Source organism: Nocardioides sp. J9 (assembly GCF_007829375.1).
Taxonomy (GTDB): domain Bacteria; phylum Actinomycetota; class Actinomycetes; order Propionibacteriales; family Nocardioidaceae; genus Nocardioides.
Map to the genome: position 1 here is coordinate 69244 of NZ_VLJQ01000077.1, position 56572 is coordinate 125815.

Annotated in this window: 51 protein-coding genes, 1 pseudogene and 5 riboswitches (1 of these 57 cut by a window edge); of the genes and pseudogenes, 30 read left to right on the forward strand and 22 right to left on the reverse strand. The window is 72.7% G+C overall.

What is annotated here, in order from left to right:
* A pseudogene (locus tag L615_RS12670) lies at positions 1-946 on the reverse strand (oligopeptidase B); the annotation flags it as partial.
* 10 nt (positions 947-956) lie between these two features.
* Positions 957-2300, reverse strand: coding sequence for a DNA polymerase IV (locus L615_RS12675; protein ID WP_145725285.1), 1344 nt, complete (start codon positions 2298-2300; stop codon positions 957-959).
* A 132-nt stretch (positions 2301-2432) separates the two neighbouring features.
* Here L615_RS12675 and L615_RS12680 point away from each other — a divergent pair, with 132 nt between their 5' ends.
* Both L615_RS12680 and L615_RS12685 read left to right on the forward strand, forming a co-directional pair.
* Complete coding sequence (locus L615_RS12680) at positions 2433-3491, forward strand: DUF4192 domain-containing protein (RefSeq protein ID WP_145725286.1); 1059 nt, start codon at positions 2433-2435, stop codon at positions 3489-3491.
* A 19-nt stretch (positions 3492-3510) separates the two neighbouring features.
* Positions 3511-4971 (forward strand): glutamate--cysteine ligase, encoded by a 1461-nt coding sequence (locus L615_RS12685; protein ID WP_028654335.1) that lies wholly within the window; start codon positions 3511-3513, stop codon positions 4969-4971.
* Positions 4972-4989: 18 nt separating this feature from the next.
* Here L615_RS12685 and L615_RS12690 read toward each other — a convergent pair whose 3' ends face one another.
* Positions 4990-5418: a hypothetical protein gene (locus L615_RS12690; protein WP_036516636.1), complete on the reverse strand. Its 429-nt coding sequence runs from the start codon at positions 5416-5418 to the stop codon at positions 4990-4992.
* Positions 5419-5487: 69 nt separating this feature from the next.
* On the opposite strand from L615_RS12690, the gene L615_RS12695 reads away from it, so the two are divergent.
* On the forward strand, positions 5488-6303 hold the full coding sequence (locus L615_RS12695) for a sulfurtransferase (protein WP_145725287.1): 816 nt from the start codon (positions 5488-5490) through the stop codon (positions 6301-6303).
* A 37-nt stretch (positions 6304-6340) separates the two neighbouring features.
* Here L615_RS12695 and L615_RS12700 read toward each other — a convergent pair whose 3' ends face one another.
* From L615_RS12700 to L615_RS12720, 5 genes are all read right to left on the reverse strand, one after another.
* Positions 6341-8383 carry an SDR family oxidoreductase gene (locus tag L615_RS12700; protein WP_028654332.1) on the reverse strand — a complete coding sequence of 681 codons (2043 nt, stop codon included), beginning with the start codon at positions 8381-8383 and terminating at the stop codon, positions 6341-6343.
* Between the two features lie 44 nt (positions 8384-8427).
* Positions 8428-9408, reverse strand: coding sequence for a septation protein SepH (gene sepH, locus L615_RS12705; protein ID WP_051485425.1), 981 nt, complete (start codon positions 9406-9408; stop codon positions 8428-8430).
* Between the two features lie 157 nt (positions 9409-9565).
* Complete coding sequence (locus tag L615_RS12710; RefSeq protein ID WP_145725289.1) at positions 9566-9955, reverse strand: YchJ family protein; 390 nt, start codon at positions 9953-9955, stop codon at positions 9566-9568.
* A complete protein-coding gene (locus L615_RS12715) occupies positions 9952-11259 on the reverse strand; it encodes a D-arabinono-1,4-lactone oxidase (RefSeq protein WP_028654330.1) in 1308 nt (435 codons plus the stop codon). Before L615_RS12715 ends, L615_RS12710 begins: the two co-directional genes overlap by 4 nt.
* The gene (locus tag L615_RS12720; RefSeq protein WP_145725290.1) at positions 11240-12445 is read right to left on the reverse strand and encodes an MFS transporter; all 1206 of its coding nucleotides are present in this window, start codon (positions 12443-12445) and stop codon (positions 11240-11242) included. The genes L615_RS12715 and L615_RS12720 overlap by 20 nt, the downstream gene beginning before the upstream one ends.
* A gap of 32 nt (positions 12446-12477) precedes the next feature.
* Here L615_RS12720 and L615_RS12725 point away from each other — a divergent pair, with 32 nt between their 5' ends.
* From L615_RS12725 to L615_RS12735, 3 genes are all read left to right on the forward strand, one after another.
* Entirely contained in the window at positions 12478-13548 is a 1071-nt protein-coding gene (locus L615_RS12725) for a ferrochelatase (RefSeq protein ID WP_028654329.1), read from the forward strand.
* On the forward strand, positions 13545-14351 hold the full coding sequence (locus L615_RS12730; protein ID WP_028654328.1) for an inositol monophosphatase family protein: 807 nt from the start codon (positions 13545-13547) through the stop codon (positions 14349-14351). Before L615_RS12725 ends, L615_RS12730 begins: the two co-directional genes overlap by 4 nt.
* A 137-nt stretch (positions 14352-14488) precedes the next feature.
* Entirely contained in the window at positions 14489-14779 is a 291-nt protein-coding gene (locus tag L615_RS12735) for a DUF4193 domain-containing protein (protein WP_028654327.1), read from the forward strand.
* 94 nt (positions 14780-14873) lie between these two features.
* On the opposite strand, the gene L615_RS12745 is transcribed toward L615_RS12735, so the two are convergent.
* Complete coding sequence (locus L615_RS12745; RefSeq protein WP_028654326.1) at positions 14874-15164, reverse strand: DUF4235 domain-containing protein; 291 nt, start codon at positions 15162-15164, stop codon at positions 14874-14876.
* 32 nt (positions 15165-15196) lie between these two features.
* Positions 15197-15673 carry a DUF3093 domain-containing protein gene (locus L615_RS12750; protein ID WP_145725291.1) on the reverse strand — a complete coding sequence of 159 codons (477 nt, stop codon included), beginning with the start codon at positions 15671-15673 and terminating at the stop codon, positions 15197-15199.
* 61 nt (positions 15674-15734) lie between these two features.
* Here L615_RS12750 and dut point away from each other — a divergent pair, with 61 nt between their 5' ends.
* Genes dut through L615_RS12770 form a run of 4 tightly spaced genes read left to right on the forward strand, consistent with a single transcriptional unit; the run spans position 15735 to position 18012 of the window.
* Positions 15735-16190 carry a dUTP diphosphatase gene (gene dut, locus L615_RS12755; protein WP_036516634.1) on the forward strand — a complete coding sequence of 152 codons (456 nt, stop codon included), beginning with the start codon at positions 15735-15737 and terminating at the stop codon, positions 16188-16190.
* A gap of 36 nt (positions 16191-16226) precedes the next feature.
* Positions 16227-16886: a DUF3710 domain-containing protein gene (locus tag L615_RS12760; RefSeq protein WP_051485423.1), complete on the forward strand. Its 660-nt coding sequence runs from the start codon at positions 16227-16229 to the stop codon at positions 16884-16886.
* A 5-nt stretch (positions 16887-16891) separates the two neighbouring features.
* A complete protein-coding gene (locus tag L615_RS12765; RefSeq protein WP_028654323.1) occupies positions 16892-17251 on the forward strand; it encodes an OB-fold nucleic acid binding domain-containing protein in 360 nt (119 codons plus the stop codon).
* A complete protein-coding gene (locus L615_RS12770; protein WP_261376675.1) occupies positions 17248-18012 on the forward strand; it encodes a DUF3159 domain-containing protein in 765 nt (254 codons plus the stop codon). Before L615_RS12765 ends, L615_RS12770 begins: the two co-directional genes overlap by 4 nt.
* Positions 18013-18030: 18 nt before the next feature.
* Here L615_RS12770 and L615_RS12775 read toward each other — a convergent pair whose 3' ends face one another.
* Positions 18031-18705: a TrkA family potassium uptake protein gene (locus tag L615_RS12775; protein ID WP_145725292.1), complete on the reverse strand. Its 675-nt coding sequence runs from the start codon at positions 18703-18705 to the stop codon at positions 18031-18033.
* 27 nt (positions 18706-18732) lie between these two features.
* Positions 18733-19383: a TrkA family potassium uptake protein gene (locus L615_RS12780; protein WP_396954759.1), complete on the reverse strand. Its 651-nt coding sequence runs from the start codon at positions 19381-19383 to the stop codon at positions 18733-18735.
* A 77-nt stretch (positions 19384-19460) separates the two neighbouring features.
* Here L615_RS12780 and L615_RS12785 point away from each other — a divergent pair, with 77 nt between their 5' ends.
* The 6 genes from L615_RS12785 to L615_RS12810 all read left to right on the forward strand — a co-directional run bounded on the left by L615_RS12785 (position 19461) and on the right by L615_RS12810 (position 26787).
* Positions 19461-21503 (forward strand): APC family permease, encoded by a 2043-nt coding sequence (locus L615_RS12785; protein WP_145725293.1) that lies wholly within the window; start codon positions 19461-19463, stop codon positions 21501-21503.
* Entirely contained in the window at positions 21500-22678 is a 1179-nt protein-coding gene (locus L615_RS12790; RefSeq protein WP_028654318.1) for a class I SAM-dependent RNA methyltransferase, read from the forward strand. The genes L615_RS12785 and L615_RS12790 overlap by 4 nt, the downstream gene beginning before the upstream one ends.
* 44 nt (positions 22679-22722) lie before the next feature.
* Positions 22723-22917, forward strand: a riboswitch (cobalamin riboswitch).
* 57 nt (positions 22918-22974) lie between these two features.
* On the forward strand, positions 22975-23820 hold the full coding sequence (locus tag L615_RS12795; protein ID WP_145725294.1) for a nitrite reductase: 846 nt from the start codon (positions 22975-22977) through the stop codon (positions 23818-23820).
* The gene (locus L615_RS12800) at positions 23817-24497 is read left to right on the forward strand and encodes a precorrin-8X methylmutase (protein WP_145725295.1); all 681 of its coding nucleotides are present in this window, start codon (positions 23817-23819) and stop codon (positions 24495-24497) included. Before L615_RS12795 ends, L615_RS12800 begins: the two co-directional genes overlap by 4 nt.
* The gene (locus tag L615_RS12805; RefSeq protein WP_145725296.1) at positions 24494-26023 is read left to right on the forward strand and encodes a precorrin-2 C(20)-methyltransferase; all 1530 of its coding nucleotides are present in this window, start codon (positions 24494-24496) and stop codon (positions 26021-26023) included. Before L615_RS12800 ends, L615_RS12805 begins: the two co-directional genes overlap by 4 nt.
* Positions 26020-26787: a cobalt-precorrin-4/precorrin-4 C(11)-methyltransferase gene (locus L615_RS12810; protein WP_145725297.1), complete on the forward strand. Its 768-nt coding sequence runs from the start codon at positions 26020-26022 to the stop codon at positions 26785-26787. The genes L615_RS12805 and L615_RS12810 overlap by 4 nt, the downstream gene beginning before the upstream one ends.
* Positions 26788-26820: 33 nt before the next feature.
* Here the strand turns inward: L615_RS12810 and cbiE are convergent, their stop codons facing one another.
* A complete protein-coding gene (cbiE, locus tag L615_RS12815; protein ID WP_145725298.1) occupies positions 26821-28056 on the reverse strand; it encodes a precorrin-6y C5,15-methyltransferase (decarboxylating) subunit CbiE in 1236 nt (411 codons plus the stop codon).
* A gap of 15 nt (positions 28057-28071) precedes the next feature.
* A riboswitch (cobalamin riboswitch) is annotated at positions 28072-28249 on the forward strand.
* 29 nt (positions 28250-28278) lie between these two features.
* On the opposite strand from cbiE, the gene L615_RS12820 reads away from it, so the two are divergent.
* The 5 genes from L615_RS12820 to L615_RS12840 all read left to right on the forward strand — a co-directional run bounded on the left by L615_RS12820 (position 28279) and on the right by L615_RS12840 (position 35207).
* Positions 28279-30369, forward strand: coding sequence for a VWA domain-containing protein (locus L615_RS12820; protein ID WP_396954760.1), 2091 nt, complete (start codon positions 28279-28281; stop codon positions 30367-30369).
* Positions 30369-31142, forward strand: a complete 774-nt coding sequence (gene cobA, locus L615_RS12825; protein ID WP_145725299.1) for a uroporphyrinogen-III C-methyltransferase — start codon at positions 30369-30371, stop codon at positions 31140-31142. The genes L615_RS12820 and cobA overlap by 1 nt, the downstream gene beginning before the upstream one ends.
* The gene (cobO, locus tag L615_RS12830; protein ID WP_145725300.1) at positions 31142-31756 is read left to right on the forward strand and encodes a cob(I)yrinic acid a,c-diamide adenosyltransferase; all 615 of its coding nucleotides are present in this window, start codon (positions 31142-31144) and stop codon (positions 31754-31756) included. The genes cobA and cobO overlap by 1 nt, the downstream gene beginning before the upstream one ends.
* A gap of 65 nt (positions 31757-31821) precedes the next feature.
* Positions 31822-34230 (forward strand): cobyrinate a,c-diamide synthase, encoded by a 2409-nt coding sequence (locus L615_RS12835; protein WP_222430539.1) that lies wholly within the window; start codon positions 31822-31824, stop codon positions 34228-34230.
* Positions 34227-35207 (forward strand): cobalamin biosynthesis protein, encoded by a 981-nt coding sequence (locus tag L615_RS12840; protein WP_145725302.1) that lies wholly within the window; start codon positions 34227-34229, stop codon positions 35205-35207. The genes L615_RS12835 and L615_RS12840 overlap by 4 nt, the downstream gene beginning before the upstream one ends.
* A 15-nt stretch (positions 35208-35222) precedes the next feature.
* Here L615_RS12840 and L615_RS12845 read toward each other — a convergent pair whose 3' ends face one another.
* Genes L615_RS12845 through L615_RS12860 form a run of 4 tightly spaced genes read right to left on the reverse strand, consistent with a single transcriptional unit; the run spans position 35223 to position 38759 of the window.
* Positions 35223-35912 carry a ferredoxin gene (locus L615_RS12845; protein WP_028849094.1) on the reverse strand — a complete coding sequence of 230 codons (690 nt, stop codon included), beginning with the start codon at positions 35910-35912 and terminating at the stop codon, positions 35223-35225.
* Positions 35909-36724: an ABC transporter ATP-binding protein gene (locus L615_RS12850; RefSeq protein WP_222430540.1), complete on the reverse strand. Its 816-nt coding sequence runs from the start codon at positions 36722-36724 to the stop codon at positions 35909-35911. Before L615_RS12850 ends, L615_RS12845 begins: the two co-directional genes overlap by 4 nt.
* On the reverse strand, positions 36721-37758 hold the full coding sequence (locus tag L615_RS12855) for an iron ABC transporter permease (RefSeq protein WP_145725328.1): 1038 nt from the start codon (positions 37756-37758) through the stop codon (positions 36721-36723). The genes L615_RS12850 and L615_RS12855 overlap by 4 nt, the downstream gene beginning before the upstream one ends.
* 2 nt (positions 37759-37760) lie before the next feature.
* Positions 37761-38759: an ABC transporter substrate-binding protein gene (locus L615_RS12860; protein WP_145725303.1), complete on the reverse strand. Its 999-nt coding sequence runs from the start codon at positions 38757-38759 to the stop codon at positions 37761-37763.
* A gap of 25 nt (positions 38760-38784) precedes the next feature.
* Positions 38785-38973: riboswitch (cobalamin riboswitch) on the reverse strand.
* Between the two features lie 64 nt (positions 38974-39037).
* A riboswitch (cobalamin riboswitch) is annotated at positions 39038-39103 on the forward strand.
* Between the two features lie 54 nt (positions 39104-39157).
* Here L615_RS12860 and L615_RS12865 point away from each other — a divergent pair.
* Both L615_RS12865 and L615_RS12870 read left to right on the forward strand, forming a co-directional pair.
* Complete coding sequence (locus tag L615_RS12865) at positions 39158-39391, forward strand: CbtB-domain containing protein (protein WP_028849098.1); 234 nt, start codon at positions 39158-39160, stop codon at positions 39389-39391.
* Positions 39392-39539: 148 nt separating this feature from the next.
* Positions 39540-40361, forward strand: coding sequence for a CbtA family protein (locus L615_RS12870; protein ID WP_028849099.1), 822 nt, complete (start codon positions 39540-39542; stop codon positions 40359-40361).
* A 1-nt stretch (position 40362) separates the two neighbouring features.
* Here L615_RS12870 and L615_RS12875 read toward each other — a convergent pair whose 3' ends face one another.
* The 4 genes from L615_RS12875 to cobN are packed head-to-tail and all read right to left on the reverse strand — an operon-like array spanning position 40363 to position 46935.
* A complete protein-coding gene (locus L615_RS12875) occupies positions 40363-41088 on the reverse strand; it encodes a cobalt-precorrin-6A reductase (protein ID WP_145725304.1) in 726 nt (241 codons plus the stop codon).
* A complete protein-coding gene (locus tag L615_RS12880) occupies positions 41085-42581 on the reverse strand; it encodes a cobyric acid synthase (protein ID WP_145725305.1) in 1497 nt (498 codons plus the stop codon). Before L615_RS12880 ends, L615_RS12875 begins: the two co-directional genes overlap by 4 nt.
* The gene (gene cobF, locus L615_RS12885) at positions 42578-43330 is read right to left on the reverse strand and encodes a precorrin-6A synthase (deacetylating) (RefSeq protein WP_186449850.1); all 753 of its coding nucleotides are present in this window, start codon (positions 43328-43330) and stop codon (positions 42578-42580) included. The genes L615_RS12880 and cobF overlap by 4 nt, the downstream gene beginning before the upstream one ends.
* Positions 43327-46935, reverse strand: a complete 3609-nt coding sequence (cobN, locus tag L615_RS12890; RefSeq protein WP_145725306.1) for a cobaltochelatase subunit CobN — start codon at positions 46933-46935, stop codon at positions 43327-43329. The genes cobF and cobN overlap by 4 nt, the downstream gene beginning before the upstream one ends.
* Before the next feature lie 37 nt (positions 46936-46972).
* Positions 46973-47086, reverse strand: a riboswitch (cobalamin riboswitch).
* Positions 47087-47103: 17 nt separating this feature from the next.
* Between cobN and L615_RS12895 the strand changes: the two genes are divergently transcribed.
* Entirely contained in the window at positions 47104-47643 is a 540-nt protein-coding gene (locus L615_RS12895) for a histidine phosphatase family protein (RefSeq protein WP_186449851.1), read from the forward strand.
* Between the two features lie 420 nt (positions 47644-48063).
* On the opposite strand, the gene L615_RS12900 is transcribed toward L615_RS12895, so the two are convergent.
* Complete coding sequence (locus L615_RS12900; protein WP_145725308.1) at positions 48064-48639, reverse strand: dihydrofolate reductase family protein; 576 nt, start codon at positions 48637-48639, stop codon at positions 48064-48066.
* Between the two features lie 199 nt (positions 48640-48838).
* On the opposite strand from L615_RS12900, the gene L615_RS12905 reads away from it, so the two are divergent.
* From L615_RS12905 to L615_RS12930, 6 genes are all read left to right on the forward strand, one after another.
* Positions 48839-50755, forward strand: a complete 1917-nt coding sequence (locus L615_RS12905; protein WP_145725309.1) for an ABC transporter ATP-binding protein — start codon at positions 48839-48841, stop codon at positions 50753-50755.
* Positions 50756-50902: 147 nt separating this feature from the next.
* Positions 50903-53722 carry an aconitate hydratase gene (locus L615_RS12910; protein ID WP_145725310.1) on the forward strand — a complete coding sequence of 940 codons (2820 nt, stop codon included), beginning with the start codon at positions 50903-50905 and terminating at the stop codon, positions 53720-53722.
* Between the two features lie 148 nt (positions 53723-53870).
* Entirely contained in the window at positions 53871-55199 is a 1329-nt protein-coding gene (locus tag L615_RS12915; RefSeq protein WP_145725311.1) for a hypothetical protein, read from the forward strand.
* Complete coding sequence (locus tag L615_RS12920) at positions 55186-55677, forward strand: SigE family RNA polymerase sigma factor (protein WP_145725312.1); 492 nt, start codon at positions 55186-55188, stop codon at positions 55675-55677. Before L615_RS12915 ends, L615_RS12920 begins: the two co-directional genes overlap by 14 nt.
* On the forward strand, positions 55674-55973 hold the full coding sequence (locus tag L615_RS12925; protein WP_145725313.1) for a thiamine-binding protein: 300 nt from the start codon (positions 55674-55676) through the stop codon (positions 55971-55973). Before L615_RS12920 ends, L615_RS12925 begins: the two co-directional genes overlap by 4 nt.
* A protein-coding gene (locus L615_RS12930) for a DUF3105 domain-containing protein (protein WP_145725314.1) crosses the window boundary here: on the forward strand, positions 55970-56572 show its 5' portion. It continues 204 nt past the right edge of the window; the window shows 603 of its 807 coding nt (coding positions 1-603); it begins with the start codon at positions 55970-55972; its stop codon lies off the right edge, out of view. Before L615_RS12925 ends, L615_RS12930 begins: the two co-directional genes overlap by 4 nt.

Genomic DNA, 56572 nt, shown 5'->3' on the forward strand with positions numbered 1-56572 from the left:
CGGGCCCGTTGGCGTTGTGCAGGACCAGGAACCGGTCCTCGCCGCCGATCACGGCGTGCTCGAGGGAGTACTCCACGCCCTCGGTGCGGGCGGCGAAGAGCACCGGCCGCGCGTCCGGGTCGTCGGCGTCGAGGACGTGGAACTCCGAGGTGGTCTTGGAGCTGGCCGCGACCACGACGTAGCGGCGGCTGCGGGTGCGGCCGACGCCGACGAAGTAGCGCCCGTCGGGCTCGTGGAAGACCAGCTCGTCCTCGGCCTGCGCGGTGCCGAGCCGGTGCCGCCAGACCTTGTCGGGACGCCAGGCGTCGTCGACGGTCGTGTAGTAGAAGTGGTCGGCCGAGCCGCCCCAGGTGACGCCGCCGAGTACGTCGGTCAGCACGTCCTCGCGCAGCTCGCGGGTGGACAGGTCGAGCACACGCACGGTGTAGCGCTCGTCGCCGACCACGTCGGTGGCGTAGGCGAGCAACCGGTCGTCGGGGCTGACCGACGACCCACCGAGCGAGAAGAAGTCGTGGCCCTCGGCGAGCTCGTCGAGGTCGAGCAGGACCTCCTCGCCGGGCAGGGCCGGCTCGTCCGGGCGGGCGTCCGCGGCGGGCTGCGGGGGAGTCCAGTCGTCGGGGTCGGTGACGGCGACGCGGCAGGTGGCGCCGTACTGGCGGCCCTCGAAGGAGCGGCCGTAGTACCAGAACCCGCGCACCCGGGTGGGCACGGACAGGTCGGTCTCGAGGGTGCGTGACTTGATCTCGTCGAAGATCCGCCCGCGCAGCCCGGCGAGGTGGGCGGTGCGCGCCTGGGTGTACGCGTTCTCGGCCTCGAGGTGGGCGAGGACGGCCGGGTCCTCCTTCGCGCGCAGCCACTCGTACTCGTCGGTGCGGGTGTGGCCGTGGTGCGTGGTCGTGACCGGACGCTGGTCGGCGCGGGGAGGAACAGGCTGCACGTCGGACACGCGCCGAACGCTACTGCTCGTCTGGTTGGTCCGCGTCCGGCGGGCGCCACCTCGACAGCACCGGGTCGTCGAGGGGGAAGGAGCGCACCGGGCCGGGTGGGGTGTCGGCGGTCTCGAAGCGCACCGTCACCACCCCGCGGCCCGAGCCCCACACCCAGCCGCGGCCGTGCTCGGCGTGCACCACGTCCATGCCCGGCGCCCACGTGGTGCCACGGGGGCGGGCGCCGGCCTCCTCGACCTCCTCCACCGGCGGCAGGTCCGGCTCCGCGGACTCCTCGGTGCTCGCGAAGAGGTCCTCCTGCACCCAGTCGGCGAGGCCGGAGACGCCGACGCCGAGCAGCCGGACGCCGCCGGAGGTGTCGAGGTCGGCGAGCAGGGTGCGGGCGAGGCGGGCGATGGTCGCGGCCTCCTCGGTCGGGGCGGGCAGCGTGGCCGAGCGGCTCAGGGTGGTGAAATCGTACATCCGCACCTTGAGCGACACCGTCCGTCCCGACAGCCCGTGCTTCTTCAACCGGCGGGCGACCTCGCCGGCCTGGCGCACGACGATCGCCTCCATCTGGCGGCGGTCGGTGAGGTCGTGCTCGTAGGTGCCCTCGACGCTGACCGACTTCGCCTCCCGGTCCGGTACGACGGCGCGGTGGTCCTGCGCACGGGCCAGCTGGTAGAGGCCCTGGCCGAGCGCCCGGCCGACCTGGCGCACCAGCTCGTCCTCGCTGACCCGCTCCAGCTCGCCGACCGTGTGGATGCCCGCCCGGCGCAGCCGCTCGACGGTCGCCGGGCCGACGCCGGGGATGACGCCGACGTGCATCGGGCGCAGCAGCGCGAGCTCGGTGCCGGGCTCGACGACGACCAGGCCGTCGGGCTTGCGCAGGTCGCTGGCGATCTTGGCGAGGAACTTCGAGCTGGCGACGCCCACCGACGCGGTGAGGCCGCCGGTGACCTCGCGGACCCGGGAGCGCAGGTCCTCGGCGAACGCGGTGACCGTGGGCACCTCGAGGTCGGCGAGGCCCTCGGCCTGCTCGAGGTCGACGAAGGCCTCGTCCAGGGACAGCGGCTCGACCAGTGGCGATGCCGAGCGCAGCAGCCCCATGACGGCGGCGCTGGTGGCGCGGTAGGCCTCGAACCGGCCGGAGAGGTAGGCCGCGTGCGGGCAGCGGGCCCGGGCCTCGCGGGTCGACATCGCCGAGCGGACCCCGAACTTCCGGGCCTCGTAGGACGCGGTCGACACGACACCGCGCCCGCCCACGCCGCCGACGACGACCGGCTTGCCCCGCAGCGAGGGCTTGTCCCGCTGCTCGACGGCCGCGAAGAACGCGTCCAGGTCGAGGTGGAGGATCGAGGCCCGGTCTCGCACGGCGTCACGATAGATGCCAGCACTCCCAGGACCGTCCCCCAGTGGTCCACAGGGGAGCCGCGGGGTGGGCTCGTGCACAGGGCCGGGCGCGCAGCGGGCCCGACGTCGGGCCCGGCGGCGAACCTGCCGTGCATGACCGCGACACCGCAGACCCCGCCCACCCCGCCCACCCCGCCCACCCCGCCGCGCGCGTCCCTGACCGCCCGCTGCCCGGAGGACCTGCTGGCGATGGCGCCGGCCGTCCTCGGGTTCTGGCCCGAGGAGTCCGTCGTGATGATGACCTTCGGCGCGCCACGGCCCTTCCACGCCCGGCTCGAGCTGCCGCCCGCCGACCACGTCGACCCGTGCGTGCTGCTGGAGGTCGAGGAGCGCCTCGCCGGCACCGCGCAGCTGCACGGGGCGCAGGCGGTCGTGCTGGTCTACTTCACGGCCGACACCGCCGCGGCGCAGACCGTGCACGACGCGCTCGGGCCGGCCCTCGGGAGCCGGGGGGTCGAGGTGGTCACCGCGCTGGTGGCCGACGGGTCGCACTACGCCGCAGTCGCACCGGGCGGGTGGCTCGGTCCGTGGTCGTCGTACGACGTGGAGGCGCACGCCTTCGTCGTGCAGGCGATCGTCGACGGCCGGCTGCAGCACCGCAGCCGCGACGACATGGTCGACTCCCTCGAGGCGGTGCCGGCCTGGGTCGAGCCGGTGCGCGACGCGCTGCTGGCCAGCGGCCTGCCGGACCGGGCCGGTCCGGTCGACGGGCGCACCGTGCGCCGCGAGGGGACCTGGACCGAGGCGCTCGTCCGACGGGCGGTCGCAGGCGACACCGTGCCGGGGCCCGCCGAGCTCGCCCGGCTGCTGTGGTGGCTGCAGGTGACCCGGGTCCGCGACGCGGCGTGGTCGGTGATCGACCGGGCCTCGGCGGTCCACCACGTCCGGCTCTGGACCGCCGTGCTCCGCTCCGCGCCGGAGCAGCTGGCCGCGTCTCCGGCGATCCTGCTCGGGTGGTCGGCGTGGCAGGCCGGCGACGGCGCTCAGGCCTGGGCGGCGATCGACCGGTGCCGCCGCGTCGACCCCGGCAACCGGCTCGCCGAGCTGCTCGACCGGCTGCTCGACCAGGCCGTCCCGCCCGACCTCTGGGAGGGGCACTTCGACTGGACGCTGGGCCTGCCCGTGGACACGTCGCGTGCCGACCTTGGGTGACAGGCCCTACTGTCTGGGCATGGGTGATGACGTCGCCGCACAGGAGTTCACGCCTGCCGACCGGACCCGCTACCGGGAGAAGGTCCGCCGCTGCCTCGACGTGTTCGAACGGATGCTCCGCGAGTCCGCCTTCGACGCCGACGACCCGTGGACCGGGATCGAGGTCGAGCTCAACCTCGTCGACGAGGCGGGCGACCCCGCCCTGCGCAACGACGAGGTGCTCGACGCGATCGACGACCCGGGCTTCCAGACCGAGCTCGGGCAGTTCAACATCGAGCTCAACCTGCCTCCGGGCCCGCTCGCCGACGGTGGGCTGACCGAGTGCGAGGAGCGCCTGCGCACCAGCCTCAACGCGGCCGAGGAGCGCGCCGAGGCGGTCGGTGCCCACCAGGTGATGATCGGGATCCTGCCGACGCTCGCGCCCGAGCACCTCACGGCCGAGGCGATCAGCACCAACCCGCGCTACATGCTGCTCAGCGAGCAGATCCTCGGTGCCCGCGGCGAGGACATCATGATCGACATCCACGGCGTCGAGCGCCTCCAGCGCCGGGTCGACACGATCATGCCGGAGGCCGCCTGCACCAGCACCCAGTTCCACGTCCAGGTCAGCCCGGAGCGGTTCGCGTCGTACTGGAACGCCTCGCAGGCCATCGCCGGCGTGCAGATCGCGGTCGGCGCCAACGCGCCCTACCTGCTCGGCAAGCACCTGTGGGCCGAGACCCGGATCCCGCTCTTCGAGCAGGCGACCGACACCCGTGCCGAGGAGCTCAAGGCCCAGGGGGTGCGCCCGCGGGTGTGGTTCGGCGAGCGGTGGATCACCTCGGTGTTCGACCTGTTCGAGGAGAACGTCCGCTACTTCCCGGCGCTGCTGCCCGTCATCGACGAGGAGGACCCGCTGACCGTCCTCGAGGCCGGCGGCACCCCGAACCTGTCCGAGCTGCGCCTGCACAACGGCACCATCTACCGCTGGAACCGGCCGGTCTACGACATCAGCGACGGGCTGCCGCACCTGCGCGTGGAGAACCGGATCCTCGCTGCGGGGCCGACTGTCGTGGACACCGTCGCCAACGCCGCCTTCTACTTCGGCCTGGTCCGGGCGCTCGCCGAGCAGGACCGGCCGCTGTGGTCGCAGATGTCGTTCAGCGCCGCGGAGGAGAACTTCCACACCGCCGCCGAGCACGGCATCGACGCCGAGGTCTACTGGCCCGGCGTCGGCCGGGTCCGCGCCACCGAGCTGATCCTGCGCCGGCTGCTGCCGCTGGCCCACGAGGGCCTGGCCGCGTGGGGCGTCGGTGCCGACGAGGCGCACCGCTACCTCGACCTCATCGAGCAGCGCTGCCTCAACGGCACCAACGGCGCGGCCTGGTTCGCCAGGCAGATGCAGCAGCGCCGCCACGAGGACCGCTACGACGCGCTGCGGGCCGTGCTGGGCGAGTACCGCCGGCGGATGAACGACAACCAGCCCGTCCACACCTGGTGACCGGCTGCCCGCGGGGCGTCAGCCGCCGCGGACCCGGCTCCACGACCGACCGGCGCCCGAGCGCGGGTCGTGCCACGCCCGGCGGGTGACGACCACCAGGTCCAGGCGCACCCCGAGCTCGCCGGAGGCGGCGCCGACGGCGGCCGCCCACGCCAGGTCCTCGGTGTCCGGGCCCTCGGTCATCCGGGTCAGCCACACCAGCGGCACCTGCTCACGGTCGAGGAACAGCCGCGCCATCGCCTCGACGACCTCCGTGCGCAGTGCCAGGTCGAGCCGCTCCTCGGGGGCGGCCTCGAACGAGCGCTGCTCGCCGCGCGGGATGCCGACGTGCAGCACCGGCGGGTAGCACCGGCGCCGCTCGGCCTGCGCGTGGTCGCGCACGGCTCCCCGCAGCACCCGCTGCAGCAGGGTGGGGAGCGGTTCGTGGAGCCCCGGGCCGGACGGCATGCGGCGAGCCTGCCCGATCCGGCCGAACGCCGCGGGCGTCCTCCACAGGTGGCCGGTTAGGTTGCTGCCATGACCTCGCCCCTCATCGCCGTGGACGAGCTGGCCGGCCGCCTCGAGGAGGTCACCGTCCTCGACGTGCGCTACCGGCTCGGCGGGCCGCCGGGTCCGGAGGAGTTCGCCGCGGGCCATGTGCCCGGTGCGTCGTACGTCGACCTGGGCGCCGCCCTCGCCGGGCCGCCGGGCGCCGGCGGTCGACACCCGCTGCCGGCGCCGGACGTGTTCGTCGCCGCCATGCGGGCCGCCGGGGTGTGCAACGACCGCCCGGTCGTGGTGTACGACGACTGGTCGGGCAACGCCGCGGCCCGGTGCTGGTGGCYCCTGCGCCACCACGGCCACCGCGACGTGCGGGTCCTCGACGGCGCGTGGCCGGCCTGGCGGGCGGCGGGCCTCCCGGTCGAGCAGGGTGCCCCCGCCCCGGCAGCGGAGCCCGGGAGCTTCACGGGCGAGCCGGGTGCGATGCCCGTCGTCGACGTGGCGACGGTCCGCGACGCAGGCGTGCTCGTCGACGCCCGCGCCCCGGAGCGCTACCGCGGCGAGGTCGAGCCGGTCGACCCGGTGGCCGGCCACATCCCCGGCGCGGTGAACCTGCCGAGCTCGGCCAACCTCGGCCCGGACGGTCGGTTCCGTCCGGTCGCCGAGCTGGCCGAGGCCTACGCGGCGGTCGGCGCCACCGCCGGTGCCGACGTCGCCGTCTACTGCGGATCGGGCGTGACCGCCGCGCACGACGTGCTCGCGCTCGAGGTCGCCGGCGTGGCTGCGGCGCTCTACCCGGGCAGCTGGAGCGAGTGGGTCGCCGACCCGGACCGGCCGGTCGAGACGTCCTGAACCGCCCGGGCGCACGGCGGCGCCGGCCGGTGGGCGGCTACCAGTGCACGCCCCGGAAGAGCTGGGCCAGCAGCATCTGCTCGGTCTCGCGGTGGTTCGCGGTGGGCGCCTCCTCCGCGGCCGCCGCGGCCTGGGAGGCCGGCTTGCGGCCCTTCGCCGCAGCCGAGTCCGGGAACACCTGGTAGGCGAGGTTGAGCACCCGGAAGGCGGTGCGCGGGGCGATCGTGTGCGCCAGCTCGCCCGCCGTGCCGAGGGCGGTGTTGATCTCGTGCGGCTTCTCGACCAGCGCGCGCACCACGATGTCGGCCGCCTGGGCCGGCGAGATGGTGGGGAACTTGTCGTAGATCTTCGTCGGCGCGATCATCGGCGTCCGCACCAGCGGCATGTGCACGTTCGTGAAGGTGATGCCGTGCCCGACCACCTCGGAGGACACCACGTTGCTCCACGCGTCGAGGGCGGCCTTGGAGGCGACGTAGGCGGAGAACCGCGGCGGGTTGGTCTGCACGCCGATGGAGGAGATGTTGACGATGTGGCCCGAGCGCTGCGCGTGCAGCTGCGGCATCAGGCCCATCACCAGCCGGATCGCGCCGAAGTAGTTGAGCTGCATGGTGCGCTCGAAGTCGTGGAAGCGGTCCTGCGAGAGCTTCAGCGACCGTCGGATGGAGCGGCCGGCGTTGTTGATGACGTAGTCGACGCTCGGCAGGTCCGCCACCAGCTGCTCGCACAGCCGGTCGATCGCCTCGAGGTCGGACAGGTCGCAGGGGAAGACGTGGGCCTGGCCGCCGCGGGCCTCGATGACGGCCCTGGTCTCCTCGAGCTTCTCCTTGCCTCGGGCGACGAGCACCGGGATGCCCCCGGCCTGGGCGACCTTGAGTGCGACCACCTTGCCGATGCCCGACGACGCGCCGGTGATCACGACGGTCTTGCCCTTGAGGGCCGCCCGCGCCTTGGGGTCGCGCCCGACGCTGTCGTCGAGGTGCTCCTCCCAGTAGCTCCACAGGGTGCGCACGTAGGTCTCCAGCGGGGGCACCGAGATGCCGGAGCCCGCCAGCGCCTTCTCGGTGGTGCGGGACTCGAAGACCGGCGCGAAGGAGGAGTGCGCGAGCGCCTCGGCCGGCATCCCGAGGCGGCCCAGGGTCTGGTCGAGCAGCAGCTGCGCGGGCGCGGAGCGGACGACCGAGGTGAGCACGTTGAGCGGGCGCAGCGGCCGGGGGAGCAGCGACACCGGGCGCGAGGTGACCTTGCGATCGACCGGCGTGGCGAACCGGGGTGCCCCGGCGGCCGCGCAGAACGCGTTGAGCATCTCCACGACCGGCTGCGGCTCCGGGTTGACCAGGTGGAAGGCCTCGCCGTCGCGGTCGGGCAGGTGGGCGAGGTGGTCCATCGCCTTGGCGACGTAGTCGACGGGCACCATGTTGGTGTCGCCGAGGTCGACGCCGACCAGCGGCAGCCACGACGGCAGGTGGTCGCGCAGGCGCTTGATCAGCGGGAAGAGGTAGTAGGGCCCGTCGACCTTGTCCATCGCGCCGGTCTCGGAGTGGCCGACCACGATCGCCGGGCGGTAGACCCGCCACGGCACGGTGGCCTCGTCGCGGACGATCTTCTCCGACTCGTACTTCGTGCGGTGGTACGGCGAGGGGAGCGGCTGGCCCTCCTCGAACATCGACTCGTCGAACCGCCCGTGGTAGTCGCCGGCCGCGGCGACCGACGACACCTGGTGGAAGCAGCCCGCGCGCAGCGAGTCGGCCAGCGCGAGCGCGTGCCGGGTGCCGTCGATGTTCATCGCGTCGTTCGTGGCGTCGTCCGCCGTGATGTCGTAGATCGCGGCGAGGTGGAAGAAGTGGTCGATGGTGCCGGCGTGCTCGGCCACCCACGCCGGGTCGACGCCGAGGCCCGGCTGGCTGAGGTCGCCGACCACGGGGCGTACCCGGTCGGACCTCCACTGCCGGGCGAGGGCCTCGAGCCGCCCGAGCGACGACTCACGGCACAGCACGTGGATCGGACCCTCGCGGTTCTCGACGAGCTCGGTGATGAGGAAGCGCCCGATGAAGCCTGTGGCGCCGGTCACGAAGTAGGCCATGCGCGCACGCTACGCGCTTTTGGCCCGGCTGGGTCCCCCTGGATCTAGGAGTCGGCGCCGCCGAACATGATCTCGTCCCAGCTCGGGACGGAGGCGCGGCCGCGCTTCTTCTGCACCGGCCGGCGGTGCTTGGCGCGCTCCGCCTCCGTGTCGCGGGCGACCGCCTCGTCGGCGGTGGCGCGGATCGGCTCGTCGAGCGGTGCCGGGGCCGGCGGCTCCTCGGCCTCGGTCGGCAGCTCGAGGACCTGGTCCACGTCGTACGCAGCGCCGAGCGGGAGCGCCTCGGACGGCGCCTCGCCGCCCAGCGGCAGCTCCTCCGGGACGGCGGCCAGCCGGCGCTCGCGCACCTGCTGGAGGTCGTCGCGGGCCGGGGCGGCCGGCTCCGGGAGCACGTCGCCGACCAGCCAGCGGGCGTCGTCGTTGTCGGACAGGGCGTAGTTGCCGGGCGCGTCGTAGGTGAACCGTGCGGTGCCGCTGCGACCCTCGGTGGTGTAGGTGGCGGTCAGCACCCAGCGGCCGGTCTCGCGGCGGTAGGCGTCCCAGGCCACGGCCGCGGGGTCGGCACCGAGCGAGCGCAGGTGCGCCGCGACCGCGTCGCCGAGCACGCGGCTCTGGGTCGGGGCGCCGCCGCCCTCGCCGGGCGTGCGGCGCAGCGAGGCCTTGAGCGCACGGCCGGCCACGTGCTCGCGCTCGGCCAGCACCGGCGCGACGTAGGGCATGATCGCGTCCACGGTCGTCCCGGCGGCCTCGGCGACCGTCTCGGGGGACTCGCCGGCCCGGATGCGGGTCTGGATCTCGCGCGGACGGATGCTGCTGCTCATCTTGGTCTCCAACGGGCCGACGCGGGTGGTCTCGGTGCGCACCGCGGCGCGCAGGTCAGGCGTGATGTCGAGGGTGAACTCGGCGCCCTGGTCGTCCACCATCAGCAGGCGCCTGCGGTCGGGGGACGTCCCGGCCAGGGTGAGCCGGACCGTGTCGGGGCCCGCGGCGTCCTGCGCCGTGCCCGTCTCGTCCTGCTCGGTCACTCGTCGTCCTCGGGGATGTGCTGGGTCTGGTGCTGCCTGCTCCGGTGCCGCCGAGCCTACGCCTGCCAGCGGCCCGGATCGGGTTGCCCGCCCGGCGTGTGGGTGATCTGTCGACATTTTGTGAGCCGCGTCTCCGGTCACGACCCGCCCGCCTCGCTCACGACCAGGTCGCCTTCCCGCGGACGTACTGCCAACCGGCCGCGTCCCGGCGGAACCGGCTCACCTCGTGCAGCACCCCCGGCTGCCCGTCCAGCTCGTGGTGGGCGCGGAACTCGACCACCCCGCGCCGGTCCTCCGGGCCGCCGCCCTCGGTCGCCAGCACCTCGAGACCGGTCCAGCGGACCCCGTCGTCCAGGTCGAGGGTCTCCGGCCGGGTCGCCGGGTGCCACGTCTCGAGCAGGTACGCCGCCAGACCGACCACGAACGCGGAGTACCGCGAGCGCATCAGCTCCTCGGCGGTCGCCGGCCGGGCCGAGCCACGGTGGAACGGGCCGCAGCAGTCGTCGTACCCGCGGCCGGTGCCGCACGGGCAGGCGGCGCGGGTCATCGGCCGAGCACGCGGTCGAGGTAGGGGTTGGCGAACACCCGGTCCGGGTCGAGGCGGTCGCGCAGCGCGGTGAACTCGCCGAAGCGGGGGTAGCGCTCGGCCAGGTCGGCGGCGTCGAGCTGGTGCAGCTTGCCCCAGTGCGGCCGTCCGCCGTGCTCTCGCACCACCGACTCCATGAGCGCGAAGTAGGCGGTGTGGTCGGCGTCGCGGTGGGTGTGGAACGCGAGGTAGAACGAGTCCCGGCCCGAGGCGGTGGACAGCGCCACGTCGTCGGCCGGCGCAACCCGGATCTCGACGGGGAAGGACACCCGCAGCCCGGAGCGCTCCAGCGCGGTGCGGCACTCCCGCAGCGCGTCGAGGCCGACCTCGCGGGGCACGGCGTACTCCATCTCCCGGAAGACCACTCGCCGCTCGGTGGTGAACACCCGGTGGGCGACGTCGGTGTAGGTGCGCGGCCCGAGCAGCCGGGAGGCGAAGCGGTTCGCGGCGGGGATCGCGCGCGGCACCCGGTTGAGCAGTGCGGTCTGGGCGCCGAAGACGGTGTTGGCGAGCAGGTCGTCGTCGAGCCACGCCCGCCAGCCGGGCAGCGGCTCGGCGGCGTACAGGTCGGTGCCGACCCGGGTGTTGCGCTTGGTCAGCATGCGGTCGGAGTGCGGGAACCAGTACATGTCGACGTGGTCGTGCTCCGCGGTGAGGTCGTCGAACGCCGCGAGGGCGTCGTCCCACGTCATCGGGCGCTCCTCGGCGCGCAGCAGGAAGAGCGGCTCGACGGCGAAGGTGAGCGTGGTCAGCACGCCCAGCGCGCCGAGGCCGACCCGGCCCAGGTCGAACAGGTCGGCGTTCTCGTCGGCCGAGGCGCGCAGCACCTCGCCGGTGCCGGTGACCAGCTCGAGCCCGGCGACCTGGGCGGCGAGGCCGGCCGCCCGGCCGCCGGTGCCGTGGGTTCCGGTCGACACCGCCCCGGCGAGGGTCTGCTCGGCGATGTCGCCCATGTTGTGCAGGCTCAGCCCGAGCCGCTCGAGCTCGGCGTTGAGGACCTTGAGCTGGGTGCCGGCCAGTGCGGTCACGGTCATCGCGTCCCGGTCCACCGCGACGATGCCGCGCATCCGGTCGGGGCGCAGGTGCACGTCGCGCGGGGTCGCGATGCCGGTGAAGCTGTGGCCGGTGCCGGCGGCCTTGACGGTGCGGCCGGCGGCCCGCGCCGAGGTGACGACCTCGACGACCTCGGCCGCGTCGGCCGGGGTGACGGCCTGCAGGCCGCTCGCGGACTCCAGCCCGGACCAGCTACGCCAGCTGCTGCTCATGGACCGGGAGGGTAGCCGGGACCCGGGTCGCGAGCGCGCCCATCAGGGCGAGCAGGCCACCGGCGGCGCAGACGACGTACGCCGGCGAGGCGCCGTGCGCGTCGATCAGGACGCCCGCGACCGCGGCCCCGGGGGCGAGACCGGCGGCGAGGCCGGTCTGGATGAACGCCATGCCCTCGGTCAGCCGGGCGGCCGGGAGCACCTGCTCGGCGAGCGACATCGCCGCGATGAGGGTGGGGGAGATAGCCAGTCCGCCGACCAGCAGCACCACGCCCATCACCGCCAGGGACGGGACGAAGGGGAGCGGTGCCATCGCGACCAGCATCCCCAGGGCGCCGTACCTCAGCCGGACCAGCGGCCCGCGCCGCCAGGTGATCGCCCCGGAGACGACGCCGGCGACCAGGCTGCCGAACGCCCAGATCGCGAGCAGGAAGCCGGCCGCGGCCTTGTTGCCCTCCTCCTCGGCGAACGCCACGGTGACCACCTCGGCAGCGCCGAAGAGGACGCCGAGCGCCGCCGAGACGACGGTCAGCGGCGCGATCGCCGACCACGGGATCGGCGGGCGGGCGCCCGTGTCCTCCACGCGGGCGTGGACCGGCGGCTCGGTGCCGCGCTGGGCGGCGAAGGCGAAGGTGCCGACGGTGCCCGCCACGAGGGCAGCCGTCAGCCCGGCGACGGGGTGCACGCCGGTGGCGAGCATCGTCACCGCGACCGGGCCGACGAGGAAGACGGTCTCGTCGGCGACCGCCTCGAAGGAGAACGCCGTGTGCAGCCGGTCGGGGCGCTCCGCCAGGGTGTGCGACCAGCGGGCCCGCACGCAGGTGCCGACCGAGGGGAGCGAGGCACCCGCCACGGCCGCGAGCAGGTAGGKCGACCAGCGCGGCCAGTCCCACTCCAGGGAGCCCATCGCGAGCGCCAGCCCGACGCCCCAGACCGTGATGACCACCGACAGCACCCGGCCCTGGCCGAGCCGGTCGATCAGCCGGCCCTGCGGGATCGCGAACAGCGCGTTGGCGATCAGCGCCACCGCCGAGACGGAGCCGGCGAAGCCGTAGGAACCGGTCTCGTGCTCGGCCAGCAGGACGATCCCGAGGCCGACCATCGAGATCGGCAGGCGCGCCACGAGGCCGGTCAGGCTGAAGGCTGCGGTGGCGGGGCTGAAGATCTGGCGATAGGTCTGCAACATGGGGCTTTCATCTTCCTCCCTACGATGGGCCCGTGCCGAATCCGGATCCGTACGACGCCCTGCTGCTGCTCTCCTTCGGAGGCCCCGAGAAGCCGGACGACGTCGTCCCCTTCCTCGAGAACGTCACCCGCGGCCGCGGGATCCCGCGCGAGCGGCTCGAGGAGGTCGGCCAGCACTACTTCCTCTTCGGTGGCAAGTCGCCGATCAACGACCAGAACCGTGCGCTGATCACGGCCCTCGAGGCCGACCTGGCCGAGCAGGGGATCGACCTGCCGCTGTACTGGGGCAACCGCAACTGGGACCCCTACCTCACCGACACGGTCGCGCAGATGGCCGCCGACGGTCACCAGCGGGTGCTGTGCATCGCCACGTCGGCGTACTCCTCGTGGTCGAGCTGCCGGCAGTACTGGGACAACATCGAGGACGCCGTCGCCGCGCTCCCCGAGGGCGTCGTCGCGCCGCGCATCGACAAGGTCCGCGCCTACTTCAACCACCCGGGGTTCGTCGAGGCCAACAAGGACGGCATCCTCGCCGCCCTCGCCGACCTGCCGGACGACCAGCGCGACGCTGCGCGCCTGGTCTTCGTGACCCACTCGATCCCCGACACGATGGCCGCCAGCAGCGGACCCGAGGGCGGGGCCTACGTCGCCCAGCACCTCGACGTCGCCGCGACCCTGGCCGCCGAGGTCGCGACCGCGACCGGCGTCGAGCGGGTGCACGAGCTCGTCTACTGCTCCCGCTCCGGCGCCCCGCACGTCCCGTGGCTGGAGCCGGACGTCAACGACCGCCTCGAGGAGCTCGCCGCCGAGGGCGTCACCGCCGTCGTCCTCGTCCCCGTCGGCTTCGTCTCCGACCACATGGAGGTCGTCTACGACCTCGACACCGAGGCCCTCGCCACCGCCGAGCGGCTCGGCATCGCTGCGCGGCGCGCCCCGTCCGCCGGGGTGCACCCCGCGTTCGTCGCCGCGCTGCGCGACCTGGTGCTCGAGCGGGCTGCCGTCGAACGCGGTGAGGACGTCGTCCGCCCGGCCGCCGGCGCGCGCGGGCCCTCCCACGACCGCTGCCCGGCCGGCTGCTGCCTGGGCGAGCGCACCCGGGCATGAGCACCGGCCAGCACGCGGAGCCGGCCGAGCTGCTCGACCTCGCGCTGGCCGTTGCCCGGGAGGCAGCGCAGCTGGTGCGCGAGCAGGCTGCCGGCGTCGTCGAGGTGGCCGACACCAAGTCGAGCGACGTCGACGTGGTCACCGCGGCCGACCGCGCCTCGGAGGAGCTGATCCGGGCCCGGATCCTCGCCGCCCGCCCGGACGACTCCTTCCTCGGCGAGGAGGGGGACGACGTGGTCGGCACCTCCGGCGTGCGCTGGGTCGTCGACCCGATCGACGGCACCGTCAACTTCCTCTACGGCATCCCCGCCTACGCCGTCTCCGTCGCCGCCGAGGTCGACGGCGAGGTCGTCGCCGGCGTCGTCGTCGACGTCGCGCACGACGACGTCTACGCCGCCACCGCCGGGGGACCGGCCACCCGCAACGGGACCCCGCTCGCCGTCCGCGGCCCCGCGCCGCTGGCCCAGCGGCTCGTCGCCACCGGCTTCAGCTACTCCGCCGAGCAGCGCGCCGTCCAGGCCGCCGGCGTCGCGCGGCTGCTGCCCCTCGTGCGTGACATCCGTCGCTTCGGCTCCTGCGCCCTCGACCTGTGCCACCTGGCCGCCGGCAGCGTCGACGGGTACGTCGAGGAGGGCGTCAACCTGTGGGACCACGCCGCCGCCGGGCTCGTCGCCCGGCAGGCAGGTGCCCGCGTCGAGCTGGCCCCCGGGGCCGGCGGCCGGACCGCCGTCGTGGCCGCCCCCGAGCACGGCTTCGACGAGCTCAGGAGGGCCGTCGTGGAAGCCGGCCTGGTCCGGGAATAGGACCGCACCCGGCGACGTTCTGGCGACTCGCACCAACCCGGGTGTCGCTCAGGGACTCCCATGGTGCACAATCTGCCGCGCCGTCCCGCACACCACCCAGGTGCGGAAGGCGGCTCGTTGAGGGGAGAGGACACGTCATGGCGACTGACTACGACGCACCACGCAAGAACGAGGACGAGCAGTCCGAGGAGAGCATCGAAGAGCTCAAGGCGCGCCGCCACGACAAGAACTCGGGCAAGGTCGACGAGGACGAGGCGGAGGCCGCCGAGTCCTTCGAGCTGCCCGGCGCGGACCTCTCCCACGAGGAGCTCGCGGTCGAGGTGAAGCCCAAGCAGGAGGACGAGTTCACCTGCATGAGCTGCTTCCTGGTCCACCACCGCAGCCAGCTGGCTGACGCCGACGCGATGATCTGCCGCGACTGCGCGTAGTTGATCGGTCCGAGCGTGTCGCTCGTTCCTCGCGCCACGCTGCCGGACGCGCGGTCGGCTTCCGCAGGTCCCGCCTCCGCCTGCTAGCGGTCCGTCAGGCCTTGTCCTTGCGCAGCGGCGGGGGCAGCTGGCCGGTCGAGCGCACGTAGTAGCTGGCCGCCCGGCGCTGGGCCAGCATCCGGGCCAGCGCCACGAACGTGCCGCTCACGGCCGCCCAGGCCACGGCCTCCCAGACGTCGACGTCGGGGTCCGCGGGGTTCGCGGGCGGCTGCTTGCCGGTCGCGGCCTTCCAGCCGCCGTCGAGCACCTTCTTCGCCACGGCGGCCGAGCCGAGTGCGGCGACGAGGGAGAAGACCGACCACGCCTTGGAGCTGTCCTGTGCCATGCGGCCGAGCCTATCGGCCTGCCGGTCAGGACCTACGCGTGCTCGGTGCGCGCCGCGTTGAGCGCGTCGGCGAGCGCCTGCGGGTGGCGCGAGCTCACCAGCCAGTACGGCGTCGGGTCGGCCGGGTCGAGGACCTCGACCTTGACCGCCTGCTTCAGGTAGGGCCGCAGCACCAGGAACGCCCGGGCGTCGGCGCCCGGCCCGGACACGAAGCGGGTCGCCTCCTCGTCCAGCGCCTCGGCGGAGCCCAGGTGGACGACCTCGATGCGGGCGCGGCCGGCGCGGAACCAGCCGTCGGCGACCMCGAGCCGCGCGTCGCCGTACGAGCGCAGGAAGAGCGCGAGCAGCCCCAGCAGCACCCCGGTCACGAGCCAGGGGAGGACCGGCGCGGTCGCGTCGAGCGCGACGACCATGGCCAGCCAGAAGGTGGCGATGAACATGGTGCCCTGGGCCCACCACCGCAGGGGGACGCGGAGGCGCTCGTGGTAGGCCGTCGCGCGCGATGTCACGACGAGGATGATCCCATCCGCACCCGAGCGCGCGTGCGCGAGGGTGTCCTAGGGTCTCCCCGTGCCGCACGACCTCGAGATCGCCGTCAAGCAGCTGGACCCCGACCTGCCCCTGCCGTCGTACGCCCACCCGGGCGACGCGGGGGCCGACCTGGTCACCACCGTCGACGTCACCCTGGCCCCCGGTGAGCGGGCGCTGGTGCCCACCGGCATCGCCGTCGCGCTGCCCGACGGGTACGTCGCGCTGGTGCACCCGCGCTCCGGGCTGGCCGCCCGGCACGGCCTGTCCATCGTGAACACCCCGGGGACGATCGACGCGGGCTACCGTGGGGAGATCAAGGTGCTGCTCATCAACCACGACCCGTCCGAGGCGATCGTGCTGCGGCGCGGCGACCGGATCGCCCAGCTGGTGGTCCAGCGGTTCGAACGAGCCTCGTTCGTCGCGGTCGACGCCCTTCCGGACAGCGTGCGTGGTGGTGGCGGCTACGGTTCTACCGGCGGGTTCGGTGGAGCCTGACGGACAGGCTCTCGAGAGCCCGAGGAGGAGTACAACGTGAGGTTGCGGCGCAAGGGGGCCGCCGCGGCGGCCGAGGCTGCCACGGACGAGTCCGTGGAGGAGACGACCGGCGAGGCCGGCACGGCCGACGACACCCCCGCCACCGGTCCGTACGACGTCGACGAGCTGCCGGACGACGGCGTGCCCCGGCTCGACCTCGGCTCCCTGCTGGTCGCCCCGCTGGCCGACCGCGACCTGCGGGTCCAGGTCGACGAGAAGTCCGGCGAGGTGCGGGCCGTGCTGCTGGCCAGCGACGCCGGCGCGCTCGAGCTGCGTGCCTTCGCCGCCCCGCGCAACGGCGACCTGTGGAGCGACATCCGCCCGCAGATCGCCGCCGACGCCGCCCGACGTGGCGGCACCGCCACCGAGCGCGAGGGCCGCTTCGGCACCGAGCTGGTGTGCGAGGTGCGGATGACCCGCGCCGACGGCCAGGTCGGCACCCAGACCTCCCGCGTGATCGGGGTCAACGGCTCCCGCTGGCTGCTGCGCGCCACCTTCCTCGGCGAGCCCGCCCGCGAGCCGGAGAAGGCCCAGGAGTGGGAGGACGCGATCGCCCGGCTCGCCGTACGCCGCGGCACGCACGCGATGCCGGTCGGCGAGCAGCTCCCGCTGTCCCTGCCCGACGGCGCGCAGCCGAAGGCCGTCCCGGCGAGCTGACTCCGATGGGCACCAAGAGCCGCCTGCGGCGCACGATCAGCCGGTGGGCCAGCAGCGACGAGGCCGACGTCCGTGAGCTCCGCAAGGAGTTCACCATCGAGGGCGTCGTCTCGATCGCCGACGCCCCCGAGCGGACCCCGGTCCGCCTGCGCGGCACCCTGCGCACCGTCACCCTGCGCCCGCGCGGCGGCGTGCCCGCCCTCGAGGCCGAGCTGTACGACGGCACCGGCACCGTCACCGTGATCTGGCTCGGGCGCCGGCGGATCGCCGGCATCGGACCCGGCCGGGCCATCGAGGTCCGCGGCCGGGTCGGCACCCAGGACGCCGTCCGGGTCCTCTACAACCCGCGGTACGAGCTCCTGTGAGCGGCACCGAGCGCACCGGCGAGGACCACCCCGACCACGAGCACACGCTCTCGGCCGAGGCCGGCAAGAAGATCGGCGTCGACACCGTCGAGGCGCTGGTGCGCCACCAGCTCGCCGCCGCCCTCGGCGGCCGCCGCGGGATGGTCGAGGCGGCCGTGCCCGGCCTCGTCTTCACCGCCATCTGGCTGCCCACTGACAACCTGCGCTGGGCGCTCATCGCCAGCCTCGGGGTCGCGGGCGTCGCGCTGCTGCTCCGGYKGGTGCAGCGCAGCACCATCCAGTACGTCTTCAACGCGATCTTCGGCATCGGCATCGGCTGGGTCTTCGTGCAGTGGGCCGACAGCGCCGGTGCGACCGAGGACGAGAAGAAGCTCGCCTTCTTCCTGCCCGGCATCCTGATCAGCCTCGCCTACACCGTCGTCCTCGGCGGGTCCTGCCTCGTGGGCTGGCCGGCGCTGGGCTTCATGCTCGGCGCGGTCGCCGAGGACCCCGTCGGCTGGCACGACAACCCGCAGGTGGTCCGGCTGTGCAGCCGGCTCACCTGGGTGATGCTCGCCCCCGGCGCGATCGGGGTGCTACTCCAGGGCCCGGTCTGGCTGATGGGGGACCGGGGCGTGATCGGCACCGACCTCGCCGTCGTCCTCATCTTCAGCCTGCGGACCGTGCTGGGGTGGATCCTGCGGATCGCCTCGTGGTCGTTGATGATCTGGCTGCTCGCCCGCAACGCGACCCCGCTCGAGGCGGAGCCGGAGGCGGCCTGAGCCGCGCCGTGCCCGCCGTTACTTCTCGGGGTGGGCGGAGGGCGCGAGCAGCCGCTCGAGCTCGTCCTCGGCCTCGGCCGGGACGACGAACAACAGCTCGTCACCGGCCTCGACCGGCTGCTCGGGCGTGGGCACGTAGACCTGGCTGTCGCGCAGGATGGTGACCAGCGCGCAGTTCTCCGGCAGCGGGATCAGGCCCGACGCCTTGCCGACGTACGGCGAGTCCGCGGGCAGGGTCATCTCGACCAGGTTGGCGTTGCCCTGGCGGAAGGTGAACAGCCGGACCAGGTCACCGACGGTCACCGCCTCCTCGACCAGCGCCGACATGATGCGCGGCGTCGACACGTTGACGTCGACGCCCCACGCCTCGGTGAACAGCCACTCGTTGTTCGGGTGGTTGACCCGGCCGACGGTGCGCGGCACGCCGAACTCGGTCTTGGCGAGCAGCGCGGTCACCAGGTTCGCCTTGTCGTCACCGGTCGCGGCGATGACCACGTCGCACTTGTCGAGGCGCGCCTCCTCCAGCGAGGAAAGCTCGCAGGAGTCGGCCAGCAGCCACTCCGCGTCCGGGACCCGCTCGGGTCGGATCGAGGCGGGCGACTTGTCGATCAGCAGGACCTCGTGGCCGTTCTCGATCAGCTCGCTCGCGATCGAACGACCCACGGCTCCGGCTCCGGCGATGGCGACACGCATCGGGTGGTCTCCTCGGTCTTGCTCGGGTCAGTCGGCCTGCTCGGGGCCACGCCCGAGGACCTCGTAGGTCAGCTCCGCGGTCTCCTCGCGGGTCACCAGGTGGAGCATGTCGCCCTCCTGGATCACGCTGTCGCGGTCGGGCAGGATGCCCTCGCCCAACCGGTCGATCCACGCGACCCGGCAACGGCCCTGCTCCTGGAGGCGGCCGACGCGCGCGCCGATCCAGCTCTCCGGGGAGGGGATGTGGTCGACCCGGATCGTGCCTGACGGGTCCCGGAAGTCCGGCTCGGCACCGGCCGGCAGGATCCGGCGCAGCACCTGGTCGGCCGTCCACTTCACCGTCGCGACCGTGGTGATGCCCAGCCGCTGGTAGACCTCGGCACGGCCGGGGTCGTAGATACGTGCCACGACCTGCTGGATCCCGAAGGTCTCCCGGGCCACCCGGGCGGCGATGATGTTGGAGTTGTCGCCGCTGGAGACCGCCGCGAACGCGTCCGCACGCTGGATGCCCGCCTTCTCCAGCACCTCCTGGTCGAAGCCGATGCCGGGGATCTTGTCGCCGTTGAAGCCCGGACCGAGGCGCCGGAAGGCGTCTGGCTCGCTGTCGATGATCGACACGGTGTGGTTGCGGTCCTCGAGGCTGCGCGCCAGGGTCGAGCCGACCCGGCCGCATCCCATGATCACGACGTGCACGCGAGAACGCTAACGCACCGGCGTTCACGGGCGCGGGCGCCGCATGCCCTACCGTTGCGCACGTGGGTGTCGGTGACGTCTCGAAGCGGATCCTGCTCGGGCGCAAGCTCCGCAGCGCACAGCTGGGGGAGACGCTGCTCCCCAAGCGGATCGCGCTGCCGGTGTTCGCGAGCGACGCCCTGTCCTCGGTGGCGTACGCGCCCGACGAGGTCTTCATCATGCTGGCCATCGCCGGCGCTGCGCAGTACGTGTGGTCGTGGAAGGTCGGCATCGCCGTCGTCCTGGTGATGGCGGCCGTCATCGCGTCGTACCGGCAGACCGTCCACGCCTACCCGTCCGGTGGTGGCGACTACGAGGTCGCCACGGTCAACCTCGGCCGGACCGCCGGGATGACGGTGGCGAGCGCGCTGCTCGTCGACTACGTGCTGACCGTCGCGGTGTCCATCTCCGCCGGCGCCAACTACGCCGCCTCGGCGATCCCGTCGTTCCAGCACCACGAGGCGACCGTGGCGGTGGTGATGGTGCTGCTGCTGGTGGCGATCAACCTCCGGGGCATCCGGGAGTCGGGATCCTTCTTCGCGGTGCCGACGTACCTCTTCATGTTCGCGATCCTCGGCATGTGCGCCTGGGGCTTCCTGGAGATGGGCACCGGCACGTTGCCGATGGCGGAGAGCGCCAGCCTCGAGATCACGCCGAAGGAGGGCTGGGAGGAGCCGCTGACCACGTTCGGCCTCATCATCCTGCTCGCCCGCGCGTTCTCGTCCGGCTGCGCCGCCCTCACCGGGGTCGAGGCGATCTCCAACGGGGTCCCGGCGTTCCGGCGGCCGAAGAGCCGCAACGCCGCCACCACGCTGCTGATGCTCGGGATGATCGCGGCGACGATGATGATGAGCGTCATCGTGCTCGCCAAGCAGATGGGCGTGAGGTACGTCGACCCGCACGAGCTCGAGCGGCTGACCCGCGACGGCGTCCCGCTGCCCGAGGGCTACGACCAGCACGCGATCATCGCGCAGATCGCCGACGCGGTCTTCCACGACTTCAGCCCCGGCTTCTACTTCGTCGTGGTCGTCACCGGCGTGATCCTCGTCCTGGCCGCCAACACCGCCTTCAACGGCTTCCCGGTGCTCGGCTCGATCCTCGCCAAGGACGGCCTCGCGCCGCGCGCCCTCGGCGCCCGGGGTGACCGGCTCGCCTACAGCAACGGCATCGTCTTCCTCGCCGCGATGGCGATCGTGCTGATCCTCGCCTTCGACGCCGAGACGACGAAGCTGATCCAGCTCTACATCGTCGGCGTCTTCGTCTCGTTCAACCTCAGCCAGCTCGGCATGATCCGCCACTGGAGCCGGCACCTCGCGACCGAGCGCGACCCGGCCGAGCGGCGCCGGATGATCCGCTCGCGCGCCATCAACGCCGTCGGGCTGTCCCTGACCGCAGTCGTCCTCGTCGTCGTGCTGCTGACGAAGTTCCTCGCGGGCGCGTGGATCACCGTGCTCGCCATGGCGTTCTTCTTCGCCGTGATGCGCGCGATCAAGGGCCACTACGACCACGTCGAGCGCGAGCTCGCCGCCGACGAGACCGACAAGGCACTGCCGACCCGGGTGCACGCGATCGTGCTGGTCTCCAAGCTGCACAAGCCGACCCTGCGGGCGCTGGCGTTCGCCAAGGCGACCCGGCCGAACGCGCTCGAGGGCGTCTACGTCTCCGTCGACGAGCGGGAGACCGCACGACTGATGGAGGAGTGGGACGACCGCAACACCGGCGTCCCGCTCAAGGTGCTCCACTCGCCGTACCGCGAGGTGGTGCGGCCGATCGTCGAGTACGCCACGGCGATCCGGCAGGCCAACCCGCGCGGCGTGGTCGCCGTCTACATCCCCGAGTACGTCGTGGGCCGCTGGTGGGAGCAGCTGCTGCACAACCAGACCGCGCTGCGCCTCAAGGGCCGGCTGCTGTTCACCCCCGGCGTCATGGTCACCTCGGTGCCCTACCAGCTGCGCTCGTCGGAGATCGCGGCCGAGCGCGAGGCCCGCGAGGAGCACCGGGTGCGTCCCGGTGACCTGCGCCGGGGCCGGGTCGACGAGCGGCGCGACCGCCAGGTGCCACGGTGAGCCGCCCGCAGCGCCGTCCCGCTCGCCGGGGGCGGCCCGGTGGACCGCGCGCCCGCCAGGCCCGGGGAGCCTCCGTCGTCGGTCGCCGCTTCGAGGCCGAGGTCGGCCCGGTCGCCCACGGCGGCCACTTCGTCGCCCGCGTGCCCACCGGTGACGGCGACGAGCAACGCGTCGTCTTCGTCCGCCACGCGTTGCCGGGGGAGCGGGTGCTCCTGGAGGTCACCGAGGGCACCGAGGGCGACCGGTTCTGGCGCGCCGACGCCGTCGAGCTGCTCGGTGACCCCTCGCCCGACCGGGTCACCCCGCCCTGCCCGTACGCCGGCCCCGGACTCTGCGGCGGCTGCGACTTCCAGCACGTCGACCTCGGTGCCCAGCGCCGGCTGAAGGCCGACGTGGTCCGCGAGCAGCTGCGCCGCGTCGCCCGCCTCGACGTGGACGTCGCCGTCGAGCCGGTCCCCGGCGACGAGGCCGGCCTGCGCTGGCGCACGCGGCAGCGCTACGTCGAGCTGCCGGGCGGCGGGCGCGGCATGCGCAAGCACCGCTCCCACGACGTCGTCCCCGTCGACGAGTGCCTGCTCGAGGCGCCGACCGGTCCGTCGTACGCCGTGGCGGGGCGGGCCTTCGAGGTCGCCGACGGCGGCTTCTGGCAGGTCCACCCCGGCGCCCCGGGCGCCCTGGTCGACGCCGTCCTCGCCGCGGTCGACCCGCAGCCGGGGGAGTCCGTGCTCGACCTCTTCGCCGGCGTCGGCCTGTTCAGCCGCTTCCTGCTCGACGCCGTCGGCCCCACCGGCCGGGTGGCCGCCGTCGAGGGCGATCGCGCCGCCTCCGCGCTCTCCGAGCGCAACTGCCCCGGCGTCGTCGCCCGCGCCGGCGACGTGGCCACCGTGCTCGCCGGTGGCCTGCCGCCGGAGTGGGACCGCGTCGACCTCGTCGTCCTCGACCCGCCCCGGGTCGGCGCCCGCCGCGAGGTCGTGGAGCAGGTCGTCGCCCGCCGGCCCCGGGCCGTGGCCCACGTCGCCTGCGACCCCGCTGCGCTGGCCCGCGACGTCGCCCTCTTCGCCGAGCACGGCTACCGACTGGTCACGCTGCGCGCCTTCGACCTCTTCCCGATGACGCACCACGTCGAATGCGTTGCGTTGCTGGAGCCTGCGGACGTCTGCGCCCGGCCGCGCTGAACGATCGTGCAACAGGCCCGACAGCGGGCCGTCGTGCCGGCGCGGTATCGTCACGATCAGCCAGTCGTACTCCCACGTGGAGTCAGGGAATCCGGTGAGAATCCGGAGCTGACGCGCAGCGGTGAGGGGACGGGACGGACATGCCGGCAACGGCAGCCACTGGGGTCTGCGGATCCTGGGAAGGCGTCCGCGCCCGGTTGATCCAAGTCCGAAGACCTGCTGGCCCTGACGACAACCGTCGTCGGGTCATGGTGGGTCCCGCGTACGGACCCGGACTCGAAACATGGTGATCTCCGGTGACTCGTTCACGGCCCGACCGTTGCCCCGGCGCTCTGCGCCCCTGGTCCGCTGATGACGGACTCCTGGTCCGGTTGCGACTCCCCGGCGGCAACGTCAGTGCGGACGCGTTGCTGGCCCTGCTCGACGTGGCCGAGCGTCATGGCGATGGACACGTGCACGTGACCACGCGGACCAACCTGCAGGTGAGGGCCCTTCCTGCGGTGCCCGGCACCCACCGCCTGACCGACACGGTGCTCGCGGCCGTCGAGGAGACCGGCCTGCTGCCCAGCCGTACGCACGACCTGGCGCGCAACGTCATGGCGTCGCCCCAGACCGGGCTGGCCGGCGGGCGTGCAGACCTGCGCCCCGTGGTAGGTGCGCTGGACGCTGCGCTGCTGGCCGCACCTGCCCTCGGTGCACTCCCCGGGCGGTTCCTGTTCGTGCTCGACGACGGGCGCGGCGACCTGCTCGACCGCACCTGCGACCTCGGACTGGTCGCGCTCGGCCCCGACGAGGCGCAGCTGCGGATCGGCACCGGCTGGGGTCCGGTCGTCCCGCTCGACGGCGTCGAGGAGCGGCTGGTCCACCTGGCTCTGCGTTTCCTCGAGGTGCGCGGCGAGGGGCCGGGGGCTGCGTGGCACGTCCACGAGCTGGCGTCGCAGCTGGTCGAGCCCGTTCCTGCGTCGGCGCAGCTGCCGGACCGGTCGCCCCCGCTGCCGTACGGCTCCGTCCCCGGCGGGGAGCACGTCCCCGTGCCGGAGGACGGCCTCGACCGCCCCGCCGTGGAGCGCCTGTGCGCCGCGGCGCCCGAACTCGTCGTCACCCCCTGGCGTGGCGTTCTCGTCCCCGAGGAGTCCTCATGAACAACCTGTCCACGTTCCAGCCTCGTCGTCCGGGGCGCCACTACCCGTACATCGACCGGGGTGCGGCGATCTACGTCGACTCGTTCGCCACGATCCGTCGCGAGGCCGACCTGTCGCGGGTGCCGGGGAGCGCAGAGAAGCTGGCGGTGCGGATGATCCACGGCAGCGGCCAGGTCGACCTGGTCGACGACCTCGTGATCCACCCGGATCTCGTCCCGGCGGCCCGCGCAGCCCTCGAGGCGGGAGCGCCGATGCTGTGCGACGCCACGATGGTGGTGAAGGGCGTGACGCGCAGTCGGCTTCCGGCCGACAACGAGGTGCTCTGCACCCTCAACGACCCGGAAGTTCCTGACCTCGCGGAACGCTGGGGCACCACCCGCACCGCCGCGGCCGTGTCGCTGTGGGAGCCCCGCCTGGAGGGGGCGGTGGTTGCCATCGGCAACGCCCCCACGGCGCTCTTCCACCTGCTCGAGATGCTCATCGACGGGGCCCCGCGCCCCGCGGCGATCGTCGGCTGCCCGGTGGGGTTCATCGGGGCGGCCGAGTCGAAGCAGGCCCTGGAGGACCTGCGTTCCGAGCACGGCATCGACATCCCGTTCGTCACGGTGCGTGGCCGTCGCGGTGGTTCCGCGATGACGTCGTCGGCCCTCAACGCACTGGCCCAGGAGCAGGAATGAGCACCCCCACCGTCGTCACCGGCCGATTCTCGGGGGTCGGTGTCGGCCCGGGCGACCCGGAGCTGATCACCCGCAAGGCCGCGCGTCTGATCGAGAACGCCGACGTCATCGCCTACCACGCTGCGCGCGGCAAGCTGTCGAACGCGCGACGCATCGCAGCCGAGCTCTTCCCCGCCGGCGTGGTCGAGGAGGAGCTGACCTATCCGGTCACCACGGGCACCACCGACCACCCGGGTGGGTACGCGGGGGTGCTGGCCGAGTTCTACGAGGAGTCGGCGCAGCGTCTGGCTGACCACCTTGCGGCTGGACGTGACGTGGTGCTGCTCTCGGAGGGCGACCCGCTCTTCTACGGGTCGTACATGTACATGCACGACCGCCTCGCCGACCGGTTCCCGACCGAGATCGTGCCCGGCGTCCCGGCCTTCCTGGCGGCCACAGCCGCGACCGGGAGTCCACTGGTCCGTCAGACCGACGTCCTCACCGTGTTGCCCGGCACCCTGCCCGAGCCCGAGCTCGCGCGGCGGCTGGCCGACACCGACGGCGCGATCATCATGAAGCTGGGCCGCACCTTCCCCGCCGTACGCAGGGCGCTCGCCGCGGCGGGTCGCCTCGACCACGCGCTGTACGTGGAGCGCACCTCGATGCCTGAGGAGCGGTGGATCCCGGTGTGCGAGGTCGACGAGGCGTCGGTGCCGTACTTCTCGCTGATCGTGGTGACGGGCGACAGCCTCAACGGGCGCCGTTCCCGTGAGACGAACGAACCGGCCCCCGTCGAGTCGCCGGTCGAGACGCTTGAGTCGGCGGAGTTGCTGGTGGTGGGTCTGGGCCCGGGGCCGGACAGTTGGCTGACGCCGGAGGTGAGCGCGGCGCTCGCCGAGGTCGATCACGTCGTGGGGTACGCGCCGTACGTGAACCGGGTGCCTCAGCGTGAGGGGCTCACCCGCCACGCCTCGGGCAACACGGTAGAGGTGGACCGGGCCGCGTTCGCCCTGGATCTGGCGAGGCGCGGCGAGAAGGTGGCGGTGGTGTCCGGTGGTGACGCCGGTGTCTTCGGCATGGCCGCTGCCGTCTTCGAGGCGGCCGAGGACCCCGCGTACGCCAAGGTCCCCGTCCGGGTGCTCCCGGGCGTGAGCGCAGTGCAGGCCGTGGCCGCCCGGGCTGGCGCCCCTGTGGGCGCCGACTTCGCGGTGATGAGCCTCTCGGACCGCCTCAAGCCGTGGGAAGTCGTCGAGAAGCGGCTCCGGGCCGTCGCCGAGGCGGACCTCGTCCTTGCGATCTACAACCCGGCGTCGCGCAGCCGTACCGAGCAGGTCGCCACGGCCAAACAGGTGCTGCTGGAGCACAAGAGCCCGGAGACGGTCGTCGTGGTGGGGCGCGACGTCGGACGTGCCGAGGAGGCACTCACGGTGACGACCCTGCGCGAGCTCGATCCCACCACCATCGACATGAAGTGCCTGCTGATCGTGGGCGCCTCATCGACTCGCGTCTCCTCGGCGGGCGTCTGGACGCCGAGGTTCGTGCGATGACCGTCCACTTCGTCGGAGCCGGCCCCGGAGCTGCCGATCTGTTGACCGTACGGGCGACGCGGCTGCTCGCGGAGGCGGACGTCGTGCTCTACCCGGGGGCCTACCTGGACCCCAGGGTGCTTGTCCACTGCGGCCCGCAAACAACGTTGGTCGACACCCAGGACCTGGACCTCGACCAGATCACCGCGCACCTCGTCGACGGCTTCAACGCTGGCCGCCAGGTCGTGCGCCTCACCTCCGGCGACCCGTCGCTGTACTCCGCCCTGCACGAGCAGACGAGCCGGCTGGACGCTGCCGGGGTCACCTGGCGGGTCACGCCCGGCGTCCCCGCGTACGCGGCGGCGGCCGCCCGGGTGGGCAGCGAGCTGACGGTGCCGCTGGTGGCGCAGTCGGTGGTGCTGACCCGGACGCAGGCAAGGTCCACCCCAATGGGAGATGGGGAGTCGCTGGCCCAGTTCGCCGCCACCGGTGCAACCCTGGTGCTGCACCTGGCGATCACCCGGACCCGGGCGCTGATGGCCGAGCTCGAACCGGTCGTCGGGGGAGACTGCCCGGTAGTGATCGTGTACCGGGCCAGCCAGCCGGAGGAGCTGGTGCTGCGCGGAACCGTCGACACCATTGCCGATCAGGTGGAGGCGGCCGGGCTGCGTCAGGCGGCTGTCATCCTCATCGGACACGCGCTGGCTGAGGCGCCTGCCCGCGCAGGAGGGGAGTCGTACCTGTACAGCCGCGAGCGGGACAGGCTGACGAAGCGACCCTCGTAGAACATGGTCGTTGCGTGACGCCTCCCTACGGGTTCAGAGGCGCAGGCTCCACTGCGTCACGGTCCGCAGGGGCGTCCAGCCGGTGAACGTGCCGACGGGGTGCGTCGTCTCGACCGCGAGGCGGGTGAGCTCGCCGCCGTGCGTCCGGTAGGCCTCGGCGAGGAGTGACTCCGTCTCGAGCGTCACACCGTGCACGACGAGGCGTCCGCCCGGACGCAGCGCAGCCAGGCACGCGTCGAGGACGCCGGGGTGCGTGGCTCCGCCGCCGATGAAGATCGCGTGCGGAGGCTCGAGACCTGCGAGCGCGTCAGGGGCGCGACCCTCCACCACACGGAGGTCGGGCACGCCGAGACGCGTCGCGTTGCGTGCCACTCGGGCGGCGCGCACGGGATCTGCCTCCACCGCGGTCGTGCGGCAGGTGGGGTGGGCGCGCATCCACTCGATGCCGATCGAGCCGGCACCTGCGCCGACGTCCCACAGGTGCTGACCGGGCGCGGGGGAGAGACGGGCCAGGGCCGAGGCCCGAAGGTCGCGCTTGGTGAGCTGCCCGTCGTTCTCGAAGGCTTCGTCGGGCAAGCCGGCCACCCACGACGAGCGCCACGCCGAGTCGCCCGCGGGGATCTCGATCGCCAGGACATGCAGCGGSGGGMSGGTGTCGGCGGCCGTCGCAGTCCACTCCTGGGCGGTCTTCGTGGACCGCGACTCGGTGTCGGTCCCGAGGTTCCCGAGCAGGGTGATGACAGCGTCAGGATGGCCCGTCTCGGTCAGCAGCCGGCCCACGATCGAAGCTGAGTGCGACCCGGACGTCAGGACCAGGATCCGCCGCCCCGGAGCGACCTCGCGCAGCACCCGCGCCTCGTGTCGTCCGACCAGCGTCACGACGACTGACTCCTCGGCTGACCAGCGCATACGTGCTCGCGCCAAGGCCACGGACGAGACCGCGGGGATGACCAGGACGGCCTCGGCGCCGAGGGCGCGTACGAGTGTCGTGCCGATGCCCGAGACCATCGGGTCACCGGACGCCAGGGCCACCACCCGACGTCCGCGCAGCTCGTCGAGCAGAGCCGGCAGGGAAGGCGCGAGCGGCGAGGGCCACGGGCGTCGTTCCTGCCCCGGCACCGGGGCCACGAGGTCGAGGTGGCGTCGGCCACCGAGGACCACGTCCGCCTCCTGAAGGAGCGTCTCCGCAGCCGGCTGGAGCGACCCGTCGGCCCCCACTCCCACCACGGTCACGAGGTGTCCACGGGGAGGGGCCGTCACGTCATCCACGAGTCGGGAGGCTATCGTCAGCGCAACACGTGAGGTGCCCCCGCGCCCCAGCCATCGGAAACGGTGGGGACGAGCAACGGGGAGAATCTGGGAAGCCGGTGAGAGTCCGGCACAGGCCCGCTGCGGTGAGTCGAGCACTCCGTCAGGAGTGACTCGGCAAGTCCGAAGACCGGCCTCGCGTGAGCCAATCCATGGCCTACGAGCGGGAGCCTCAACGTGCCACTGAAGTACCCATTTTCTGCCGTCGTCGGCTGCGAGTACGACCCCACGACCGCCTCCGGTCTCGACGACATGGGCCTCGCCCTCGTGCTGAGCTCGATCAGTCCGGAGATCGGCGGCGTGCTCGTCCGCGGCGAGAAGGGCACCGCCAAGTCGACGACGGTCCGGGGGCTGGCCGAGGTGCTGCCCTGGATCGAGGTCCGCGACGGCGACCGGTTCTCCGCCGACCCGCACGACCCGGCCGCGACCTCGCCCGACCTCCTCGCCAGCTCCGGTGCGGTCGTGAGCCGTCCGGTCCGTCTGGTGGAGCTGCCGGTCGGGGCCACGGAGGACCGGGTGCTCGGCTCGCTCAACCTCGAGAAGGCGCTCACTGCCGGCGCCGTCGAGTTCGAGCCCGGGCTCCTGGCTCGCGCCCACCGCGGCGTCCTGTACGTCGACGAGGTCAACCTGCTCCACGACCACCTCGTCGACCTGCTGCTCGACGCCGCCGCCACCGGCCAGGTGACGGTCGAGCGGGACGGCGTCTCGATCGGCCACAGCGCCCGGTTCGTGCTGATCGGCACGATGAACCCGGAGGAGGGTGAGCTTCGCCCCCAGCTGCTCGACCGCTTCGGCCTCACCGTCGAGGTGGCCGCCCCACGCGATCCCGCCCTGCGCGTCGAGGTGGTGCGGCGCCGCCTCGCCTTCGACCGCGACCCCGCGGGCTTCGTCGCGCGGTACGCGGCCAGCCAGGCCGAGCTCACCCGACGGATCGCGCTGGCTCGCGAGCGCGTCGAGGAGGTCACCCTGGGGGAGGCGGCGATGCTCAAGGTCGCCGAGGTCTGCGCCGCCTTCGAGGTGGACGGCCTGCGTGCCGACATCGTCACCGCCCGAACGGCCGTGGCGCACGCCGCCTGGGCCGGCCGTCGGTTCGTCACTCGAGCAGACATTCGCGCCGCGGCCCTGCTCGCACTTCCGCACCGCCGTCGCCGCAACCCCTTCGACGCCCCCGGCCTGGACGAGAAGCTGCTCGACGAGGTCCTCGGCGACGACGAGCTCCCCGAGCCGCCGCCGGAACCGGACGGGCCCACGGACCCCACCGACGGTCCCGAGGACAGCCAGGACCCGTCCGAGGACCCCGCGTCGCCGTCCGACGGCTCCGGGGCCGACGCCGGCAGCCCCGACGAGGTCCCGACCGACGGCAGGGACGACGTGCCCGAACCGGCCGGTGCCGAGGCGGACGTCCAGGCGCCATCCGCGCCGCCGGCGCCGCACCCCCCGGGGGAGGGCAGCTCCAGCACTGTGGCGGCCGAGTCCGCGTACCGACCGCGTCTGTTCACCGTCGACGGGGTCGGCCGAGGTACGCCGGGGCGCCGTAGCCGCGCCCTTGGCGCCAGCGGCCGCCGGGTCGGCGCCACCCGAGCTGGTGGGACCGGGACGCTCCACCTGGTGGAGACCCTGCGAGCCGCGGCGGAACGCTACGCCACCGGATCGACGCGTGGGCCGGGTGGGCGCTTCGCGCTCGCGGCGGTCGACCTGCGCACCGCCGTACGCGAGGGGAGGGAGGCCAACCTCCTGTTGTTCTGCGTGGACGCGTCCGGCTCGATGGCTGCCCGGCGTCGCATGGTCCAGGTGAAGACCGCGATCCTGTCGCTGCTCACCGATGCGTACCGACGCCGGGACAAGGTGGCGATGATCAGCTTCCGCGGCACTGACGCGGACGTGACCCTGCCACCCACCGGGTCGGTCGAGGTGGCCGCAGCCCTGCTCGACGAGCTCCCGGCCGGGGGGCGCACCCCTCTGGCGGAGGGTTTGCTGACCGCGGCGGACGTCGTCCGGCGGGAGCGGCTCCGGGACGACCGACTGCGGCCGCTGCTCGTGGTCGTGACGGACGGCCGCGCCACCTCCGGGGCCGACGCCGTCGACCGCTCCCGGCTGGCGGCGGCCCACGTCGCGGCGATGCGGGTCCCCAGCGTCGTCGTCGACTGCGAAGAGGGGCCGCTGCGGCTCGGGCTCGCGCGCATTCTCTCCGGCCACCTGCAGGCCGAGCACGTCCCCATGGCCCGGGTCAGCGCGACCGGCCTCGTCGACGTCGTGAACGGGCGGGTGGCCTGATGGGCTCGCTGGCGCCCCTGCTCCCCGGCACCGTCGCGCTGGTCGGCGGTGGCCCCGGCGACGCCGGCTTGATGACGGTCGCCGGACGGTCCGCCGTCGAGCAGGCAGACGTCCTGCTGGTCGACCATCTCGCGCCGGAGGAGGCGCTGGCCTGGGCCCGACCCGACGCGCTCGTCGTGGACGTCGCGAAGCTGCCGCGCGGGGCCTTCACCCCGCAGGAACGCATCAACGACCTCCTCGTGGAGCACGCTCGACGCGGTCGCCGCGTCGTCCGTCTCAAGGGTGGCGACGGGTTCGTCTTCGGCCGCGGGATGGAGGAGGTCCTCGCCTGCACCGAGGCGGACGTCCCGGTGCGTGTCATCCCCGGCGTCACCTCGTCGGTGGCCGTCCCCGCGCTCGGCGGCATCCCCGTCACCCACCGCGGACTCGTCCAGGGCTTCAGCGTCATCTCCGGACACGTCCCGCCCGGGCACCCCTCCTCCACTCTCGACTACGGGGCCCTCGCTCGCTCCGGCACCACGCTGATCGTCCTCATGGGCGTGGCCACCCTGCCGGCGATCACCGAGGCACTGATGGAGAACGGGCTCGACCCAGCCACGCCTGCGGCGGTCATCGCACGTGGGGGCCACCCGGACCAGCAAGTGGTGAGCGGGTCCGTCGCCGACATCGCCGTCCGGGCAGCCCATGTCGAACCGCCTGCCATCACCGTCATCGGAGAGGTCGCCTCGTTCGCGGCCGCCACCGACACCCACGTTCTGGAAGAGGTCATCTGATGCCCCAGGGCCAGCCGCTCACCGTCCCTGATGACGGTCTCTCCACGCGCCAGCGCCGCAACCGCCCGCTCCTGATGGTCCACACCGGGGATGGCAAGGGGAAGTCCACCGCCGCCTTCGGGCTCTCCATCAGGGCGTGGAACCAGGGCTGGAACATAGGCGTCTTCCAGTTCGTGAAGTCCGCCAAGTGGCGCATCGGGGAGCAGACCGTCCTCGAGCGCCTCGGTCGCCTGCACGAGGAGAGTGGCGAGGGCGGACCGGTCGAGTGGCACAAGATGGGCGCGGGCTGGTCCTGGACGAAGAAGCAGGGCGACGCCGAGGACCACGCACGGACCGCAGCCGAGGGATGGCAGGAGATCAAGCGCCGTCTCGCCGCCGAGACGCACGACCTGTACGTCCTCGACGAGTTCACCTACCCGATCGCCTGGGGCTGGGTCGACCTCGACGACGTCGTCACCACCCTGCGTGACCGCCCCGGGAAGCAGCACGTCGTCATCACCGGCCGCCGCGCCGCCCCGGAGCTGATCGAGGTGGCCGATCTCGTCACCGAGATGGGCAAGATCAAGCACCCCATGGACGCGGGCCAGAAGGGCCAACGGGGAATCGAGTGGTGACGGTGCGCGACCTCGCAACATCCCAGCCGGGATCGTCGGGCCCGACCACACTGCCGCGCGTTGTGGTGGCCGCCCCGTCGACGGGCCAGGGCAAGACCACCATCTCCACCGGCCTCATGGCCGCTCTCCGGGCCCGCGGCCTGGAGGTGTCGGGCCACAAGGTCGGGCCCGACTACATCGACCCCGGTTACCACGCCTTGGCGACCGGACGCCCCGGCCGCAACCTCGACCCGCACCTGGTGGGGGAGGAGCGCATCACCCCGCTGCTGCTGCACGGCGCCCGAGGCGCCGACGTCGCGATCGTCGAAGGGGTGATGGGGCTGCACGACGGCCGGATCGGCGCCGACGGTTTCGCCTCGACGGCCCACGTCGCGAAGCTGACCCGCACCCCGGTCGTGCTGGTCGTGGACATCGCCCGGATGTCGCGCTCCGTGGGGGCCGTCGTCGCGGGCATGGCCGCCTACGACGCGGAGGTCGACGTCGTCGGCGTGATCCTCAACCGGGCCGGTTCCCCGCGCAACGTCGCCGAGGTCGAGCGAAGCCTGCGCCTGCCCGTGCTCGGCGTCGTCCCTCGTGACGACTCGATCTCCTCACCGTCACGCCACCTCGGGCTGGTCCCGGCAGGGGAGCGGCACGAGTCCGTCGAGGTGGTCGCCCGCCTCGGGGAGCAGGTGGCACGCCACGTCGACCTCGACGCCGTGCTCGAAGTCGCGCGTCGAGCCCCCGACCTCACCGACGCGGTGTGGGACCCGTTTCGCGAGGTACGCCGGGTGGAGGGCGAGTCTCCGGTCGTGGCCGTTGCTGGCGGACGAGCGTTCACCTTCGCGTACGCCGAGACGGAGGAGCTGCTGCGGGCAGCCGGCTGCACCGTCGTCCCGTTCGACCCCCTGCGTGACCGCTCGCTCCCCGAGGGGACCAGGGCTTTGCTGCTCGGCGGCGGGTTCCCCGAGGTGCACGTTCAGCAGCTGGCCCGGAACCGGGCCCTGCTCGACCAGGTGCGCGACGCCGTGCGGGGCGCTCTCCCGACGGTCGCCGAGTGCGCCGGACTGCTCTACCTCCTGGACGACCTGGACGGGTCCACGATGGCCGGTGTCATCGGGACCGGTGCCGCCATGTCGAAGCGCCTGACCCTGCGTTACCCGGCGGCAGTCGCTGCCGGCGACAACCTGCTCACGCGGGCCGGCGAGCGGGTGCACGGCCACGAGTTCCACCGCACCACCCTGACCGCCCCCACCCGGGGGTGGGCGCCCGCCTGGGAGGTCGACGGCGAGCTCATCGGCGTCGCCACCCCCACCCTCCATGCCTCCTACCTCCACACCCACTGGGCCGGGCACCCGGTGATGGCCGAGCGGCTGGCGCACGCGGCGTCCAGGGCAACGCCGGTCGTGGCTCCCGCCCCCCAGGCCGCGGCCGTGCCTCGCCCGAGGTCGGACGACGCCGTCGTTGATCCGCTGCTCCACCACGGGGATGTCGAGACCGGACGTGGACTGCTCGACTTTGCGGTGAACGTCCATCCCGAGCCTCGGCCCTCGTGGCTCGAGGCGGCGTTGCGGGACGGCCTCGAGCACTCGACCAAGTACCCGGACGTGACCCCGGCCCGCGAGGCCATCGCGGACCTGCATCACCGACGCGCCGACGAGGTTCTCGTGACTGCCGGCGCGGCCGAGGCGTTCGAGCTGATCGCCCGGTGGAAGCAGTGGCGGCACCCCGTCGTGGTGCACCCCCAGTTCACCGAGCCCCACGCCGCGCTCGAGCGCGCAGGTCACCAGGTGACCGTCGTCAGCTGCCGCCCCGAGGACGCCTTCCGTCTCGACGCCTCGGCCGTCCCCGAGACCGCCGACCTGGTGTTCGTGGGCAACCCGACCAACCCCACGGGGGTCCTGCACCCGGCCGAGGAGATCCTCAAGCTGCGCCGGCCCAAGCGCGTCGTCGTCGTGGACGAGGCGTTCATGGACGCCGTGACCGACCAGGGCCAGTCACTCTCGACGGACCGCCGGCGGGGCCTCCTGGTCGTGCGGAGCCTGACCAAGCACTGGTCGATCCCAGGCATCCGGGCCGGCTACGTGCTCGGGAACGAGCGCGCCATCGCGGGGCTCGCTGCCAGGCAGGTGCCTTGGTCGGTCTCCACGCCAGCCATCGCCGCGGCCATCGCCTGCACCGCCGGGGAGGCCGCGGCCGAGGCGGCGCGTCGGGCAGAGCGGGTCGAGCAGTGGCGCACCGGGCTCGTCGCAGCCCTGAAGCATCGGGGGTACGAGGTCGTGGACTCACGCACGTCCTTCGTGCTCGCGCGCCTGGGCTGCGGAACGCGCGAGGCGCTGCGCGCCCACGGCGTCGCCGTACGCCGCGCCGACACCTTTCCCGGGCTGGACGGCGCGTGGGCCAGAATCGCCGTCCGACCGCCGGACACGATGGCCGAGCTGCTCCGGGCGCTCGACGACGTCCCGGTGGGCCAGCCGTCCGCCATCGGCGCATGAACGGGTCGCGAGGCCTGTCCAGGTCGTCGGGCCTGTTGCTCGGCTTCGCCGCAGACCGCCTCCTGGGCGACCCGCGTCGGGGCCACCCCGTGGCGGCGTTCGGCACGGTCGCAGCCCGTCTCGAGCGGAGCCTGCACGCCGACTCTCGAGCGCGCGGGGTGCTGTACACCTCGCTCCTCGTGGGTGGGTGCGCGGCGCTCGGGGTCGGAGTCGAGCGGGCCACACGGGGCCGGCCCGTGCTGCACGCCGCGGTCACGGCCGCGGCCACCTGGACCGTCCTGGGCGGACGCAGCCTCGAGCGGGAGGCCCTGGCGGTGCACCGGTTCCTGGACGAGGACGACCTCGACGGCGCACGCCACCGGCTGACCTACCTGGTGGGACGTGACACCAGCTCGCTCTCGCCGCAGCAGATCACCCGGGCGGTGGTCGAGTCGGTCGCCGAGAACACCTCGGACGCCGTCACGGCCCCGCTGGTCTGGGGCGCCGTGGCAGGGGTACCGGGCCTGCTGGCCCACCGGGCGTCGAACACCCTGGACGCGATGGTGGGGTACCGCAACGCCCGTCACCAGAACTTCGGCTGGGCCTCGGCCCGGCTCGACGACCTGCTCAACCTTCCCGGTTCACGGCTTGCGGGTCTCGCCGTGCTGGGCGCAGCGCCCTCGCACGCCCGGGAGGCGTGGCGGGTCKGGAGGCGGGACGCAGCCGGCCACCCCAGCCCGAACGGCGGCGTCGTGGAGTCAGCCTTTGCCGGTGCGCTGGAGATCGTGCTGGGTGGTACGAACAGGTACGGCGAACGCGTCGAGCACCGTCCCACGATGGGGGACGGGCCGCCGCCGACCCCCGGGGACATCCCGAGGGCCACGGACCTGGCGACACGCGTCGGCGCAGCGGCCGCCGTCGCGACGAGTGCGCTCGCGGCGGTCACCGGTCGCTCGTCGTGGCGGTGGCGTGCCGGCGGCGCACGCCCAGCCGTCTGACGTCGAGCGCGACCGTCACTCCTTGCGGCGGCGGGGGAGTCGGAGCCGCTCCACCGGCACCCCGGCCACCAGGTGCTGCGAGACGATGGCGCCGGCTGCCTCCTCGTCGACGCTCCCGTACCAGACGTCGTCCGGCTGGACAGTGACCACCGGAGCGTGGTTGCACGGAAACTGGCACCCGGTCTGGGTGACGAGGACGTCGTCGTCGCCGAGACCGGCTCCCATGAGCCCCAGCACGACTCCCTTCCAGGCCGGCTCCGCGCCGGCCGCCGTGCAGCGCGGGCCACGGCAGACGAACACCTGGTGACGGTGCTCGGGAACGTCCTCCCACGCGGCCGACGTCAGTCCCGGGCCGCCGTGGGTGATCGGGCGTGCCAGCTCGACCAGCGCCCGCCACTGCGAGGTCTCCTCCATCAAGGCGGGCGCGGTGCTGACCCGGGGCGCGCCATCGCCGAACGCCCGCCACCAGTCGGCCGCGACCCGTCGCAGCCAGGAGACTCCCGGACCACCCGGGCCGCCAGAGACACCGACGAGCACCACCTCGGCCTCGCGGCTCCTCGCGAGTCGTTCGAGGACGTCTCCCAGCGTGGGGGAGGCCAGCTGCAGGAACGCGAGCTCGGCGTCGAGCTCGTCGGCGAGCGCCGCCAGCTCCGCGCGCCGGGCGGCGTCGGCAGGCGATGTGCCCACGAGGACGTGGACAGTCATGAGTTCTCCTCGACATGGCCGTCCCAGACCAGGTGATGACGGTCCAGGCGGGGGTGGGGGTCCAGCGAAGCGTCGACGTGGTAGACCTCGCGCAGCAACGAGGCGGTGAGGGTGGAGGTCACCGGCCCCTGGCCGTGCACACGGCCGTGGTTGAGCACGACCACGTCGTCGCAGAAGGCCGTCGCCAGCTCGAGGTCGTGCAAGGCGGCGACCGTGGTCAGACCGAGGTCTCGAGCCAGAGCGAGGAACCGCAGCTGCTGCCCGAGATCCAGATGGTTGGTCGGCTCGTCCAGGAGCAGGACCGCCGGCTGCTGGGCCAGGGTGCGGGCCAGGTGGGCGCGCTGGCGCTCACCGCCAGACAGCGTGGTCCACCCGCGGTCGGCAAGGTGCGTGAGCCCGACGAGGTCCATGACCGTGTCGACGACTTCGGCACCCGAGTCGCCGCGCGCGCCCAGCATCCGTCGGTGGGGGAGGCGACCCAGCGCGACCACCTGGCGCACGGTGAGGTCCGTGGTCGTGGTCGCATGCTGCTCGACCAGGGCGACGGTCTGGGCACGGCGGCGGTGCGACAACGAGCGGATCGCAACGTCTCCGACCAGGACGGTGCCGCGGTCGGGCTTCCGCAGGCCGGCGAGAACGTGCAGCAGGGTCGTCTTGCCGGACCCGTTGGGCCCCAGCAGTGCGGTGACCCGGCCGCCCCGGGCGAGGACGTCGACGTCGTCGAGCACGACGTCGACGCCGAGCCGGACGACGATTCCGCTCGCGCGCAGGTCGGGGGTCGATGAGTGCATGCACAGGTCGCGATGTGTCATGCGCGAGGCCTCCTTGCCATCAGCCAGACCAGGACGGGTGCGCCGAGCAAGGCGGTCAGCGCACCCACGGGGACTTCTTGACGGTCGACCAACGAGCGTGCGGCGGTGTCGGCCCACATCAGCAGGAGAGATCCGCCCGCTGCCGACGCGAGCAGGACGGCCCTGTGCCGGTTGCCCACCAGGGGGCGGACGAGGTGAGGAACCACCAACCCCACGAAGCCGATCACTCCGACGTAGGCAACCGTGGTCGCGGTCACCACGGCGGTGCCCACCATGAGCACCCAGCGCGTCGAGGTGACGGGCACGCCCAAGGACTGCGCGGACACCTCCCCGAAGGTGAAGGCGTCCAGCCGCTCGGCATAGGCGAAGAACCAGACCAACGCCACCAGCGCCGCGCCCAGCAGCACGAGGGTGCTGTCCCACCGGAGCCCCGCGAGCGAGCCGAGCGTCCAGCTCAGAACCCTGCGGGCGGCATCGCCCTCGCCGTGCATGATGACCACGACCGAGGTGTAAGCGCTGCACAGGTAGGCCACCGCGACGCCGGCCAGCACGGTGCGGTGCGGGCTCAGCCCCCGACCGCCGGCGGACGCGATCACCAGGACCACGGCGAGTGCGGCCAGCGCCCCGGCAAATGCGGCCACGGACACGGCCGCGCTGGCGACGAGCCCGCCTACTCCGATGCCCAGGACCATGATGGTCACCGCGCCCACCGTGGCGCCGCTCGAGACGCCGAGGAGGAAGGGGTCGGCCAGGTCGTTCCGCGTGAGGGACTGGAGGACGGCCCCGCACAGGGCGAGGACCGCCCCTGCCGCCATCGCCCCCATCACTCGTGGCAGCCTCAGCTGCCAGACGAGCTGGTCCTCCAGGACCGTGACCTCCCCGCCCGCCCCGAGCCGGCGCAGGAGAACGGCCAGGACGCGTGCCACGGGCACGTCCACCGATCCCAGGGAGAGCGCCACCGCAGCGCTGGCCACGAGTGCCGCCGCCGTGAGCGTCACCACGACGACTGCCCGGCCCGCTGCGAGGCGGGCCACACTCACGGCCGGAGGTCGAGATCCGCCAGCTGGCTGGCCACCGAGGCCGCGCCGTCGACCATGCGAACTCCGGGCGTGGCCTCGGAGTAGGCCACGGTCACGAACGCGCCCTTCTTCACGGCGGTGAGCTCGCTCAGCACGGGGTCCTTCTCCAGGTAGGCCCTCTTCTCCTCGGCCGACGACCAGCTGGCGTCCGCCAGGACGATGACGTCGGGGTCGGTTGCCAGAACGTCCTCCCAGCTGCCCTCGCCCCAACCCCGCTCGATGTCGTCGAACATGTTCTCGGCACCGACCGCGTCGAGGATCAGCTGTGGTCCGCTCTGGCCGCCGCCGACCAGCGGCGTCTTGTCACCTGAGTCGTACCACAGGGCAGTCAGGCCCTGACCGGGTGCAGCGTCGCGGATGCTCTCGAGCGTCTCCTTCTGCTCGGACACGAGCGCCTTCGAGGTGCCGGGCTCGCCGAGCAGTTCCGCGACGTCGTCCAGCTCCTGCCACACGGCGTCGAAGGTCGGGGCCGGGCGCTGGCTCTCGTCCGGGCAGCCGAAGGGGGACAGGTACGACTGGGTTCCCGAGCCAGCCAGGACGGTGCGGTCACCCGCCACGCCCTTGTCGAAGGCGGAGGCGTACGACGCGTACACCAGGTCGGGTTCTGCCTCCAGGAGAGCCTCGTTCGTGGGGTACTCCGCGGCCAGCACCGGTACCTGCTCGTACTCCTGGGCCCACCGGTCCGAGATCGCGTCGTCGAGGTAGGCGGTGCCGGCGAGGCGGTCACCCAGCCCGAGGGCGAGCACCACCTCGGTGGCGCCCTGGTTCAGAGTCACCACACGCTCGGGCGTGGACGCCACGACGACCTCGTGGTCGCAGTTGACCAGCTCGACAGGGAAGCGGTCGCCGCTCTCAGCGGTCGCCGTCTCCTTCTCTGGCGCGCCGGCGCAACCGGCGAGGAGCAGGACGGCGCCTGCGGCGAGTGACAGTCCGGGCATGGCGGCACGGCGAATCATGGGATCTTTCTCCAAGGACCTCGTTGGATACGAAACGCGCCGTGGCCGGTCTCCTGGCTCGCGCATCGCCGTCCTGCGACCGACCTTCCCAGGTGTGCACCCAGTGGTCCCGACACCGGAGTGTCGGTGAGGTCGCGGAACTCCGCGCTCACAGTGGCGAGGGCCGCGCCGGTCTTCCACCGGCTTCCCGTGCACCACGGCACCGGCACCGTACCAGTCCGTGGGTCGGCGTCCTCAGGGGGCGGCACGCCGCGTACGCTGGCCCCAGCGAATGCCATGGAAGCCGGTGAGAGTCCGGCACAGTCGCGCTGCTGTGACACCGTCCTCGGAGGGTGAAGTCAGACCCGGGCGTTCGTCCATCCCCACACCACCAGGGCGCAGAACCCTGAGGAGGAAACATGTCGCACGCTGTTGCCGCGCCGTTGTCCGGTGCCACCGCCATTCCCGCCGTCGAGATCCCGACGGTCGACCTTCGTGAGCTCGCCCCGTGGGCACTGTTCTTCGGCCTGCTGTCCGTGCTGGTCGTCTTCTTCGTCAGCATCGACCAGGGTGCGGTTTCACTCTTCGCCGGCACCGCCGTGCACGAGTGGGTCCACGACGGTCGTCACCTGCTTGGCTACCCCTGCCACTGACCCCTCGCTGGGTCAGCACAGCTGAGCTCCGACCGCCCTTGAGTGCGGTCTCCCTTCCCGACCCCTGCGCCGATCACGGCGCTGGGGCGTCGGGCGCGTCGTGCTGCGTGCACGGCTCATTCGACGACCACAGAAACAGGAATCACAAGTGAACGCACGTACTTTCCTGGTCCGCGGCCTGCTCGCGGGCCTCATCGCCGGCATCGTGGCCTTCGGCGTGGCCTTCACGGTCGGCGAGCCGCCGATCGACACCGCCATCGGCCTGGAGGAGGCCGCGGCAGCGGAGGTTCCGGCCGAGAGCGGCGCGGACGAGGTCCACACCCACGCCGAGGGCGACGGCGACCACACGCACGCCGCGGCTGCCACGGAGGAGGGGCACGCCCACTCGCACGGTGACGAGGAGGAGGGCGGCATCACCCGCACCACCCAGAAGACCTGGGGCCTGGCCACTGCGACGATCGCCATCGGCGTCGCCCTGGGCGGGATCATCGCCCTCATCGCCGCCGCCGTCGCTGGACGTCTGGGACGTCTGACGATCGTCGGCTCGACCGCACTGGTCACCGCACTCGGCTTCGTCGCCTACGCGCTGGTGCCCTTCCTGAAGTACCCGGCTGCTCCGCCGGCCGTGGGCAGCGGTGACACCATCGGGTCGCGCACCGCGTACTACTTCGCCTTCGCGCTGATCTCCATCGTCGCGATGGTCGCAACGGTGTTTCTGGGCCGCTGGCTCGCCGCCGCACGTGGCGCGTGGACCGGTGTCGTCGTGGCCGGGGTCGCCTACGTCATCGTGGTCGCCGTCGCGGCACTCGCCATGCCGACGGTCAACGAGCTCGGTGCCTTCCCCGCCGACGTGCTGTGGGAGTTCCGGATCTCCTCGGTCCTCACCCTGGCCGCGCTCTGGGGCGCCCTGGGCGTGGCCCTGACGTGGCTGCTCGGGCGGGTCGACACCACCGCGAAGGCGGTCGTCTGAGTCAGCGGTGCGACAGCACCCACTCGAGAGCCGGGCCCACCGCGTGCACGACCTGCGCGCGGGGGTCCGGCTCCGGCCGTTCCACGACGACCACAGGGACACCGAGCTGCGCAGCGGCCTGCATCTTGGGCCAGGTGTACGTCCCGCCGGAGTCCTTGGTGACCAGGACGTCGCTGCCGTGGTCGGCCATGACCGCGAGGTCGCCCTCGAGCGTGTACGGCCCGCGGCTGGTGAGCAGCCGCCACCGCGCAGGGAGGTCGACGTCGGGGGCGTCCACGACACGGGCCAGGACCGGAGCCTCGCGCAGCTCGGGCACGAAGCGGGCGAGCTCCTGCCGTCCGACGGCCAGGAAGGGACGTTGCCCCAGTGTTGCCGCCACCTGCGCTGCTTCGGCGTGTGTGCGCACGTACCGCCAGGCCGGATCCGGCTCCCAGCCGGGACGCTCGAAGCGCAGCAGCGGTACCTGCTCGGCCGCGCAGGCCTCGACGGCGTTGGCGCTCATGCCACGGGCGAACGGGTGGGTGGCGTCCACGACCAGGTCGTAGTCGGCCAGCGCGGTCCGCAAGCCCGCGACGCCGCCGAAACCGCCGATGCGGACCGGTCCCACCGGTAGGCGCGGACGTGCCACGCGCCCGGCGAGCGACGAGGTGACGTCCACCCGGGCCTCCACCAGGAGCTGGGCCAGGTCGCGCGCCTCCGCAGTGCCTCCGAGCAGCAGGACCCTCATCGTGCACCTTCCTGTGGGAGAGCGGGGACGGTGAGCACCGGCAGCGAAGCAGGCGCTCCGTCACGGGCCAGCGCCAGCAGCATCTCGACGTCGAGGTGCTCCTCGACGAGGTCGGCGAGGAGCTCCATCCGGCGCTCCCGTGCGGCCGGGAAGCTGGCGCCGGAGGGGGCCAGGGCGGCGACCTCGGCGAGGAAGGCGGCCCGGAAGGCGTCCCCCTCCAGGCTGCCGTGCCACATCGTGCCGAACACCTGACCGGAGCGGGCCCCGCCGAGGAACTCCTCAGCGCCTGCGTCGCGGCTGATCCGCCCGTGGTGGATCTCGTAGCCGGTCGTGGCCGCCCCGAGCGCCTCGCCGACGGGCAGGCGCAGCGCCTTCTCCACGGCGAACGTGGTGGTCACGGGGAGCAGGCCCAGCCCCTCGGCGTGCGCGCCGACGGCCCCCTCGACGCCGTTGGGGTCGCTGACCGTGCGGCCGAGCATCTGGAAGCCGCCGCAGATGCCGAGCACCGGACGACCCGCCGCGGCGTGGGCCTTGATCGCGGCGTCGAGCCCGCGCGAGCGCAGCCACGCGAGGTCGGCGAGCGTGGCGCGCGTACCCGGCAGCACCACGAGGTGGGCGTCGGCGAGGTCGCGCGGGTCGGAGACGAAGACGACGTCGAGGTCCGGCTCCAGGCCCAGGGCGTCGACGTCGGTGAAGTTGCTGATCCGGGGGAGTCGTACGACCGCGACCCGCACGCGGGCGCCGTCCCTGCTGCGGCGGCCCTCGAGGTCGAGGGCGTCCTCGGAGTCGAGCCACAGGTCCGGGTGCCAGGGCAGGACGCCGTGCACCGGGCGCCCGGTCAGCCGCTCCAGCCGGTCCAGGCCCGGGCGCAGCAGCCCCAGGTCACCGCGGAACTTGTTGACCACGAACCCGGCGAGCAGCGCCTGGTCGGCAGGTTCGAGAAGCGCGAGGGTGCCGAACATCGAGGCGAAGAGCCCGCCCCGGTCGATGTCGCCCACCAGCACGACCGGGAGGTCGGCGTGACGGGCCAGGCCCATGTTGACGAAGTCGCTGGACCGCAGGTTGATCTCCGCCGGGCTGCCCGCGCCCTCGGCCACCACGACCTCGAACCGGCCCGCAAGGTCGTCGTACGCGGCGTGCGCCGCCCGCGCGAGGTGACGTCGACCGGTGGCGAAGTCGGTCGCGGAGACCTCCCCGGCCGGGTGTCCCATCACCACGACGTGGCTGCGTCGGTCGGAACCGGGCTTGAGCAGCACCGGGTTCATGGCGGGCTCCGGGGTGACCCGGGCCGCCAACGCCTGGACCCACTGCGCCCGGCCGATCTCCGCGGTGCCACCGGCAGGGTCCTGGCAGACCATGGAGTTGTTGGACATGTTCTGCGCCTTGTACGGCGCCACCCGGACCCCGCGGCGCGCGAAGGCCCGGCACAGCCCGGTGGTCACCACCGACTTGCCGGCGTCCGAGGTGGTCCCGGCTACCAACAGCCCGCTCATGCGGGGCCCTCCGGGGCGCGGAGCAGGTACACGTCCATCACCCAACCGGCGAGCTCTCGGGCTCGGGCGCGGGCCTCGCGCACCTGCGGCAGGACGTGGCGGACCGTGCCGGCCACCAGCTGTTCGCCGTCCGAGCCGAGATTGGCGCCCCACCAGATTTGCCAGCCGGGGAGCTCCTCGAGCTGGTCGAGGCTGGCCTCGGAGCCAAGCATGACCAGCACGTTGCGCTGGCCCGCAGCGACGGTGTCGCGCAGGCGACGGGCGGTGGTGACGTGCACTGGCGTGCCGACCGGGTGCAGCACGATGCGGTGCCGGGCGGCCAGCAGCTGGGGAGCGCTGATGCCGGGCACGACGTCCCAGGTGAGACCGGCCAGGCGGGGATCGGCCGCCATGCCCTCGACCACGCGCAAGGTCGAGTCGTACAGCGACGGGTCACCCCACACCAGGAAGGTCGCCCGCCCACCCCGCTCGGCCACCGCGTCGGCGAAGGCCGCCACCCGGGCGGCGTGCCAGTCGCGCACTGCGGCGGGGTAGTCGCTTGGGTCGTCCCGGTCACGCTGCGGGTCGGGCACCTGGACCAGCTCGACCTCGAACTCCTCGCAGATCGCGCGGCGCACCTGCAGCAGCTCGTCGTCCTCGTGCTTGCGCACGGCGAGCACGTAGTCGGTGTCCAGCAGGGCGCGGACGGCGTCCCGGGTCAGGTGGGCGGGACCCGTGCCGAAGCCGACAACGTGCAGGTGGGCACTCACGCCTCGTCCTCCAGGTCCCCCTCGACCTCGAGGTACACCTTCTGCAGCTGCGACAGCGTCTCCGGGTCGGGCTCCGCCCACAGGCCACGCTCGGCGGCCTCGTGCAGCCGCTCGACGATGCCGCGCAGGGCCCACGGGTTCGAGGTACGCAGGAACGCTTGGTTGGTCTCGTCCAGCACGTATGAACTGGCGAGCGACTCGTACATCCAGTCGTGGACGACCCCGGCGGTGGCGTCGAACCCGAACAGGTAGTCGACGGTGGCTGCGAGCTCGAATGCGCCCTTGTAGCCGTGGCGCTGCATCGCCCCGATCCAGCGGGGGTTGACCACGCGAGCCCGGAAGACCCGGTTCGTCTCCTCCTGCAGCGAGCGCGTCCGGACGGCGTCGGGGGAGGTGGAGTCGCCGACGTAGGCCTTCGGGTCGGAGCCGGTGAGGGCGCGCACGGTGGCCACCATGCCGCCGTGGTACTGGAAGTAGTCGTCGGAGTCCGCGATGTCGTGCTCAGCGCTGTCGACGTTCTTCGCAGCCACCTTGATCCGTCGGTACGCGGTGCGCATGTCCTCGGCCGCGGCGATTCCGTCCAGGCCTCGGCCGTATGCGAAACCGCCCCACGCGGTGTACACCTCGGCCAGGTCGTTGTCGTCGCGCCACGAGCCCGACTCGACCACCTGGAGGATGCCCGCACCGTAGGAGCCGGGCTTGGAGCCGAAGATGCGAGTCGTGGCCCGGCGCTCGTCCCCGTGCTCAGCCAGGTCGGCCCGGCTGTGGGCGCGGACGAAGTTCATCTCGTCCGGCTCGTCCAGGGCGGCGACCAGCTGCACCGCGTCGTCCAGCATCGACACCACGTGCGGGAAGGCGTCGCGGAAGAAGCCCGAGATGCGGACGGTGACGTCGATGCGCGGACGGCCGAGCTCGGCCAGGTCGATCACCTGCAGGTTGTTCACCCGGCGGGACATGTCGTCCCACTCGGGCCGTACACCGAGCAGCGCGAGCACCTCGGCCACGTCGTCACCGGAGGTGCGCATCGCGCTGGTGCCCCACACCGACAGGCCGACGGAGCTCGGGTACTCGCCGGTCTCGTCCAGGTAGCGCTGCACGAGGGACTCGGCCATCGCCTGACCGGTCTGCCAGGCCAGGCGCGAGGGGATGGCGCGGGGATCGACGGTGTAGAAGTTGCGGCCGGTCGGCAGCACGTTGACCAGGCCGCGCAGCGGCGAGCCGGACGGGCCGGCGGGCACGTAGCCGCCCTCGAGGGCGTGCAGCAGCACGTCGATCTCATCGGTCGTGCTGGCCAGGCGCGGCACCACCTCGGTGGCGGCGAAGCTCAGCGCGGCCCGCACGTCGGCGTCCTCGTGGAGCTGGGGCACCACTGTGGGGTCCCAGTTCGCTGCGGCCAAGGCCTCCACGAGACCCCGTGCCTCGGCCTCGAAGGCGTCCACCTGCGCGGTCGAGGCGCCGTCGGAGAGGCCGAGTGCTGCCCGGAGCCCGGGGACGGCGTTGCCGACCCCGCCCCAGACCTGCGAGGCGCGCAGCACCGCGAGGACCAGGTTCACCAGGGCCTCGTCGGAGGGTGCCTGACCCAGGACGTGGAGTCCGTCGCGGATCTGGACGTCCTTGATCTCGCACAACCAGCCGTCGACGTGCAGCAGGAAGTCGTCGAACTCCTCGTCGCCGGGGCGCTCGTCGAGACCGAGGTCCCGGTGCATCTCGGCGGCCTTCATCAGCTGCCAGATCTCCCCGCGGATCGCGGGCAGCTTGGCCGGGTCCATCGCGGCGATGTTGCCGTACTCGTCCAGCAGCTGCTCCAGGCGGGCGATGTCGCCGTACGTCTCGGCGCGCGCCATCGGCGGGATCAGGTGGTCGACGATGGTGGCGTGGGCGCGTCGCTTCGCCTGTGCGCCCTCGCCGGGGTCATTGACGAGGAACGGGTAGAAGAGGGGCAGGTTGCCCAGCACCGCGTCGGTGCCGCACTCGGCGGAGAGCGCCGCGTTCTTGCCCGGCAGCCACTCCAGGGAACCGTGCTTGCCGACGTGCACGACGGCGTGCGCGCCGAAGCCGCCGGACTCCGGGGACTCCTCCAACCAGCGGTAGGCCGCCATGTAATGGTGGGTCGGGGCGAGGTCGGGGTCGTGGTAGATCGCCACGGGGTTCTCGCCGAAGCCGCGGGGCGGCTGGATCATGATGACCACGTTGCCGGCGACGAGCGTCGCGATCACGATCTCACCGGCGTCGTTGACGAAGAGGGAACCAGGAGCCTCCCCCCACGCCTCGGACATGGAGTCGCGCAGGGCCTGCGGCAGGTGGGCGGTCCAGCGTCGGTACTGCTCGGCGGGGATCCGGACGTGCGCGTCGCTGAGCTGCCCGGACGTCAGCCACTCCTCGTCCTGCCCACCCGCGGCGATCATCGCGTGGATCAGGGCGTCACCCGCCTGTGTGTCGTCCTCGAGGTCGAGGCCTGGTACCGCGCCGGGGCCGCCCAGGTCGTACCCGGCGTCTCGGAGTCGTCGGAGCAGGCGGATCGTGGAGACCGGGGTGTCCAGTCCGACGGCGTTGCCGATACGGGAGTGCTTGGTCGGGTACGCCGACAGGACGAGTGCGACCTTCTTCTCTGCGTTCGGGACGTGACGCAGTCGCGCGTGGTTGACCGCGATGGCGGCCACGCGGGCGCAACGCTCGGGGTCGGCGACGTAACGGGGGAGACCTTCGTCATCGATCTCCTTGAAGGAGAACGGTGCGGTGATGATGCGCCCGTCGAACTCCGGAATGGCGATCTGGTTCGCGGAGTCGAGCGGCGTGACGCCGTCGTCGTTGGCTTCCCACTCCTCACGGCTGCTGGTCAGGCACAGTCCCTGGAGGACGGGGATGTCGAGGGCGGCGATGCGCTCGACGTCCCAGGTTTCGTCGTCGCCGCCGGCACTGACCGAGGCCGGGACGCTGCCGCCGGCGGCCAGGACGGTCACCACGACGGCATCGAGCTGGCCGAGAGCTTCGAAGAGCTCGTCGGGCGCACTGCGCAGCGAGCCGGCGAAGATGGGTACGCCCACGGCCTGACCGGTGGCGTCGACGGCGTCCGCCAGGGCGTGCGCGAAGGCGGTGTTCCCGCTGGCCTGGTGGGCGCGGTAGTAGAGGATGCCGACCTTCGGCAGTGAGGGGTCGGAGGGTGCGCCTCGCTCGGCGAAGCCCCATGACGGCACGACCGCCGGGGGCTCGAAGCCCTCACCGGTGAGCAGGACGGTGTCGGAGAGGAACGCGTGCATCTGGGCCAAGTTGGCCGGCCCGCCCTCGGCCAGGTAGCGGTGCGCCTCGGTCGCGACGCCGATCGGGACGGTGCTGAGCTCCATCAGCTCGGCGCTGGGCTGCTGCTCACCGCCGAGGACCACCAACGGTGTGCCGGCGGCGCGGACGGCCGCCAGTCCCTCCCACAGGTCATGGGGCGAGCCCAGCTGACGTACGACGACGAGGTCGGCACCCGCGAGGACCGCATCCAGCTCGCTGCTCGTGCTGCGCGACGGGTTGGCGAGCGCGAAGCTCGAGCCGCTGGCCCGGGCCGAGAGCAGGTCGGTGTCGGACGTGGAGAGCAGGCAGACGTGTGCGGACGCGGCCATGTGCCGGGTTCCTCCTCCGGGGTTCTCGCCCCGTGTAGCGGTCGGATTCACCCACGGCCAGTGTCTGGCTTCGAGCACGCGTGCTCGATCACAGTGGCGGAACCGCCCCGGAGTCTCACCGGGTTCCTGCGCCGTGGATCTTCCGCAGCCTACGGGAGAATGGCGCGCGTGAAGCAGCCGGTCTACCTCCTGAGGCACGGAGAGTCGGAGTGGAACGCGCAAGGCGTTACACAGGGACAGACGCCACATCCGCGGCTCACAGGTGCTGGGCGTGCCCAGATGGTCGAGGCCGCTGATTTCCTCGCCCTATGTCTGACGTCCACAGACGCGGTGCGCGTGACCTCGAGCGACCTCACCCGGGCGGTCGAAGGGGGCGAGGTGGTGGCGGCCCGTCTGGGAGCCAGCCAACTTGTCGACGAACGTCTTCGGGAACGGCACTTCGGCCTCTTCCAGGGGACGAACCACCGACGCACGGTCTCCTGGACCGGACGGGCCTCGGCTGTCGCGCTCGCCCATGGTGGCGTGGAGCGCCGACCTGAGGTCGTGCGCAGGACATTGGCTGCCCTTGCCGACCTCGACCCGGCGATGACGCACGTCGTGGTGGCGCACGGTGAGCTGTTCCGTCTCCTGCCCGGGGGCTCCGCGGTGGGGGAGGTCGCCAACGGCCAGGTCCTCCTCTGGGACGGCCGATCCGTCCAGCGGCTGTGACGTCGACGATCGGGGAGGGGCGTGTGACGGCCGTCGGGGGCTCGTCGCGCGCACCTCACGCGGACCATGAGAATCGGTCAGAACCGACCGACCTGCGGTACGGATTGGGTTCCAGATTCGGTGGCGAGTCGAGGGCCTGATCGAAAGGCTCCGAGAGTGCGTCGCTGCGGCGCTGCAACCGCGGTTTGGGTGCCCTCGTAGGCAGCTGTCGACGGGAGGGCTCGGATTGGGCTCGCTTTGATTCGCAAAGGTCTGCGACCCCGCGCCGACGCCCACAAGGGTCGAGAACGACATCGCTGCAGGTCAGGTGCGGTTTCTGGGATACGAAGGCGTCCGATCGCAAATGATCGCGTTGACGCTCAGGGGGCCGAACCTGTTCCCGATGACGCACCACGTCGAGTGCGTGGCGTTGCTGGAGCCTCAGCGCACCACCTGGTAGCAGAGCTTCTGCACCCCGTTGGCGTAGGACTTGGACTCGACGAGCTCCAGCTTCTGGCGGTCCTTGTCGGTGTCGCTCCACATCCGCTTGCCGGCGCCGAGGACCCAGGGAAAGACGAGCAGGTGGTAGCGGTCGAGCAGTCCGGCGTCGCCGAGGCTGCGGGCGAGGCTGGCGGAGCCGTGGATCGAGATGGGGCCGCCGTCGGTCTCGCGGAGCGCCGCCACGTCGTCGATCGAGCGCAGGATGGTGGTCTCGCCCCAGTTGTCGACGAGGTCCTCCTCCCGCAAGGTCGTCGACACGACGTACTTCGGCATCGCGTTGTAGTGCGGGAACTCCTCGGTCATGCCCGGCCACACCGGCGCGAAGGCCTCGTAGCTGACCCGGCCCAGCATCAGGGCGGAGGCCTCCTCCTGCTCCCGGCCCTTGAGCTCGTACACCTCCTCGCGGAACTCGATGTCCTGGAACGTCCAGCCGCCGTTGCGGTAGTCGGGCTCGGGGCCGGGGGCCTGGACGACGCCGTCGACGGAGACGAAGGCGGTGTAGATCAGGGTTCGCATCGGTGACCTCCTGGGTCGGTGAGGGGGTTCTCTCATCCTCTCCACGAACGAGGATGGCCTGCCACGACAGCCACGGTCGAAGAATCTTCCCGACGGCCCCAGATGGTCCCCCCGGCCGACGCGCCGCGGGTCACCTCGGGGTCGGGCCCGGGCGCACCGGCTTGTCCTCAACCCGACTTGAGGTTCTACCGTCGAGACCATGAGCATGGAGTCGATCGCGTGGAACCAGGTCTACCGCAGCATGCACGGGCCGCAGGAGGAGCGCGCGTTCAACCGGGCGACGGCCCGGCGCATCTTCGCCTTCGCGCGTCCGCATCGCGGCAAGCTCGTCGGCTTCGTGCTGCTCAGCGTGCTGACCTCGGCGCTCGCGGTGGCCACGCCGGTGCTGGCCGGCCGGGTGGTCAACGCGATCGTCGACGGCGGTCGTGAGGGGCTGGTCGCCTGGCTGGCCCTGGCCATCGCCGGCCTCGCTGTCGCAGACGCCGGGTTCGGGCTGCTGGCCCGCTGGCTCTCGGCGCGGATCGGGGAGGGGCTGATCCTCGACCTGCGCACGACGGTGTTCGACCACGTGCAGCGGATGCCGATCGCGTTCTTCAGCCGCACCCGCACGGGCGCGCTCGTCAGCCGGCTCAACAACGACGTGATCGGCGCCCAGCGGGCGTTCAGCACCACCCTCTCCGGCGTGGTCGGCAACCTGGTGACGCTGACCCTGACCCTCGTGGTGATGCTCGGCATCTCCTGGCAGGTCACGCTGCTCGCCCTGGTCCTGCTGCCGGTGTTCGTGGTCCCGGCCCGGCGGATGGGGCGTCGCCTGGCCGGCATCCAGCGCGAGGCCGCCGACCACAACGCGGCGATGGGCAACCAGATGACTGAGCGCTTCTCCGCGCCCGGCGCCACCCTGGTCAAGCTGTTCGGCCGCCCCGACCAGGAGTCGGCCGAGTTCACCGCCCGCGCCGAGCGGGTGGCCCAGATCGGCGTGCGCACCGCGATGGTGCAGACGACCTTCGTGACCGCGCTGACCCTGGTCTCGGCGCTCGCCGTCGCCGTCGTGTACGGCGTGGGCGGGCTCGCGGCGATCCGCGGGAGCCTCGACGCCGGCGACGTCGTGGCGTTGTCCCTGCTGCTGACGCGGCTCTACGCGCCGCTGACCTCGCTGGCCAGCGCCCGGGTGGACGTGATGAGCGCGCTGGTCAGCTTCGAGCGGGTCTTCGAGGTGCTCGACCTGCAACCGCTCATCACCGACAAGCCCGACGCTCGCGCGCTGCCCGAGGGCCCGGTGTCGGTCGAGCTCGACGACGTCCGTTTCGCCTATCCCTCCGCCGACAAGGTCTCACTCGCATCGCTCGAGTCGGTCGCCGTCCTCGACGCCCGCGGCGGCGAGGAGGTGCTGCACGGGGTGTCGCTGCGCGCCGAGCCGGGTCAGGTCGTGGCCCTCGTCGGCTCCTCGGGTGCCGGCAAGTCGACCATCGCCCAGCTGGTCTCCCGCCTCTACGACGTGGACAGCGGCGCCGTGCGCCTCGCCGATGTGGACGTGCGCGACCTCAGCGCGGAGTCGATCCGCGAGGCCGTCGGCATGGTCACCCAGGACGGGCACCTGTTCCACGACTCCATCCGCGGCAACCTGCTCTTCGCCCGCCCCGGTGCCGACGAGGCAGAGCTGTGGGACGCGCTGACCCGTGCCCGGCTCGCCGACCTGGTCCGCGCGCTGCCCGACGGGCTGGACACGGTCGTGGGGGAGCGCGGCTACCGGCTCTCCGGCGGGGAGCGGCAGCGGCTGACCATCGCCCGGCTGCTGCTCAAGCAGCCGCGGGTCGTGATCCTCGACGAGGCCACCGCGTCGCTGGACTCCACCTCGGAGGCGGCGGTGCAGGCAGCCCTCGCCGAGGCGCTGTCCGGGCGGACCGCACTGGTCATCGCGCACCGGCTCTCGACCGTCCGCGCCGCCGACCTGATCGTCGTGGTCGAGGACGGACAGATCGTGGAGCGGGGCACCCACGCGGAGCTGGTCGGCGCGGGCGGGAGGTACGAGGAGCTCTACCGCACCCAGTTCGCCGACGACACGCCCCTCGCCGTCGTACCCGGACGTGGAGATGTGCCTTCCGATCGTGTATCTTGACATCAAGAGATATCGGGAACCGGTGCTCTGGAACACTTAGGTCAGCCTCACTATCCCGGCGCCGCACCCCGGCGGCAGGATGCAGGGGAGAGACCTACCGACAACGAGCTCAGTCGATGTGGCAGTCGACGGGGAGACGGAGACGCGATGGCCAGCAAGAACAGCTTCGGTGCCAAGAGCACCCTGGACGTGGACGGCAAGTCCTACGAGATCTTCCGCCTCGACGCGGTCAAGGGCGAGGGCCTGGACGTCGAGAGCCTGCCGTTCTCGCTGAAGGTCCTCCTCGAGAACCTGCTGCGCACCGAGGACGGCGCGGACATCACCGCCGAGGACATCAAGGCCCTCGCGGGCTGGGACGAGAACGCCCAGCCCGACAAGGAGATCCAGTTCACGCCGGCGCGCGTGATCATGCAGGACTTCACCGGCGTGCCCTGTGTCGTCGACCTCGCCACCATGCGCGAGGCGATGGCCGAGCTCGGCGGCGACGCCACCAGGATCAACCCGCTCGCGCCCGCCGAGATGGTCATCGACCACTCCGTCATCGCCGACGTCTTCGGCACGCCCGAGGCGTTCCAGCGCAACGTCGAGATCGAGTACGAGCGCAACCGCGAGCGCTACCAGTTCCTCCGCTGGGGCCAGGGCGCCTTCGACGACTTCAAGGTCGTCCCGCCGGGCACCGGCATCGTGCACCAGGTCAACATCGAGCACCTCGCGCGCACCGTCTTCACCCGTGAGGTCGACGGCGAGCTGCTGGCCTACCCCGACACCTGCGTCGGCACCGACTCGCACACCACCATGGTCAACGGCATCGGCGTCGTCGGCTGGGGCGTCGGCGGCATCGAGGCCGAGGCGGCCATGCTCGGCCAGCCGGTCTCCATGCTCATCCCGCGCGTCGTCGGCTTCAAGCTGACCGGCGAGCTCCCCGAGGGCTCCACCGCCACCGACCTGGTGCTCACGATCACCGAGATGCTGCGCCAGCACGGTGTGGTCGGCAAGTTCGTCGAGTTCTACGGCGAGGGCGTCGGCGCGCTGCCGCTGGCCAACCGCGCCACCATCGGCAACATGTCGCCGGAGTTCGGCTCCACGATCGCCGTCTTCCCGATCGACGAGGAGACCGTCAACTACCTGCGCCTGACCGGCCGCTCGGACGAGCAGCTCGCGCTCGTCGAGAAGTACGCCAAGGAGCAGGGCCTCTGGCTCGACCCGTCGGCCGAGCCGCGCTACTCGGAGAAGCTCGAGCTGGACCTGGCCACGGTCGTCCCGTCCATCGCCGGCCCGAAGCGCCCGCAGGACCGCGTCCTCGTGTCCGAGGCCAAGGCCGCCTTCCGCGGCGCGCTCGTCGACTATGCCGGCGAGGCCCAGGACGCCAAGGGCTACGACGAGGCCGTCGAGGAGACCTTCCCGGGCTCCGACGCCCCCTCGCACGACCCGAACCAGTCCAACGGTGAGGACGCTCCGCGCGAGCACCTCTCGGCCGCGCCCGCCGACGGCGGCCGCGCGTCGAACCCGATCGAGGTCACCCTCGAGGACGGCACGACGTTCACCCTCGACCACGGTGCGGTGACGATCGCCTCGATCACCTCCTGCACCAACACGTCGAACCCGTCGGTCATGATCGGTGCCGCCCTGCTGGCGAAGAAGGCCGTCGAGAAGGGCCTGGAGCGCAAGCCGTGGGTCAAGTCGACCCTGGCGCCGGGCTCGAAGGTCGTCTCGGACTACTACGAGAAGGCCGGCCTCACGCCGTACCTCGACAAGCTCGGGTTCAACCTCGTCGGCTACGGCTGCGTCACCTGCATCGGCAACTCGGGCCCGCTCATCCCCGAGGTCTCCGCCGCCGTGCAGGAGAACGACCTCGCCGTGGTCTCGGTGCTGTCGGGCAACCGCAACTTCGAGGGCCGGATCAACCCGGACATCAAGATGAACTACCTGGCGTCCCCGCCGCTGGTCGTCGCGTACGCGCTCGCCGGCTCCATGGACGTCGACCTGTTCAACGACCCGCTGGGCAACGACTCCGAGGGCAACCCGGTCTACCTCAAGGACATCTGGCCCTCGCCGGCCGAGGTCGAGGAGACCATCGCCCAGGCGATCACCTCGGACATGTTCACCGACTCCTACGCCGACGTCTTCAAGGGCGACGAGCGCTGGCAGTCGCTGCCCACCCCGGAGGGCAACACCTTCGCGTGGGACGAGTCGTCGACCTACGTCCGCAAGGCGCCGTACTTCGACGGCATGCCCGACGAGCCGGCCCCGGTCACCGACATCGACGGCGCGCGGGTCCTGCTCAAGCTCGGCGACTCGGTCACCACCGACCACATCTCGCCGGCCGGCTCGATCAAGGCCGACTCGCCCGCGGGCAAGTACCTCACGGAGAACGGCGTCGCCCCGCGCGACTTCAACTCCTACGGCTCGCGCCGCGGCAACCACGAGGTGATGATCCGCGGCACGTTCGCCAACATCCGCCTGCGCAACCAGATCGCGCCGGGCACCGAGGGCGGCTTCACCCGCGACTTCACCCAGGCCGACGCGCCGGTCACCACGGTGTACGACGCCTCGGTGAGCTACCAGGAGGCCGGCATCCCGCTCGTCGTCCTGGCCGGCAAGGAGTACGGCTCGGGCTCGTCGCGCGACTGGGCGGCCAAGGGCACCTCGCTGCTGGGCGTCAAGGCGGTCATCGCTGAGAGCTACGAGCGCATCCACCGCTCCAACCTCATCGGCATGGGCGTCATCCCACTGCAGTTCCCCGAGGGCCAGAACGCCGAGTCGCTCGGCCTGACCGGCGAGGAGACCTTCTCGATCTCGGGCATCACCGAGCTCAACGAGGGCACCACCCCGCGCACCGTGAAGGTCACCACCGACTCCGGCGTGGAGTTCGACGCGGTCGTCCGCATCGACACCCCCGGTGAGGCGAACTACTACCGCAACGGCGGCATCATGCAGTACGTGCTGCGCAACCTGCTGCGCGGCTGACCCAGCCCGAGCGAACCGACGGCCCGTCCCTCCCGAGGGGCGGGCCGTCGGCGTTCCCGGGAGGTCATCGGAAAACTTCCGGGGACGCCCCCTCCTTCCATCCCATTCGCGGCGTACGGGAGGGTGAGCCCACCCCAGGAGGACCCCGATGACCGACCTGCGCGACCTGCGCCACCTGCTCGACGAGCTCGCCGACCACGCCCCGACCGACACCGGCCCGACCGGCGCCGGCGCTGCGGGCACCCGCAGCCTCTGGCGCCGCGGAGTACGACGCCACCGCGCCCGGCAGGCCGTCCGGGTCGGCGCGGTCGCCGCTGCGACCGCCCTGGTCGCGTCGCTGGCCCTGGTCACGGTGCAGCACGATCCCGAGCCCCCGGTCGCGGTGCCGTTCGCCGACCTCCACCTGCCGCGCACGGTGCACGCGCCCGACGCGCGGGCCGAGGGCACCGGGAGCGCCGGCGCACCCGGCCCGCTGGCCGTGGTCGGCTCGGCGCTCCGCGAGGGCAACCGGCAGGAGGAGGGCGCCGTCGAGCAGGCCGGGACGTGGCCCTTCGGGATCTCCGCCGTCGACGGCTCCGCGGTGTTCCTCGACCTGCCCGGGACGCGGCCGGAGTCCCTCGGCGACGACCACCTGGTGCTCTCGCCCGACGGCACGAAGGTGGGCTACACCCGCTACTCCGCGGACCTGGAGGTGGTCGGCTTCGCCGTCCTCGACACCGTCACCGGCCGCGCCCGCATGCTCGAGGACCCCGACCACGACGTGATCCGGGGGATGGACGTCTCGGGGCTCACCTTCTCCGGCGACTCGCGCTACCTCGAGACGTCCTACTCGCTGACCGGCAGCGACCGGCCCCGGGAGCGCTCACTCGTCCTGTGGGACGTCGCGACGGGGGAGCGGCTGGTCGCGGAGCCCGCCGGGCGCTACTGGCTGCCGAACATGGGCTCGGCACCCAGCGGCACGGTGTGGTCCCGCGGCACGCGCACGTTCCGCTTCGACCCGAGCACCGGGGGGACGACGTCGGTCGACATGGGCGTCGAGGTCTACGAGGCGTCGTACGGCCCGGAGGTGGAGGCGGTCGCCGTCGTCGCGCCCGGTGAGGCCGACGCCGCCGACTGGCGCCTGCTGGTGGGGCCGAGCCCCACGGACCTGCGGGAGGTGGACCTGCCGATCGACGCCAGCGAGGTGCTCGGCTGGACCGACGCCGGGCACGTCGTCGTCGGCGAGGCCCCGGGCCTCGGGGCGGTCGAGGTCGACGTGGCCACCGGGGACGTCGTCGACCTCGGCCTCGCCGTCCGCGGTGACGTCATGGGCCGACCCCACTACGCCGCCGACCTGTGGGCCAACCCGCTCGTCGAGGGCTACCGGACCACCGCCGCGGACCAGCCCGCGTGGCAGGCGTGGCTGGCCCTCGGTCTGCCGGTAGTGCTGCTCGCCGGCGCGGGTGCCGTCGTGTGGAGGTCCCGTGCGCGACGATGAGGAGCTCCCGGCCTCCTTCGAGGCCTTCGTGCTCGCCCGCCGCGGCGCCCTCCTGCGCACCGCCTTCCTGCTGACCGGCGACGCCCACGCTGCCGACGACCTCGTGCAGACGGCGCTGGTGAAGGTGGTCGGCCGCTGGCGGCGCATCCAGGCCGACCCCGAGCCCTACGTCCGCACGGTGCTGGCGCGCGAGAGCGTCAACCGCTGGCGGCGCCGGCGCTGGCGCGAGGTGACCACCGACCAGCTGCCCGAGGCGGTCGGCCGCGAGGACGGCACGGTCGACCGGCTCGACCTCCGCGCTGCGCTCGACCGGCTCGCCCCGCGCCAGCGCGCGGTGCTGGTGCTGCGCTACTACGAGGACCTCACCGAGGCGCAGACCGCCGAGGTGCTCGGCATCGCCGTCGGCACGGTGAAGTCCCACGCCCGCGACGCCCTGGCCCGGCTGCGGCTCGAGGCCGTCGATACCGTGAGCCCATGATCGTCGCCTTCAGCATCAGTCCGTCGGCAGCGGACGACACCGGCGGGGTGTCCGAGGCCGTCGCCCGCGCCGTGCAGGTGGTCCGGGAGTCCGGGCTGCCCAACGAGACCAACGCGATGTTCACCAACATCGAGGGCGAGTGGGACGAGGTGATGGCGGTGGTCAAGCGGGCCGTCGACGTCGTTGCCGAGACCTCCCCGCGGGTCGGGCTGGTGCTCAAGGCCGACATCCGCCCCGGCCACGCCGGTGAGCTCACCGCGAAGGTCGAGCGGGTGGAGAAGGCGCTCGAGCAGTGAACCAGCCGCCCCCGCCGCCGTACCAGCCGCCGAACCAGCCGCCGAACCAGCCGCCGAATCAGCCGCCGCCCGGGTGGGCCCCGCCGCCGCAGCAGCCCCCGGCCTGGGGGCAGGCCCAGCCGCCCTACCCGGTCGCGCCGCCGCCGTACCCGCCGGCCGGGTTCCAGCAGCCGCCCCCGCCGCGGCGCGGCCGCGTGGTGCCGGTCGTGATCGCGGTCGTCGCCGCGGTCCTCGTCCTCGCCGCGGCCATCCTCGTCCCGGTCCTGCTCAGCGGCGACGACGATGACGAGCCCGCCGTCGCCGACCGGCGCGGCGACGACGCGTCCGGGCCGAGCGACCTCGACGACGTCCAGTCCTTCGAGGACCTCACCAACCAGCACCTCGACATCGGCGAGGAGCACTCCTACCCGCAGTCCCCGCCGGTCGGCGGCGACCACGCGCCGATCTGGCTCGAGTGCGGCGTCTACGACGAGCCCGTGCCGGTCGAGTACGTCGTGCACGACCTCGAGCACGGCACCACCTGGCTGACCTACCGCCCCGACGACCTCGACGCCGACGGCATCGAGCGCCTCGCCGAGCAGCTGCCCGCCAACGGGATC

What these genes read in the sequence shown, in the direction of transcription:
- L615_RS12715 (WP_028654330.1), bottom strand. Translation starts at nt 11,259, where the DNA reads ATGAGCAGCAGCTGGCGTAGCTGGTCCGGGCTGGAGTCCGCGAGCGGC.
- L615_RS12805 (WP_145725296.1), top strand. Translation starts at nt 24,494, where the DNA reads ATGAGCACCCCCACCGTCGTCACCGGCCGATTCTCGGGGGTCGGTGTC.
- L615_RS12900 (WP_145725308.1), bottom strand. Translation starts at nt 48,639, where the DNA reads ATGCGAACCCTGATCTACACCGCCTTCGTCTCCGTCGACGGCGTCGTC.
- L615_RS12680 (WP_145725286.1), top strand. Translation starts at nt 2,433, where the DNA reads ATGACCGCGACACCGCAGACCCCGCCCACCCCGCCCACCCCGCCCACC.
- L615_RS12915 (WP_145725311.1), top strand. Translation starts at nt 53,871, where the DNA reads ATGACCGACCTGCGCGACCTGCGCCACCTGCTCGACGAGCTCGCCGAC.
- L615_RS12800 (WP_145725295.1), top strand. Translation starts at nt 23,817, where the DNA reads ATGAACAACCTGTCCACGTTCCAGCCTCGTCGTCCGGGGCGCCACTAC.
- L615_RS12845 (WP_028849094.1), bottom strand. Translation starts at nt 35,912, where the DNA reads ATGACTGTCCACGTCCTCGTGGGCACATCGCCTGCCGACGCCGCCCGG.
- cobN (WP_145725306.1), bottom strand. Translation starts at nt 46,935, where the DNA reads ATGGCCGCGTCCGCACACGTCTGCCTGCTCTCCACGTCCGACACCGAC.
- L615_RS12730 (WP_028654328.1), top strand. Translation starts at nt 13,545, where the DNA reads ATGAGCACCGGCCAGCACGCGGAGCCGGCCGAGCTGCTCGACCTCGCG.
- L615_RS12875 (WP_145725304.1), bottom strand. Translation starts at nt 41,088, where the DNA reads ATGAGGGTCCTGCTGCTCGGAGGCACTGCGGAGGCGCGCGACCTGGCC.
- cobA (WP_145725299.1), top strand. Translation starts at nt 30,369, where the DNA reads ATGGGCTCGCTGGCGCCCCTGCTCCCCGGCACCGTCGCGCTGGTCGGC.
- L615_RS12735 (WP_028654327.1), top strand. Translation starts at nt 14,489, where the DNA reads ATGGCGACTGACTACGACGCACCACGCAAGAACGAGGACGAGCAGTCC.
- L615_RS12775 (WP_145725292.1), bottom strand. Translation starts at nt 18,705, where the DNA reads ATGCGTGTCGCCATCGCCGGAGCCGGAGCCGTGGGTCGTTCGATCGCG.
- L615_RS12810 (WP_145725297.1), top strand. Translation starts at nt 26,020, where the DNA reads ATGACCGTCCACTTCGTCGGAGCCGGCCCCGGAGCTGCCGATCTGTTG.
- L615_RS12745 (WP_028654326.1), bottom strand. Translation starts at nt 15,164, where the DNA reads ATGGCACAGGACAGCTCCAAGGCGTGGTCGGTCTTCTCCCTCGTCGCC.
- L615_RS12880 (WP_145725305.1), bottom strand. Translation starts at nt 42,581, where the DNA reads ATGAGCGGGCTGTTGGTAGCCGGGACCACCTCGGACGCCGGCAAGTCG.
- L615_RS12710 (WP_145725289.1), bottom strand. Translation starts at nt 9,955, where the DNA reads ATGACCCGCGCCGCCTGCCCGTGCGGCACCGGCCGCGGGTACGACGAC.
- L615_RS12765 (WP_028654323.1), top strand. Translation starts at nt 16,892, where the DNA reads ATGGGCACCAAGAGCCGCCTGCGGCGCACGATCAGCCGGTGGGCCAGC.
- L615_RS12690 (WP_036516636.1), bottom strand. Translation starts at nt 5,418, where the DNA reads ATGCCGTCCGGCCCGGGGCTCCACGAACCGCTCCCCACCCTGCTGCAG.
- L615_RS12925 (WP_145725313.1), top strand. Translation starts at nt 55,674, where the DNA reads ATGATCGTCGCCTTCAGCATCAGTCCGTCGGCAGCGGACGACACCGGC.
- L615_RS12910 (WP_145725310.1), top strand. Translation starts at nt 50,903, where the DNA reads ATGGCCAGCAAGAACAGCTTCGGTGCCAAGAGCACCCTGGACGTGGAC.
- cobO (WP_145725300.1), top strand. Translation starts at nt 31,142, where the DNA reads ATGCCCCAGGGCCAGCCGCTCACCGTCCCTGATGACGGTCTCTCCACG.
- L615_RS12905 (WP_145725309.1), top strand. Translation starts at nt 48,839, where the DNA reads ATGAGCATGGAGTCGATCGCGTGGAACCAGGTCTACCGCAGCATGCAC.
- L615_RS12865 (WP_028849098.1), top strand. Translation starts at nt 39,158, where the DNA reads ATGTCGCACGCTGTTGCCGCGCCGTTGTCCGGTGCCACCGCCATTCCC.
- L615_RS12860 (WP_145725303.1), bottom strand. Translation starts at nt 38,759, where the DNA reads ATGATTCGCCGTGCCGCCATGCCCGGACTGTCACTCGCCGCAGGCGCC.
- L615_RS12685 (WP_028654335.1), top strand. Translation starts at nt 3,511, where the DNA reads ATGGGTGATGACGTCGCCGCACAGGAGTTCACGCCTGCCGACCGGACC.
- L615_RS12850 (WP_222430540.1), bottom strand. Translation starts at nt 36,724, where the DNA reads ATGACACATCGCGACCTGTGCATGCACTCATCGACCCCCGACCTGCGC.
- L615_RS12700 (WP_028654332.1), bottom strand. Translation starts at nt 8,383, where the DNA reads ATGGCCTACTTCGTGACCGGCGCCACAGGCTTCATCGGGCGCTTCCTC.
- L615_RS12780 (WP_396954759.1), bottom strand. Translation starts at nt 19,383, where the DNA reads ATGGGATGCGGCCGGGTCGGCTCGACCCTGGCGCGCAGCCTCGAGGAC.